We start from the raw sequence: 54,529 nt of genomic DNA, 5'->3' as shown, positions 1-54,529 counted from the left end.
GGATGCTGCAAATTCTCGTTACCGCTTCTCGGGAACGATCGATGGCGTGCTATATGAAAGTGAAGACAGCTACGCCCAAGCGCGCTTGCTTTACCTTCAGAACCGCCGGTTTCAGCTTGGACAAAATGCCGGCGAAGAGATCGAGTACACGGACCCTTACGATGACCCGTATGCAGAATAACATTACCCGTCGTTCCGCCCTTGCCGGGCTGGTTGCGGCCACTGGTGTGGCTGGCTTTGCTGCCCCCGCCTTTGCTCTGAACACCGCGCAGGCGGAAAGGCTGATCAACGGCATGATCACCGAGATCAACCGGATCATCAATTCCGGCCGGTCCGAACGTCAGATGATCGCACAGTTCGAAGCCGTGTTCACAAAGTATTCCGACGTACCGATCATCGCGCGATCGGCGCTTGGTGTAACGGCGCGTTCGGCCTCGTCGGCGCAGATGTCGGCCTTTACCGACGCGTTCAGCGGTTACTTGTCGCGCAAGTATGGCAAGCGTTTCCGCGAATTTGTCGGTGGTCGGCTGGAGGTCAAAAGCGCCCGTCCGGTGAAAACCTTCTTCGAGGTCAAAACGACCGCCTTCCTGCAAGGCGAGTCCCCCTTCGAGGTGATCTTTCTGGTGTCGGACAAATCGGGCCGCAACCTGTTTTTCAACATGTATATCGAAGGGGTAAACATGTTGGCCTCGGAACGGGCCGAGATTGGTGCGATGCTGGACAGGCGCGGCGGCAATTTGGATCGCCTGATCGCGGATCTGAAGAAAGCCGGTTAACGGTTCAAGCGCGCCTTATCGCCCGTCGCCAAGGATATTCTTGAGAACTTCCAGCAGGACACGCTCGGCCGTGTCCTGTTGCCGTTTCGGGGCCTCGCGTTGGGGCACGGGATCGGCGCGAACAGGTGCCGGCACTAACATTGGCAACGGGCTGGGGCTCAGCCCTTCATGCACCCGCACCATGGTCTCGTGCCAGATCTCGGCAGGCAGGCCCCCACCGGTTACCCCGGTCAGCGGGGTATTGTCGTCATACCCCATCCACACACCCGCCACGTAATCGGCCGTGAACCCGATGAACCACGCATCCCGCGCCGCCTGCGTGGTGCCGGTTTTGCCTGCCACCTGCCATCCCGGCAGTTTTGCCCGTCCACCGGTGCCACGTTCGACCACCTGGTTCATCATATAGGTCAGGCTTTCGGCGGCCTGATCTGTAATCACCCGTTCCTGAAACCCGCCGGTTTGCGTGATGAACGGGTCTTTGTCGCCCTGCAGCCGCAGGTCAATCAGCCCGTAAGGGATCACCGCGCGCCCCCCGTTCAGGATACCGGCATAGGCCCCTGTCATCTCGATCAGCGTCGATTCGGACGCCCCCAGCGCAATCGCCGGGCCCTGTGCCAGTTCGCTTTCGATGCCGAATTGCGACGCGATCGCCTGCACCGTCTCTCGACCCACCGATTCCGACACGCGCACCGCGGGCACGTTCAAGGACTTGGCCAGCGCATCCACCAGAGTGACGCGGCCCTGAAACTCCTTGGTATAGTTCTTGGGGCAATACTGACCCGATCCTGGCACGTTAATACACCAAGGCTCGTCCACCACGGTGGCGTTGGGGGTAAAGCCCAGGTCCATCGCGGCGGCGTATACAAACGGTTTGAACGCCGATCCGGTCTGCCGCAGGGCCATCGTCGCCCGGTTAAACGCGCCCGAAACCTTGGTCTGACGGCCGCCAACCATGGCGCGCACCGCACCATCGGCGGACATGACCACGATCGCGGCCTGCGCCTTGGAACCCTCGCGCACCTTGTTTTCAAACACATAGGCCAACGCCTCTTCGGCGGCCTTTTGCATGCGCTGATCAAGGGTGGAACGGATGATCACATCCTCGGTCGTGTCCGAGCCAAAGAAATCGGGTGTTTCCTCCAGAACCCAATCTGCGAAATAGCCCCCTGCGCGGGCGGCAGCAGCCGCGCTCAGCTGCGCGGGATTGGCGCGGGCGGCCTCGGCCTCGCGCGCGGAAAGATAGCCCTGATCCTGCATCAGCCCGACAATCAGGTTGGCGCGTTCCTGCGCGCGGGTCAGGCTGTTGGTCGGGGCATAGGTGGTCGGTGCTTTCAGCAATCCGGCCAGCATCGCGGCCTCGGACACCGAAACATCATTGGCACTTTTGCCGAAATAGCGCTGGGCGGCGGCCTCGAACCCACGGGCGCCTGCCCCCAGATAGGCGCGGTTCAGATAGATCGTCAGGATCTCGTCCTTGGAATACCGCGCCTCCATCGCCAGGGCGTATACCGCCTCTTTGGCTTTGCGCCACAGGGTGGTGCGGCGACAGTCGGCCTCGTACTTGGCCTCGGTCTCCCAGGTGTCGGGGTCATAGGCCACGCCAAGGCACAACAGCTTGGCCGTTTGTTGCGTGATCGTGGACCCGCCATTGCCCGACAGCGGCCCGCGCCCTTCGCGCAGGTTGATGCGGATGGCGCTGGCGATACCGCGCGGGTCAATGCCGGGGTGCCAATTGAACCGCTTGTCTTCCGTGGCAATCACTGCTTCGCGCAGTTGCGGGGCGGTGGTCGCGGCATCGATCATGCCGCCGAACTGGTCGCCGCGCCACGCAAAGACCTTGCCGTCCCGATCCAGCAGAGTAACCGAACCGCGCGTACGCGCATCCACCAGGGCGGTCACATCCGGCAAGGCGACATAGAAATAGGCCACCCACAGCGCAAGGATCAGCGCACAGACCATGGCAAAGCGGCTGGTGATTTTCCAGATCAGGCGCAGGAACCAACGCAGAAGCCGCCCAAAGAACCCGACCACGCCAGTGCGTGCGGGTTTCTTACGGCTCTTGCGTCTTTTCGCGGGTGCCGCCTTTGCGCGACGCTTTGGCGCCGCCAATGGCGGTTTTTTTCTGCCTGTCCCTGCCATGGGTTTGGGGTACTCGTGCTGCTCTTTTTTTAACAGTTTAGCTGTTGGGGAATCGAAAGTGGAGGCGAATATCCGCCGACGTCGAGATTCATTTTTTGCTTAAAAATTAACCGGTGCCTGCAAATTGTGCAAAAATTGTGCGTTTTGGGGGGTGACCCGTTACGGAACCGTTACCCAATTCCTTGAACGCCCCGTTTTTAGCCGCCCTTCTGACGCCACAAATCCTTGCAGGGAGACCTGCCAAACGGAAGGGCGAAGACGTGAAACTGATTATTGCTGCAATCAAGCCGTTCAAGCTGGAGGAGGTTCGGGAAGCCCTGACCGCCATCGGTGTACGCGGCATGATGGTAACCGAAATCAAGGGGTTTGGCTCGCAATCGGGGCATACCGAAATTTACCGTGGTGCTGAGTACGCAGTTAATTTCGTACCCAAGGTCAAGCTGGAGGTTGTCGTAAGCGCAGCCATGGCTGACCAGGTTGTCGAGACCATCACCACCACCGCAAAAACTGACAAGATCGGCGACGGCAAGATCTTTGTGCTGGACGTCGCACAAGCTGTTCGCGTGCGGACCGGCGAAACCAACGAAGACGCGCTGTAAGCGCAAACCAGACGAAAAAGGGACATTTTTTCCGATGAAACTGAATAAACTCCTCCTTGCTGCAGCGGCCACCGTTGCGCTGCCTTCGCTGGGCTTCGCCCAGGAGGCCGAGGTTCCCGCCGCTGTTCCGACGGATGTGGTGTGGATCCTGAACTCGCTGCTGTTCCTGATCGGTGGTTTCCTGGTGTTCTGGATGGCAGCCGGTTTTGCCATGCTGGAAGCCGGCCTGGTGCGCGGCAAAAACGTTGCCATGCAGCTGACCAAAAACATCGCGCTGTTCTCGCTGGCTGCAATCTTTTACTACCTGATCGGCTATAACCTGATGTACCCGCTGGGTGACTGGGCCATTGAAGGCGTGTTCTCGAACCTGTTCCCGGCTGTTGGCGTTCTGGAAGCTGTTGGCGTTGGCGCTGATGCGGTTGACGACTATTCGTATGCATCGACCGGCTCGGACTATTTCTTCCAGCTGATGTTCTGTGCGGCGACCGCTTCGATCGTTTCGGGTACTGTGGCCGAGCGCATCAAACTGTGGCCCTTCCTGATCTTCGTGGTCGTACTGACCGGTTTCATCTACCCGCTGACCGCATCGTGGACCTGGGGTGGTGGCTTTGTAGGCGAAGCTGGCTTCTCGGACTTTGCTGGTTCGACCATTGTACACTCGGTCGGTGGCTGGGCGGCTCTGACAGGTGCCATCATCCTTGGCCCGCGTCTGGGCAAGTACAAGGACGGCAAAACCGTTCCGATGCCGGGTTCGAACCTGGCCCTGGCAACACTGGGTACGTTCATCCTGTGGCTGGGTTGGTTCGGCTTCAATGGCGGCTCGCAGCTGGCCATGGGCTCGATCGGCGATATGGCTGACATCAGCCGCATCTTCTCGAACACCAACGCCGCTGCTGCTGGTGGTGCCGTTGCCGCGCTGATCCTGACACAGGTTCTGTACAAGAAGCCTGACCTGACCATGGTTCTGAACGGCGCACTGGCCGGTCTGGTGTCGATCACCGCCGAACCGCTGACCCCGTCGCTGGGTGCGGCCACCCTGATCGGTGCCGTGGGCGGTGTGATCGTGGTCTTCGCGGTTCCGATGCTGGACAAGCTGAAGATCGACGACGTTGTGGGCGCCATCCCGGTGCACCTGATTGCCGGTATCTGGGGCACCATCGCGGTTGTCTTCACCAATGGTGACGCGTCGCTGGGCGCGCAGCTGTACGGTATCGTCGTGATCGGTCTGGCGACCATCGTGATGTCGACCATCGTTTGGTTCATCCTGAAAGTGACCATGGGTATCCGCGTCAGCGAAGAGGACGAGATCACCGGTCTGGATATGGCTGAACTGGGTATGGAAGCTTACCCCGAATTCTCGAAGGGCTGACGTCCCTTCCTGTCAGTCCTACGACAAACTGCCCGGGCGTTCGCGCCCGGGTTTCTTTATTGCGATGTTGCAAAAAGGAAAGCGCGCCTTGCGGCGCGCTTGTTGCTGTCTCATCGACCCCCACCCTGTCCCTCCCCCCGTCCGGGGGAGGGGACCTGCGTTGAGGTGTCTCGATTCAGATGCCGGCCCTGGCGATGGCCGAGGCCAGCAGCGGCACGGTTTCGGCGTTCAGCCCCGCGATGTTCATGCGGCTGTCGCCGATGATATAGATTGCATGTGTGTCGCGCAGCGTTTCGATTTGTTCCGGTGTGGCGCCAAGGCGTGAGAACATGCCGCGATGCTGGGCAAGGAAGCCGAAGCGGTTGGAGCCGGTTTCGATCTGCAAAGCATCGGCCAGCTGCGTGCGCAGGGTCAGCATGCCGTTGCGGACCTCTTCCAGTTCGGCCTGCCAATCCGCGCGCAGGGTGGGGTCGGAAAGGATCAGACCCACCAGCCGCGCACCGTGATCGGGCGGGAAGGAATAGTTCAGCCGGTTCAGCGTTGCGAGGTTGTTTTGCGCTAGCGCGGCGTCGGCAGAGCTGGCGCAGATGGTCATCAGGATGCCGGCCCGGTCGCGATACACGCCGAAATTTTTCGAACAGCTTGCCGCGATCAGCATCTCGGGCAGTTTTCCGGCCAGCATCCGGGTCGGCGCCGCGTCCTCGTCCAGCCCGTCGCCAAAGCCCTGATAGGCGATGTCGATCAGCGGGATGGCGCCTTTGGACAGCAAAAGCCCGGCCAGTTCGGTCCATTCCGGCATTGTCAGGTTGGCACCCGTGGGGTTGTGGCAGCAGCCATGCAAAAGCACCACGTCACCCGCGGCCAGACCCTGCAGGTCGGTCATCATGGCGCCAAAATCCACCGCGCGGCTTTCGTTGTCGAAATAGCGGTACTCGGCCGCTTGCAGGCCAACATGGCGCAGGATCGCCGGGTGGTTGGGCCATGTGGGGTTTGACAGCCACACCCGTGCCGCAGGGTTCGCGGATTTGATCAGTTCCAGCGCCTGGTGGATCGCGCCGGTACCGCCCACGGTGGCCACGCTGGCCATCCGGTCCCTGGGTGCGGTGTCGGCAAGGATCAGGTCGCACATTCCGTCCAGAAACTGCGCATCACCGGCCAGCGACGTATAGGCCTTGGTGGTTTCGTCCTGCTGCCATTGGGCCCCGGCCGCGCGAATGGCGCGCATCACCGGCGTGACACCTTCGGCATTGCGGTAAACACCGACGCCAAGGTCGATCTTGCCGGGGCGCGGGTCTTCGCGGAATTGCTGCATCAGGGCAAGGATCTTGTCCTTGGGTTGCTGTGTCAGTTGGTCGAACATCAGACCTCTCCGGTTGCCACGTTCAGATCATCATACATGCCCCACTCGGTCCAGGAACCGTCATACAGGGCGTGATGCCGGTGGCCAATACGTTCCAGCGCCAGGTTGATAATGGCCGCAGTGACGCCCGACCCACAGCTGGTGATCACCGGTTTGGACAGATCAGTGCCCGCAGTTTCGATCACCGCGCGCAGGTCGTCCGGTGACTTCATCGTGCCGTCATCGTTCAGCAATGTGCCAAACGGAATATTGCGCGCGTTGGGGATATGCCCGGCACGCAGACCCGGGCGCGGTTCCGGGACGTCGCCGCGAAAGCGTTCGGCAGCACGCGCATCGAGGATCTCGTAATCGCCCAGCTTCGACGCCGCCGCGACTTGCGTGACATCCTTGATCAGGTTTGCCTGGCGCGACACGGTCATGTGGCGGTCGCGGATCACGGGTGGCAGGTCGTCCACCGGGTGGCCATCGGCCAGCCATTTCGGCAAACCACCATCCAGCACCGCGATGTCGGTTTTGCCCATCAGACGGAACAGCCACCAAACACGGGCGGCGGAAAACAGGCCGTGGCTGTCATAGACCACCACCTGGTGACCGTCACCCACACCAAGGGCGCGCATGCGGCTCATGAATTTCTCGACCGGCGGTACAGTGTGCGGCAGGGCCGAGCGGCTGTCCGAGATTTCGTCGATGTCAAAGAAACGTGCGCCGGGGATGTGGCGTTGTTCAAACTCGGCGGCCCCGTCGCGGCCAGATGCGGGCATATGCCACGAGGCGTCAAAGATCCGCAGATCCGGGTCCTTTAGGTGGGCCGCAAGCCAATCCGTGGATACAAGTGTTTTGGGATCGTCCTGATGCATTTGGGTCTCCGCGTCTGGTTCATTCCGTCTTAGAACGCGGCCCCAGAACTGACAAGGCCACGCGCACTGCGCGGCCTTGTCGCGGCGGGTTACTTCGCCAGGATTTTACGCAATGCGCTGACAATGGCCAGAACAACACCGCCGCCGACACCGCCCGAGGCAACCTGACCGATGATCCCCATCACGTCTGTGCCGCCACCGGCCAATGCACCGGCGCCGACCATGCTCAGCAACTGGCCACCGATGCCGCCGCCGACCACGCCGGCGATCGAGTTGATCAATGCCCCTTGGTCGATCGATTTTATGGCACGACCGGCCGCATTACCGCCGACCGCTCCGGCCAGCAAAGAGATAATAAGTTCCATACGCCTTCCCACTTTGTTGTTCTTAGTGGGCTGCTTAGAGCACAATACACTGTCGATTTCGGTGGGAATCGGGCCGGGTTATTCCCCGTGGCGCAACAGGCGTTGTTTCTGCCGGCTCCAATCGCGCTTGGCCTCGGTTGCGCGTTTGTCGACATTCTTCTTACCCTTGGCGATGCCGATCTTCAGCTTCACCTGACCCTTGTGGTTGAAATACATCACCAGTGGGACAAGGGTCATCCCCTTGCGCTGGGTATCGGCCCACAGATTGGCCAATTCCTTTTTGGAAACCAACAGCTTACGTTTGCGCCGTTCTTCGTGGCCAAAGGTTTTGGCCTGCTCGTAGGGCGCGATATAGCTGTTGATCAGCCACAGCTCGCCATCTTCGACATTGGCATAGCTTTCAGCGATGTTGGACTGGCCCACGCGAAGCGACTTCACCTCGGACCCAAGCAGAACCACGCCACATTCGAGGTCGTCCTCGATGGCGTAATCATATCGGGCGCGCCGGTTTTCAGCGATCACCTTATAGTTCGGGTCTGTCTTCGGTTTGGCCATGGTGGAGGCGATATAGGGGATCACGCCCCTGGGGGAAAGGTGTTGACTCGGTTTGTTATGTATATAACGTTCCTGTTATGGAATCACTTGGTTATGAAAATCCCCGGCTTGATGCGATCTTCGGGGCCCTGTCCGATCCGACCCGGCGCGCGATTTTGGCGCGACTGGCCAAGGGCAAGGCGTCTGTCAACGAAATCGCTGAACCCTTCCCGATCAGTCAGCCAGCAATTTCGCGACACCTGAAGGTGCTGGAAAACGCCGGGCTGATTGCGCGCGAGGTCGATGAACAACGCAGGTTGGCCACGATCAAAGGCGAGAACCTGAAGGCGGCCGCGGGGTGGATCGACCATTTCAGCCAGTTCTGGACAACCAGTTTCGACCAACTCGACGGCCTGCTGGCCGAATTGCAAAAGGACCGCGAAGATGAGTGAGACACCTGAATACATTCTGGACCGCACATTTGATGCCCCCCTTGCGCTGGTGTGGAAGGCGTGGACTACGCCCGACCTTCTGGCGCGCTGGTACGGGCCGGGGGTAGACACGATCATTCACCGGTTTGAATTGCAGCCCGGCGGCTTGTGGCTGAACGAGATGAAATGGGGCGAGACATCCGATCTGAGCCGGATGGAGTTCGTGGCGGTTGAGCCCGAGGCGCGACTGGAATGGCTGCACAGTTCGGCCGATGCCGACTGGAACGTTGCACCCAACATGATGATGCCGGACTGGCCCCGGACCTTGCGGGTGACCATAACATTCAGGGCCGCGGGCGATCAGACAAAACTGCGGCTCAGCAAAGTGCCCGTAGACGCAACCAAGGCCGAGGTGGCTTGTTTTACCCAGGCCATGTCGAACCTGAGCAAGGGCTGGGGTTCCGGCTTTGCCATTCTCGACCAGGTGCTGGCGGAAATGCAGGCTGATTGAGCGCCTTGCGGCGCAAGCCTATGTCTCGCTGTGCGCCCATCCGGGCTGCTCGCTCGGGTGGGCGTTTCGTGGTTCCGGTGCGGCACGGGGGTCCGGGGGGCGTCCCCCGGCCCTGGAAAAGCAATGCGCCGCAAGGCGCGCCTTTTGATTGAAGGCGCTTAGTTCAGCAGCCCGGCATGGTGCATTGCATCGTCGATCTGCGCTTCGACCTTGGCCGAAACCGGCAGGATTGGCAGGCGCATTTCGTTTTCGCATTTCCCCAGCTTCGACATGGCGTATTTGGCGCCGGCCAGGCCGGGTTCCGCGAAGATGGCCATGTGCAGTGGCATCAACCGGTCCAGCAATGTCAATGCGCGGCCATAATCCCCGTCCAGCGTTGCCGTCTGGAACTCTGCACACAGTTTGGGTGCGACATTGGCGGTGACCGAGATACAGCCTTGGCCCCCATGCGCGTTGAAGCCCAGTGCGGTGGCATCCTCGCCAGACAGCTGGACAAAATCGTCGCCGCAGGTGATGCGTTGTTGGGGCACCCGGCTCAGGTCACCGGTGGCATCCTTGACGCCGATGACCCGCGGCAGTTTGGCCAGTGCGCCCATGGTTTCCGGCAGCATATCCACGACCGAGCGACCGGGGATGTTGTAGATGATGATCGGCAGATTGCAGCTGTCATGCATCGCTTTGAAATGGGCGTACAGGCCGTCCTGGGTCGGTTTGTTGTAGTAGGGTGTTACAACAAGCGCCGCATCAGCCCCCACCCGTTCGGCATGTTGGATCAGGCGGATGCCTTCGGCCGTGTTGTTCGACCCGGCTCCGGCGATCACGGGCACGCGGCCGGCGGCGGTTTCCACCACCACCTCGATCACGCGCTCATGTTCCTCGTGGCTCAGGGTGGGGCTTTCGCCCGTGGTACCCACCGGCACCAGACCGTGGCTGCCTTCGGCGATTTGCCATTCGACCAGCTGTTTGAGCGTGTCGAAATCCACAGCGCCGTCTTTAAACGGCGTCACCAGGGCTGGAATGGACCCTTTGAACATGACACGCTCCTTTCAATTATGTTCGATAGCCAAGCGACCGAGTCGCGGTGGCAGGCGCGGCGAACCTAGCGGGGTGGGCCGGAATTGCCAAGTTCGTGATTTGCCGGATTTGGTCGAAGTGACAAGTATTGGGGCCTTGCACTGGCAGGCAAAGGGCGGCGGATGCGTTGGATTATACTCATATGGGTTTCGCTTTGGGCCCCGATCGCCGGGGCCCAGCAGACATCGATCGACCTGCGGCCCGTGATGGCCGCCGTTCGGGCCGACGAATGGGACATCGCCCGCGCCCTTGCCCGGCCGCAGGGCCAGGTGGTGCGCGATATCGTGGAATGGCGCGCTTTGCGGGCCGGAATCGGCGATTTTGGCACCTATCTGGACTTTCTGGACCGCAACGCCCAATGGCCCGGGCTGGACCGTGTGCGTGCCAATGCCGAGGCAACCCTGACCGCCGATATCGACGCACAGACGGTGATCCGCTTTTTCAGGGACGAACAGCCTGTCACCGGTATAGGGGGGCTGCGGCTGGCCCAGGCCTTCGCGGCGATGGGGCTGGAGGGGGATGCCGCGGCGCAGGCCGTCATCACGTGGCGCACCCGACCGTTGGATGACACGGCCCATGCCACGATGCTGCAACAGTTCGGCAGCCTGCTGGCCGACCATCATCAGGCGCGGATGGATTCGATGCTTTGGGCCGGTGCCGCCTCCTCGGCCCGGCGGATGATGCCTCTGGTCTCGGAAGATTGGCAGAAACTCGCCGAGGCGCGGCTGGCCCTGCGGGGCAACCAAAACGGCGTGGATGCCCGGATCGAAGCCGTGCCGGATGCCCTGCGCGCGGATCCGGGGCTGGCGTATGAACGTTTTGCCTGGCGCATGCGCAAAGGGCGGGTGGACGACGCCATTTCGCTGCTGGATGCGCAAAGCATTGCACCCGAAACCCTTGGTCAGCCTCAGGCGTGGGCCGCGCAGCGTCGCGTTCTGGCACGGCGGCTGATGCGGGACGGTCAGTTTGAACTTGCCTACCGTCTTGCCGCCGGAAACTTCCTGACCGAAGGGGCCGCCTATGCTGATCTGGAGTGGTTGGCCGGTTTCATCGCCCTGCGCCTGCTGGACGAACCAAAGGTCGCGCTGGCGCATTTCCTGCGCTTTGAAACGGCGGTTGGCACACCGATCAGCCTTGGACGGGCCGGTTACTGGCAAGGCCGCGCGTACGAGCGTTTGGGCGCGCCGGAACAGGCGCAGGCCGCTTATGCCAAGGGCGGCCAGTACCAGACCAGCTTTTACGGGCAATTGGCGGCCGAAAAGGCGGGCCTGGCCCCGGACCCGGCCTTGGTCGGCGGGCCGCTGCCCGACTGGAAATCGTCGCCCTTTACCGGGACTTCGGCACTGCAGGCCACGCAATTGTTCCTGAACGCCGGTGAACGCAACCTTGCCGAATGGTTCCTGACCCATCTGGCCGAAGACGCCACGCCCGGCCAACAGGCACAGATCGCGGCGCTGGCCTTTGACTTGGAAGAACCCCATATTGCCCTGCGTGTCGCCAAGGTGGCGGCCTCGGACAGGGTTGTCCTGCCCAAGGCGTATTTCCCCCTGACCGACCTGGCCGCAGCCAAACACCCGGTGCCGACCGAACTGGTGCTGGCTATTGCCCGCCGCGAGAGCGAGTTTGACCCCGGCGTCACCTCGGGGGCTGGTGCGCGGGGGTTGATGCAACTGATGCCCGGCACGGCCAAGCAGGTCTCTGGCAACCTGAACCTTGACTACCGGCCCGGTGCCTTGCTGACAGATCCGGAATACAACGCCGTGTTGGGGGGCGCGTATCTGGCGGAGCTGATCGAAGAGTTCGGCAATAACTATGTGCTGGTCTCGGCCGCCTACAACGCGGGGCCAAGCCGCCCCAAACGCTGGATTGAACGGTTTGGCGATCCACGCTCTGCCGGGGTGGATGTGATCGACTGGATCGAGTTCATTCCTTTCACCGAAACCCGGAACTACGTTATGCGGGTCACCGAGTCGCTGTTTGTCTACCGCGCCCGGCTTGACGGTCAGGTTGGGTCACTTGCCCTGTCACGGGAACTGAAGCAGCGTTAAGCGCTTTGTCGGCTGCGCCACAGGGTGAACAACCCGGCCGCGATTACGATGGCTGCACCGATGGCCACGTTGGCCTGCAGGCTTTCGCCAAACACAACCAGCCCGATGGTCGAGGCAAAAACCAGTTGCAGATAGGCAAAGGGCTGCACCGCGCTGGCCTCGGATACCTCGTAACAACGGATCAGGGTCCAGTGGCCCAACGCGCCCGAGATCATCAGCGCGATCATCCAACCCCAGTCGGGCCCCGCCATCGGTTCCCAAAACCAGATGCCAACCAGCGTGATCCCCACGAACCCGGACATGCCGGTCCAGAAAAAGCTGGTGGCGGCGTCGTCCTTGCGCGCGGCAAAACGGGTCAGCAGGCCATAAAGCGCGAACATGATGGCAGCGATCAGCGGGATGATGGCGGCGGGCTGAAACACGGTGCGCCCGGGTTGCAGGATGATCAGCACGCCCACGAACCCCACGCCGATGGCCGCCCACCGGCGCCAGCCCACGCGCTCGCCCAGAATGGGGCCGGACAATGCCGCAATGATCAGCGGATAGGCCGCAAAGATCGCATGGCTTTCCACCAGTCCCAGCGCCACGAACCCCGCCACCATCACGCAGATCTCGGCCACCAGCAGCAAACCGCGAAAGGCCTGCAAAACCGGTTGCTTCGTGGCCGCCGCGGCGCGCAATCCGCCCGCCTGCCGCGCGCCCATCGCCGCCACGAACCCGGCAAAGAACCAATAACGCAGCATGATCACCATCATGACGTTGTATTCCCCGGCCAAATGCCGCGAGAACCCGTCCTGGATGGCGAAAACCAGCGTGGTGCACACCATCAACGTGATGCCCAGACGGGTGTTTTGCTCTTTCACCGATGTACTCCTACACTCATATGCCGTTTGCGGCCGTAGCCCGGTACGCGATCCACGGCGAACCCGGCCGCCTCCAGCGCACGGCGGATATGCCCGGCGGCCGAATAGGTGGCGAATGTACCACCCGGGCGGGTGTGCGCACCCACCTCGGCCATCAGCGCGTCGCCCCACAATTCCGGGTTTTTGGCCGGGGCGAACCCGTCCAGAAACCACGCATCCGCCAGCCCGCGCCATTGCGGTAGCGCCGCGCGCGCATCGCCCACGATCACCTCGGCCAACAGACCCGGCGCCCGCAGCCAGCGCCGCCCGGAACGCCAGTTCGCCAACAGCGGCGCGGCCAGATCGGCGATCTGGGGGAAATTCTCCAGCACCCGCGCCATGTCGTCCGCGGCCATCGGAAACGCCTCGAAACTGGTAAACCGCAGCGTGCCGGGTCTGCCCGCCTGCTGCCATGCCTGCCACGCTGCCAACAGGTTCAGACCGCTGCCAAATCCCAGCTCGGCAATGTGGAAATCCGCCGTGAACCGCCCCGGCAACCCGTTGCCCGCAAGGAACACATGCCGTGTTTCATCCAGCCCGTTTTCCAGCGAAAAATAGGGGTCATCAAACTGCCGCGAAACCGGAACGCCGTTGTCGTTCCACGCGATATCTGCGAAGGGGTCGGAATGCATCAGGGCCTCGAAAAGCTGAGGCCGACAATGGGGAAGAGTGAGGCCAATGGCAATGGCTGACATCACGGTGATGGGCGCAGGGGCGATCGGGTTGTCGGTGGCCTGGGCCTGCTTGCGGCGCGGGGCGCGGGTGCGGGTGATCGATCCGCGCGGTCCCGGTGGTGGGGCGTCGGGCGGCATCGTCGGCGCGCTGGCCCCGCATGTGCCCGAGAACTGGAACCCCAAAAAGGCCTATCAACTGGCCAGCCTGCTGCGCGCCGAAACCTTTTGGGCCGAGGTGGCCGCGGCGGGCGGCAAAGACCCCGGCTATGGCCGGTTGGGCCGGTTACAGCCCTTGGCCGATGACCGCGCGATCGACATGGCACAGGCCCGCGCCGGGGGCGCGCGCGACCTGTGGCAGGGGCGGGCTGAATGGACTGTGCGCGCAGCCGGTGAATTCGGCGACTGGGCCCCGCCCAGCCCCACCGGCATGGTCATCCACGACACGCTGAGCGCGCGGCTCTACCCCGCGATGGCCTGCGCCGCGCTGGCCGCTGCGATCACCGCCAAGGGCGGTGAGATTTCGACCGATGGCACGCCCCAGGGGCCCGTGGTCTGGGCCACGGGGTATGAAGGGTTGTTGTCGCTTTCCGCGCATTTCCAGCAACCGGTTGGCAATGGCGTGAAAGGCCAGGCAGCGCTGTTGCAGGTTGACCGCCGCGATGCGCCGCAACTTTTTGCCGATGGCGTGCATTTTGTACCGCACGTGGATGGCACGCTGGCCATTGGCTCGACCTCGGAACGGGAATTCGACAACCCGCGCAGCACCGATGCCGGGCTGGACGATCTGCTGACCCGCGCCCGCGCGCTGGTGCCTGCCATCGCAGATGCGCCGGTGCTGAAACGCTGGGCCGGGGTGCGGCCGCGTGCGCGCAGCCGCGCGCCGATGCTGGGCGCATGGCCGGCGCGCGCGGGGCATTTCATCGCCAATGGCGGGTTCAAAATCGGGTTTGGCATGGCGCCGAAAATGGCCGAGGATATGGCCGACCTGATCCTGACCGGGCATGCCGATATCCCGCCCGATTTCCTGCCACAGGCGAACCTGAAAGGCCCCGCATGACCCCGACATTACGCGCCCTCGATCATCTGGTTCTGACCGTCGCCGACATCGACGAAACCATCGCCTTCTATCGCGACGTGCTGGGCATGCAGGCGATTGCCTTCACCGTGGCCGACGGCTCCACCCGCTGGGCGCTGAGCTTTGGCGCACAGAAGATCAACCTGCACCCGCAGGGCGGCGAGTTCGACCCCAAGGCCGCGAACCCGGCGCCGGGCACGGCGGATCTGTGTTTCCTGTCGGACGTGCCGCTGGCCGATTGGCAGACCCACTTGCGGGCAACCGGCACCAAAATCGAGGAAGGCCCCGTGCCGCGCACCGGTGCGACCGGGCCGATCACCTCGATCTATCTGCGCGACCCCGATGGCAACCTGATCGAGGTTTCGAACCCCGCCTAGGCCGGGATGGCCGCGCGCAGGTTTTCCATCAACGCGGTCAGGTTTTTTTCGTAACGCTCGTTCGTCAGCCGCCCGTTCTCGTCGAACTGGCTGCTGGCCGATCCCACCAGAACTTCGGGTCCGTTGATCAGGCGCGGGCGGAAGGGCATGATCGACAGGTGCATGATCCACTGCACCCGCTCGCCGCCCGACCGGCCCGCCGTTGCGGTCATCAGGGCCACCGGCTTGTCGCGCCAGGGGCTGCCCTTGGTGCGACTGACCCAGTCCAGCGCGTTCTTCAACACGCCCGAGATCGACTTGTTGTATTCCGGACTGGCCACAATCACCGCATCTGCGGCGGCGATTTGATCCGACAGCAATTGCACCGCGTCAGGGATGCCGTCCGTGTCTTCGACGTCACCGTCATAAAGCGGCAGCCGCAGATTCGCTTCGACGAACTCATCGGGGTCAAACAACCGCGCGGCCTCGCGGATCAGCAATCGGTTCACCGAATTCTCGCGAAGCGCCCCGGAAATCCCCAGCAACTTGGTCATTGTGTCTCCTGTTATCGCATTACCGGCAAATTAACGGCACATTTTTGGGGTGCAATGAGGTTTCAGTAACACCCTTTCTTCAGACTGAAGTTTAAACTTCGGGGGAAACGTAATGCGTAAACTTGTAATACTAGGTGTAACTTTGGCTGTGACAGCATGCGCCAGTCCGCAGCTGCAGGGATCGGTCAGCCGGAATGTCGATGTCGAGAACTCCAGCTTTCGCGTGTTCTTCAATCGCCACAAGGCCGAGGCGACCCGCACCAATCTCGAATTCGGTCCAAATTCCAACGGGATCATGCAGCGCGGCTACCGGGCGATCCAGTTGGCAACAGGGTGCGAGATCGTGCCCGGAACCTTTGACGGCGATCCTGCTTTGATGCGGGCAGAGCTGTTCTGCCCCCTCTGAACCCGCAATATCTTGGGGATAACTCGTCGAAATCGGCTATATCAGGTGTGCGGCGCTTGACTCGGCGCGCAACTGGCCAAAGGATTTAAGGTCAGTTGGAATCACACCGGGACCCCCTCTTTGCGCTTTTCCCGCCTCAGGCTCAATGGCTTCAAAAGCTTCGTCGACCCCACCGACCTTGTCATCGCTGACGGGCTGACCGGGGTTGTAGGGCCAAATGGCTGCGGCAAGTCCAACCTGCTGGAGGCGCTGCGCTGGGTCATGGGCGAAAACCGCCCCACCGCGATGCGCGGCGGCGGGATGGAGGACGTGATCTTTGCCGGCGCCGCCACGCGCCCGGCGCGCAATTTTGCCGAGGTCAGCCTGCAGGTCGATAACTCGGAACGCCTTGCGCCTGCTGGATTTAATGACGCTGACATGTTGGAGATCGTGCGCAGGATCACCCGCGATGCGGGCTCGGCCTATAAGGCAAATACCAAGGATGTGCGGGCGCGCGACGTGCAGATGCTGTTCGCCGATGCCTCGACCGGGGCGCATTCGCCCGCGCTGGTCCGGCAGGGGCAGATATCGGAGCTGATCAACGCCAAACCCAAGAATCGCCGCCGCATTCTGGAAGAAGCTGCAGGTATTTCAGGGCTTTACCAGCGCCGACACGAGGCCGAGCTGAAGCTGAACGGGGCCGAGACGAATTTGACCCGTGTCGATGACGTGATCGACCAACTGGCGCAACAGCTGTCGCAACTGGCTAGACAGGCCAGGCAGGCGGCGCGGTATCGTGAGATCGGCGAAAACCTGCGACGGTCGGAGGGTATGTTGCTGTATCGGCGCTGGAAAGAGGCCGACGAAGCACGCGCGCAGGCAGCGGACGAACTGCGTGAGCGCACCACCGCTGCGGCGCAAGGCGAGGGGCTGGCTCGTCGGGCCACCAAAGACCGGGAAGCCGCCGAAGAAGCGCTGCCGCCTCTGCGCGAGGAAGACACGATCGCTGCCGCCGTGGTGCAGCGGTTGCTGGTGGAACAGACGGCGCTGAGCGATCAGGAAGCCCGCGCGGTTGAGGCCATCGAAACCCTGTCCGCGCGCATCGAACAGCTGTCCAAGGACATTGAGCGCGAAACCGGCCTGACCCGCGATGCGGGGGAAACGATGAAGCGGTTGGAATGGGAGCAAGCCCAGATTGCCAAGGCTAATGAGGGGCATGACGACGCACTTGCCGCCGTCAGCGCCGAGGCACAGGAAGCCGCCGAGACCCTGCAGAACCGCGAGGCAACGCTGACCGAGCTGGGCGAGGATGTGGCGCGTCTGGCGGCCCGGCACCAATCAGCGCATCGTCTGTTGGAGGACACGCAAAAGACCGTTGATCGCAGCGAAGGCGAGGCCGGGAAGGCAACTGAGGCGGTTGAAGCGGCCGAAGCCGCCCGCGTTTCCGCGCAAACTACGCTCGAAGGTGCAAAGGCCAGCCATGTGAACGCTCAGACGACCGCAGAAAATGCCGAGAAAACCCTTGCCGAAGCCGATGACGCCCGCGCCGAAGCGCAGGGCCGCGAGGCCGAAGCCCGCGCCGAGCATTCCGCCGCCGAGGGGGAGGCCAAGGCGCTGCGCGCCGAGGTGGCGGCGCTGGCCCGTCTGGTAGACCGCGACACGGCCGAGGGTGGCCAGATCATGGACCGGCTGGAGGTTCAGCCGGGTTACGAACAGGCGCTGGGCGCGGCGCTGGGCGACGATCTGCGCGCGCCGGAACGGGCCGATGGGCGGCGCACCGGCTGGGCTGAACTGCCCGGCTATGCCGACGGGCAGGTGCTGCCCGATGGGGTTGCGGCGTTGACGAATTACGTCTCTGCCCCAACGGTTCTGGCCCGGCGCATGGCGCAGATCGGGCTGGTCGATGCCGCCGATGGGCCGGGCCTGCAATCAGCGCTGAAACCCGGGCAGCGGCTGGTCAGTATCGAGGGTGATCTGTGGCGCTGGGACGGGTATTGCGCCGGGGCCGAAGACGTGCCGTCCGCCGCTGCGCTGCGCCTGCAACAGCTGAACCGGCTGGTGGAGCTGAAGCGCGACCTCGAAGAGGCCAATGCGCGCGCCATAGGGGCCGAACAGGCGCATAAGGTGCTGACGGAACGCCTGGCGCAATTGACCGAGGCTGACCGGCTGGCCCGGCAGGCCCGGCGCGACGCCGACCGGTCGGTAGCCGAAGCGGGACGCGCCCTGTCGCGGGCCGAAAGCGACCTGGCCATTGCCCAGACCAAGAAGGAAAGCGCGGAATTGGCGGTGCGGCGGCACGAGGATGAAGCCGCGGGGGCGCGGGGACGATTGGCCGAGGCGCAGGCCAGCGTCGACAAGCTGCCGGATCTGGACGAGGCGCGCGGCAAGGTCGAAGATGTGCGCATGACGGTTGAGGCGGCGCGTCTGACGATGCTGACCAAACGTTCAGCCCATGACGAGCTGCGCCGTGAAGGCGAAGCGCGCACCAGGCGTCGGCAAGAGGTCACAAAAGAGCTCAGCGGTTGGCGGCACCGGCTGGACACGGCCGAGACGCGGATTGCAGAGCTGAACGATCGCAAAGAGTCCTCGGAACAAGAGCTGGACGCCGCCCAGGCTGCCCCGGGCAAGCTGGCCGGCGAGCGGGAGACGTTGCAAGCCCGGCTGAAAACCGCCGAGGCGCGCAAGGCGCAATCGGCGGATACACTGTCGAAAGGGGAAGGCGCGCTGCGCGCTGCCGTGGAGGCCGAGCGCAATGCCGAACGCAATGCCTCGCAACTGCGCGAAGACCGGGCCGGGGCCGAGGCCCGGGTTGAGGCCGCGAAAACGGCTGTTGAGGCCACCGAGGAACGGATCGCCGAGGTTCTGGAAACTCAGCCGCAAAAGCTGTTGGAGCAGCTTGATGTCGATCCCGCCACCATGCCGCGGGCCGAGGCGATCGAGGCCGATGTGGCGCGGCTGCGCCGGCAGCGCGACGCGCTGGGTGCGGTGAACCTGCGGGCCGAGGAAGACGCGCGCGAGGTGCAGACCGAGCATGACACGCTGCTGAACGAGAAACAGGACCTCGAGGAAGCCATCCGAGCGCTGCGCAACGGGATTGCCGGGCTGAACCGCGAGGGGCGCGAGCGGTTGCTGACCGCGTTTGAGCAGGTGAACAGCAACTTCTCGGTGCTGTTCAAGCACCTCTTTGGCGGCGGCGAGGCGGATCTGGTTCTGGTGGAAAGCGACGACCCGCTGGAGGCGGGGTTGGAGATCATGTGCCAGCCGCCGGGCAAGAAGCTGAGCACGCTGAGCCTGCTGTCGGGGGGGGAACAGACGCTGACGGCGCTGGCGCTGATTTTTGCAGTGTTTTTGGCCAACCCGGCGCCGATCTGTGTGCTGGACGAGGTGGACGCGCCGTTGGACGATGCCAATGTGACGCGGTTCTGCGATCTGCTGGACGAGATGACGCGGCGGGCGGATACGCGGTTTCTGATCATCACCCACCACGCGGTGACGATGAGCCGGATGGATCGGCTGTTTGGGGTGACCATGGCCGAGCAGGGGGTGAGCCAGCTGGTGTCGGTGGATCTGAAGAAGGCCGAGGCGTTGGTGGCGTGAGGGACGGGGGCGGCGCTCCTGCGCGTGGCCGCGCAGATCGCCCCGCCCGCCGTCCCGTGATTTAGAGCGCGTTCAGCAGGCCGGTGGTGGGCCAGGCATCGGCGGGCAGGCCGAGGCGCGCCTGTTCGGCCTGCACCGCGGCGCGGGTTTTGGCGCCCAGGATGCCGTCGATACCGCCCACGTCGTGGCCGCGATTGGTCAGCTTCTGTTGCAGCTGTTTCATCTGCGCGCCGCTGAGGCCGGGTGTCGCGTTGCCGGCGTCATAGACCTGTGCCCCTTCCAGCCTTGTGGCGAAATAGGCCGCGGTGGTCACGTAGACGAAGCTTTTGTTCCATTCGAAATAGATCGAGAAATTCGGGTAGGCGAGGAAGGCCGGGCCGTTCCGACCCATGGGCAGCAGGACCGAGGCCTGCAGGTTGCCTTTGCCCAGCTTGCCGCTGCGCGGTTTGATGCCCAGCTTGGCCCAGTCAGAGACTTTGCGCGTGTGGTTCAGGCCCGTTTTGGACCAGTCGAGGGTGCCGGGCACCACAATTTCCTGCAGCCAGGGTTCGTTGGCGCGCCAGCCCAGATCCTGCAGCATCGCGGCGCCCGAATTCAGCGCGTCGGGGGGCGAGGTTTTCAGGCTGACCTTTCCGTCGCCATCGCCATCCACGCCGTTTTCCAGGATGTCGCCGGGCAGCATCTGCACCATGCCGATCTCGCCCGCCCAGGCGCCGGTTGTGCGGGCGGGGTCGAACTCGCCGCGTTCATAAAGCTCAAGCGCCGCAAAGACCTGGGGGCGGAAGAGGTCGGGCCGGCGGCAATCATGCGACAGGGTGACCAGCGAGTTGAGCGTGTTGAAATCACCCTGCACCGCGCCGTAATCGGTTTCCAGCGCCCAGAAGGCCAGCAGCACACCCCGCGACACGCCGTAATCTCGTTCGATCCGGTCGAAAACCGCGGCCCATTTCTGAGCATTGCGGCGGCCATTGTCGATGCGGTTCTGGCTGATGATGCGGCGCGAGAAGGTGACGAAATCGAGCTGAAACACGCCCTGGGCGCGGTCGGCCTTGATGGTACGCGGGTCCTGGCGCACGCCGTTGAAAAAGGCGTTCACGGTTTTCTTGGCGTGACCTTTGGCGATGGCCTCGGACTTGAGCCCGTTGACGAAGCTGGAAAACGTGCCGCCGCATTGGGCCAATGCGGGCAGCGGGGCCAGGGCGAGCCCGGCGATAAAGGGTAAAACGAAACGCATTGGTTCCTCCGAAAAAATATCGGGGGAACCTTATCAGGTGGCCGGTTTCAGGCAACCGGTCAGGCGGCCATCATCCGTTCACGACCATGCGGTTCGGCCCAGTTGATCTCAGGGTTAATCGGGACGATCCGGTGCGGGTTGATGCTTTCATGGCTGTAGTGGTAGTGGCGCACGATGTGATCGAAGTTCACCGTCTGTGCGATGCCGGGCATCTGGTAGAGCTCGCGGGTATAGGCCCAAAGGTTTGGGAAATCGACCAGCCGGTTGCGGTTGCATTTGAAATGCAGGTGATAGACCGGGTCGAACCGTACAAGCGTGGGGAACAGGCGCCAGTCCGCCTCGGTCAGGCGGTCGCCCATCAGATAGCGGCGGTGCGACAGGCGGTCTTCGAGCCAGTCCATCGTGTCAAAAAGGGCCGTGACGGCTTCGTCATACGCCGATTGCGAGGTGGCAAACCCGCTTTTGTACACACCGTTGTTGAACGTGTCGTAGATGCGGGCGTTCACCTCTTCGATCTCGTCGCGCAGGATTTCGGGCCAGAAATCCAACGTGTTCCCGGTCAGCCCGTCAAAGGCAGAATTGAACATGCGGATGATCTCGGACGATTCGTTCGAGACGATGGTTTTGCGGGCCTTGTCCCAGAGGACCGGGACGGTGACGCGGGTAGTGACGTCGTGTTGGGCTTTGACATAAATGTCACTAAGTAGCGGCTTTTTATAGAGACGATCCCCGGTGGCGCCGGGGTAATCGGGGTTCAGCTCCCAACCTTTGTCGAGCATGTCGGGATGCACAACTGACACATCGATATGGTTTGTCAGGCCCTTCAATGCGCGGAAGATCAGCGTGCGGTGCGCCCAGGGGCAGGCATAGCTGACATAGAGATGATAGCGGTCACTTTCGGCAGGAAACTCGGTGCCGTCCGGGGTGATCCAATTGCGAAACTGCGCCTCGGTACGTTTGAAGTGCCCGCCGGTCGACTTGGTGTCGTACCAGCGATCTTGCCATTTTCCGTCGATCAGCAGACCCATTTTGTCCTCTTTCAAAAGCCTGACGCAGAGGTAAGAGATTCTCAAAAATGCACATAGTGGTGAATATCGCGCATGTATTGTTCATTTTTGCTGTTTCAAAAAAATGCGTGTTCATATGGAGTTAACCTTGACCCGTGCAACATCGTTCATACCCTTGAGGCAGAAGGAGAGCCGCGATGTCGGAGTTTTTGCCAAAAGAAGTGCGTGAGGGGCTGGAGAAGGCCCGGAAGGAAGCGATGCTGAAGAAGAACCGCCTGCGCGTACAGGTGGGTGAGCACAGCTATCGGATTTTGCGCCTTTGGCATGACGGGTTCGCGCTGGATTCCGATGATACGCCGATGTTTCGCGGTTTGGTCGATATCTATGACGGTGGTCGGCATATTTACCAGGCGCTAATTGTGGCATCTGCCGAAGAGAACGGCGAACGGGTGTTCGAGTTCAAGCGGAACACCGCTGCGCTGGACAAGGCTCCGCTGGATTTTGAACGGGACGAGAACGCCCCGATCGCGCTTTTGCCGCACTGATCACTTGTGTTGATGGCCGCCCCTGACCGGGCGCGCCCACCCGCCCACCCCGCACCCGGTCAGGGGCGGGCTTGCGAGCTATTGCAAGTCGCTGAAAGCTGACTGCAGGCGGGTAAGGGCCTCGTCAATCCGCGCACGCGGTGTGCCGAGGTTGAAGCGCAGGAAAGTTTCACCACCCGATCCCAGTGAGTGGCCCGGCGTTGTGCCGATGCGCGCGGTATCGGCGACGCGCGAAGCAAACTCGGCCCGTTCCATCCCGGTTCCGGCGAAATCGACCCAGGCGAGATAGGTGGACTGCATCGGCATGGCCTTGAGGCCCGGAATGGCGTCGATGCGGTTGATGAAATGCGAGGCGTTTTCTTCAAGGTATTGGTTCAGCGCGTCGACCCATTCGGCGCCTTCGGTGCTGTAGGCCGCTTGCGACAGCCGCACACCATGCAGGTTGGGGCTCATGTCCAGGGCCGTGTACAGTGCGCCGTACTTGGCGCGCAGCGATGGGTTGGGGATGGCGACCAGCCCGGTGCGGGCCCCGGCGATGTTGAATGTCTTTGAGGCCGAGGTCATCATGATCAGCCGATCTTCCAGCTGAGGGGCGGCGACATGAAGGGGAAGGTGCTTTTGACCGGGAAAAGTCAGGTCGTGATGGATCTCGTCCGAGACCACCAGCAAGTCATGTTTCACCACGAAATCGGCGAAGGCGTCAATCTCGGCCTGAGTCCAGACCCGGCCCGCAGGGTTATGCGGCGAGCAGAACAACACCATCTTTTCGCGGCCTGACATCAGCGTGTCGTAGTGATCAAAATCCATCCGGTAGAGACCGTTTTCGTCGGTTTGCAACGGCAATTCGCGGACCACGCGACCGCCTTTGGTGATCCTGCGGGCAAACTCGTGATAGACTGGCGTAAAGGTCACGATCTCGTCGCCGGGCTCGGTCAGGGATTGCAGCGCCAGCCCGATGCCGTTGCCCAGCCCGAAGGTAACGAACAGCCAGGATGGATCCATCGCCCAGCCGTGGCGGGTTTGCATCCACCACGCGGCGGCGTCGAAATAGGCATCGACCCCGGTGAAATAGCCGTAATTGGCCTGATCCAGCAGTTGTTGCGTGGCGGCCTGCAGGAAATCGGGCGCGCGGAAATCCATGTCGGCCACCCACATGGCAATGCCATCCTCGGCCGAGACGCCGATGGATTTCTCCATACCGTCCCATTTGCTGGAATTTGTGCCGCGGCGGTCGATGATCTCGTCGAAATTCATTGGTAGCCCTGTTGGTTTTTCTTTTCCCAGAAGAGGTATGAGATGATCAGGTTGGGTTCAATGCCCCCGTTGCGCCTTGGGCGAGCTTGGACTACATCCAAGCCATGACGATACGTCCGATTTTGATACATCCCGACCCGCGCCTGAAGAAACCGGCAGACCCGATTGCGACATTTGACGATGCGCTGCGGGTGCTGGCCGATGACATGCTGGAAACCATGTATGACGCGCCGGGTATCGGGCTGGCAGCGCCGCAGATCGGCGTGATGCAGCGCATTCTGGTGATGGATTGCGTGAAAGAGGAAGGTGAAGAGCCGCAGCCGATGGTTCTGATCAACCCGCGGGTCACATGGGAGTCCGAGGCGCGGAACGTGTATGAAGAGGGCTGTTTGTCGATCCCCGATCAATATGCCGAGGTGGAGCGTCCTTCAGAGGTTAAAGTCAGTTGGCAGGACCTGTCCGGCGCGACGCAGGAACAAGCGTTTGACGGGCTGTGGGCGACCTGCGTGCAGCACGAGATCGACCATCTGGATGGCAAACTGTTCATCGACTACTTGAAACCGCTCAAGCGCCAGATGATCACCCGCAAGATGCAGAAACTGAAACGCGAGCGGGCGCGGGCGTGACGGTCAGGCCCTTTGTTCCGTGGCCGGACAAGCGGTTGCGCACCGCCGCCGCGCCGGTCGAGGCCGTGACGGATGAACACCGTGCCATTTGGGACGACATGATCGAGACGATGGATGCGATGCCCGGCTATGGGCTGGGCGCGCCGCAGATCGGGGTGATGGAACGGTTGGCGGTTGTGGATTGTTCCGATAATCGGGGGCAGGCGGTGTGCCTGGCCAATCCGGAAATCCTTCACGCCTCGGTCAAGTTCCGGATGCATGAAGAGGCCTCGCCCAACCTGCCCGGCGTTTCGGCCGCGATTGAGCGCCCGCGTGCGGTCACGGTCCGGTTCCTGAACCGCGACGGCGCGGTGGAAGAGCGTGATTTCGTCGACCTGTGGGCGACATCCGTGCAGCATCAGATCGACCACCTGAATGGCAAGATGTATTTCGACCACCTGTCGCGGTTGAAACGCGACCGCCTGCTGAAGCGGGCCGAGAAATTGCGGAGGGGCTGATGCGCGTTGTCTTCATGGGAACCCCCGATTTCTCGGTGCCGGTGCTGGAGGCGCTGGTGGAGGCCGGGCACGAGGTCTGTGCCGTCTATTGCCAGCCGCCCCGCCCGGCGGGCCGCGGCAAGAAGGACCGGCCCAGCCCGGTGCAGGCGCAGGCCGAGGCGCTGGGCCTGGCGGTGCGCCACCCGGTGTCGTTGAAATCACCGCAGGCGCAGGCGGAGTTTGCGGCGCTGGGGGCCGATATCGCCGTGGTGGTCGCCTATGGTCTGATCCTGCCGCAGGCGGTTCTGGACGCGCCGCGCCATGGCTGCCTGAACATCCACGCCTCGCTTTTGCCGCGCTGGCGCGGGGCGGCGCCGATCCACCGGGCGATCATGGCGGGCGATGCCGAGACCGGCATTTGCATCATGCAGATGGAGGCGGGTCTGGATACCGGCCCCGTGCTGCTGCGCGAGGCGACGCGGATTGGCGCCGAGGAAACCACCGGCCAGCTGCACAACCGTCTGTCCGCGATGGGCGCGGCGCTGATCGTGCAGGCGCTTGCCAAGCTGCCGACGCTGACGCCCGAGGTCCAGCCCGAGGATGGCGTGACCTATGCCACCAAGATCGACAAGGGCGAGGCGCGCGTCGACTGGACCCGCCCCGCGGTTGAGGTGGATCGTCTGATCCGCGGCTTGTCGCCCTTTCCCGGCGCCTGGGTGGACCATGCGGGCGGGCGGCTGAAACTGTTGGCCGCGCGTTTGGCCGACGCTTCCGGCGTGCCGGGGCAGGTTTTGTCAAACGATCCGCTGACAATTGCGTGCGGCACCGGCGCGGTGGAGCTGATCCGACTGCAAAAAGCTGGCAAGGGCGCGCAGGATGCGGCTACATTCCTGCGGGGCACGGCCCTGCCCATTGGCACTCAGCTCTAGGATTCGCCCGATGTTTTTCATGTTCAGCCTGATCGGCACATTCTTTATCGCGGGGCTGGTGGGCTATATCTCGGAACATACCGGATGGACGCATAACGGCTATCTGCCCTCGATGATCATCTGCATCGGCGGGGCGTTTGTGTTCTTTTTCGTCGGCGCGATGTTCGGGGTCAGCTTCGGCTCGCCGGGTGTGAATGCGATCTTGTCGTCGATCGGGGCGCTGGTGATTGTGCCCACGCATTGGCGCAAGTGATCAGCCGCGCGGCCCGTCCCTGGGCGGGCGCGATTTATAGGCCGGCAAAGACCAGCCAAACAGCATGCTGCCCGACCGCAGCAGAAACGTGACCCCCGCGCAGATCAGCAACGCCAACGGCCCCGACTGCCCCAGATAAAGCGCCAGCGCAGCCGCGATCCCGCCGGCAAAGGCGGCGGTCACGTAAAGCTCGCCCTTGCGCAGGACCAGAGGCACCTCGTTGCAGACCACGTCGCGCATCAGCCCGCCGAAACAGCCCGTCACGATCCCCATCATCACCACCACTGCCGGCCCGTGGTTCAGCGTTATCGCCACGTTCACGCCCGCCGGTACCGCCACGGCCAAAGCCGCCGCGTCCAGCCACAGGATGGCGCGATAACGGCTTTCCAACAGATGCGCGGTGACAAAGACCAACAAAGCGCCGACGGCGATCACGCCGATATAGATGGGATCAACCACCCAAAAGACGGGCACCCGGCCAAGGAACAAATCGCGCAGCGTGCCACCGCCCACAGCCGTCAGCGCGGCGATGAAAATGAAGCCGACAATGTCCAGCTGCGCCCGGCTGGCTGTCAGCGCCCCGGTCAACGCAAAGACAAACACCGCCGCCAGGTCCAGCGCGACGGTCAGCGTCACGAGGCCGCCTTGGCCGGCTTAAACGGCGCCATACCTTCGCGCGCCAGCTCATCGGCGCGTTCGTTTTCCGGGTGGCCGGCATGGCCCTTGACCCATTCCCAGGTGACCGTGTGGCGGGCTTGCGCGTCATCCAGACGCTGCCACAGCTCGACATTTTTCACCGGTTTCTTGGATGCGGTTTTCCAGCCGTTGCGCTTCCAGCCATGGATCCAGCCGGTCACGCCGTTTTTGACATAAGCACTGTCGGTCACAACGGTGATGGCGCTGGGCCGGGTCAGGCTTTCCAGCGCGGATATCGCCGCCATCAGCTCCATCCGGTTATTGGTGGTCGCGGCCTCACCGCCGTTCAGCGTGCGCTCCTTAACCACCGCGTCGCCATCCTTGGCCAGCAGCAAAACGCCCCAGCCGCCCGGCCCCGGATTTCCCGAACACGCCCCATCGGTATAGGCGTAAAGGTCCGCCATCACGCGCGCTCCAACGCCAAACGGCCGGCAAGCAGGGCAAAGACCGCCGCAAAGCCCCGGCTGAGCCAGCGCATCGCAGTTTGCGAGGCCAATAGGCGCGTGCGGGCCGTGGCGGCGAACAGGCCGTAAAGAACAAAAATCCCAAAGGTCAGCGCCATAAACACCCCGCCCAACAGCGCCATTTCCGAGGTCGCCCGCGCCGCGTCACCGCTGAGGAACGGCGGCAGCAGGGCCAGGAAAAACACCGACAATTTCGGGTTCAGAATGTTGATCAGCGCGGCACGCCGAGCAATGCGCCAGCCCCCCTCGGCCTGCGGACGGTCGTCGATCCGCAACACTCCACCCTCGCGCAGGGCCTGCCATGCGAGGTACAGCAGATAGGCCACCCCGGCGAATTTGACGATCTGGAACAACAGCGCGCTGGCATGCAGCACGGCGGCCAGCCCAAGGGCGGCGGCCAGCAGATGCGGCACAATCCCGAAGGTGCAGCCCAACGCGGCCCAGATCGCGGCGCGCCGTCCCTGGCCCAGGGCCACGGCCAGCGTATAAACCACGCCGGTGCCGGGGATCAGCACAACGACCAAAGCGGTCAGCAGGAATTGGGTCGAGATCATGCGGGGGCCTCGTCGATGTTGGAATGCGCCGTCAGCAGGATAAAGTCGGACACCTCGCCCGACAATCCCGCCTCGCTGCCGGTGCGGGCGTGGATCGGGGTAAACCCGGCGTGGGTCAGCAAACCGGACAGCTCGTCCTGACCGTAATAGGTGTAAAACCGGCCCAGCCTGTCGCGACCCTCGCCCGTGCCCAGTTTCAGGCCCAGCAGGATATAGCCCCCCGGTTTTACCGCCCGTTTGATCCGGGCCAGATGGCTGGGAAACTCGGCGCGGGTGGCGTGCAGCAGGCTGAAATGCGCCCAGATACCGTCATAGAGCGCCTCGGCATTCAGCGCCTCGAAGGGTTCCACGCGCACGTCGATGCCGAATTTTTCCATGGCCGTCGCCGCCATCTGGGGCGAGGCATCGGTGGCGTCGACATTCAGCCCCGCATCGCGAAACGCGGCCGCCCAATGGCCCGGCCCGCAGCCATAGTCCAACACCCGGCCACCGGGGGGCATGAAACCAACGAACCGGTCAAACTCGGCATTGCGGCGCGCGCCGTCGGCGGCGAATTTGTTGGCATAGGTTCCGGCGGCCGAGGCGTAGACCGCGAGGGTCTCGTCATCGCTCATGCCGGTTCGCGCAGCACGCGCGGCACTTTGAATTCAACGTTTTCCTGCGCGGTTTCCACCATTTCCAGCGTCACGTCGAAACGCGCGCGGAAGGCGTCGATCACCTCGTTCACCAACACCTCGGGCGCCGAGGCCCCGGCGGTGATGCCGACCGAGGTGATGCCGTCCAGCGCGCGCCAGTCGATGTTGTCAGCCCGCTGCACCAGTTGCGCATAGTTGCAGCCGGCCGCCGCGCCAACCTCGACCAGGCGTTTGGAGTTCGACGAGTTCGGCGCGCCGATCACAAGCAAGGCGTCGGCCTTGGGCGCGATGGCCTTGACGGCGGCTTGGCGGTTGGTGGTGGCGTAGCAGATATCTTCCTTATGCGGGCCAACGATGGCCGGGAACCGCGCCTGCAGGGCGGTCACGATATCGGCGGTGTCATCCACCGACAGGGTGGTCTGCGTAATAAAGGCCAGCTTGGCGGGGTCGCGCACCTTCAGGCCAGCGACATCGGCGACGGTTTCAACCAACAGCACCTCGCCATCAGGCAACTGCCCCATGGTGCCGATGGTCTCTGGGTGGCCCGCATGGCCGATCATCACCATTTGCAAACCGTTTGCGGCGTGACGCTCGGCCTCGATATGCACTTTGCTGACCAGGGGGCAGGTGGCGTCAACAAACACCATCTGGCGGCGCGCCGCCTCGGCCGGTACCGCCTTGGGCACGCCGTGGGCGGAAAAGATCACCGGGCGGTCATCGGGGCAATCTTCAAGCTCTTCAACAAAGACCGCGCCCTTGTCGCGCAGCCCGTCGACGACAAACTTGTTGTGGACAATCTCGTGGCGCACATAGACTGGCGCCCCCCATTTTTGCAGGGCCATCTCGACGATCTTGATGGCGCGGTCAACGCCGGCGCAGAACCCGCGCGGGGCGGCAAGGTAAAGGGTGAGGGCAGGCTTGGTCATGAGGACACAGGTAGTTCCATGTGCCCCGCAGGTCCAGCCCCCTCAAGCTGCGGCAAAACAGTTTCACCACCCGCGTTCAGGCGGGTGATGCGGTCAGCTGTCTTCGCGCACCAGTTCTTGGCCATTGTCGCGCGGTTCGCGCGGAGGGCGGCCAACAACGTCGCGCAGCTCGTCCAGTTCGATGAAATTGTCGGCCTGGCGGCGCAGTTCGTCGGCAATCATCGGCGGCTGGCTGCGGATGGTTGATACAACAGATACGCGCACGCCCTGACGCTGCAGGCTTTCGACCAGCGGGCGGAAATCGCCATCGCCTGAGAACAACACGATATGGTCAACATGCGGCGCAAGCTCTAATGCATTGACCGTCAGTTCAATATCCATATTGCCTTTGACCTTACGGCGGCCCTGGCTGTCGGTGTATTCCTTGGCGGGCTTTGTCACCATGGTGAAGCCGTTGTAATGCAGCCAGTCGACCAGCGGACGGATCGGCGAATACTCGTCATTCTCCAGCAACGCAGTGTAATAGAACGCGCGCAGAAGTTTGCCACGGTGCATAAATTCCTGCCGCAGCAACTTATAGTCGATATCAAACCCCAGCGCCTTGGCGGCGGCGTACAGATTGGAGCCGTCGATGAACAGCGCGAGCCGTTCGTCTCGATAGAACATCAAATTTCCTTTCGACAATACGGTCTGCAAGTGTGAGTGGTGGACAAAAGCGCCTATTGGCGTGCAGAACGTCGCATGGAGGTAAGTTATACACAGTCATGTCGCAAGCCCAAGCACCCGATTCCAGCTTCATAAAAGCGTCATTTAGCGATAAAGCGGCCATTGCTATGGGTGCTAACGTAGCGTCACTTTATGGAACTCCCCAGCAGACGATGCGCGCCGCTCTGACCCATTTGGCGAATGATTCGGTAAAGATTTCGTCCGTAAGCGGATTTTACGCGACGCCGTGCTTTCCACCCGGGGCAGGACCCGACTATGTGAACGCCGCAGTGATGGTTGAAACAAAATATTCAGCGACAGAATTGTTGAACCACGTTCACCACGTCGAAGCTTATTTTGGCCGTGAACGGGTGCAACGTTGGGCGTCACGGACGCTGGATATGGACCTGCTGTTTCTGGGCAGTCAAGTCGCGCCGGATTTGGCGGGGTTTCAAGAATGGCACGATCTTGATCCCGGGTTGCAGGCGACACGTGCTCCCGACAAGCTGATTCTTCCCCATCCCCGCATCCAGGATCGCGCGTTTGTCCTTGTTCCATTGGCCGAGATAGCACCGGATTGGTCCCATCCGGTGTCCGGATTGACGGTTTCGCAGATGCTGGAGGCGCTTTCTGAAAAAGATCGCGCCGAAATCTCGCTTTTGCCGGGCTAAATCGGAACCGGGGCTTGTCAACCCTAGGCGAAGGAAATAAGTAGTCCTTTCTAGTTTTCCTGTTGGATTGGAGATCTCAATGGCCCGCGTGACGGTTGAAGATTGCGTTGACAAGGTTCCGAACCGGTTCGAGCTGGTGATGCTTGCCGCCCACCGTGCGCGCGAGATCTCGGCAGGTTCGCCCCTGACGGTGGATCGCGACAACGACAAAAACCCGGTCGTTTCGCTGCGCGAGATCGCAGAAGAGACCCAGCAGGCCGACGATCTGCGTGAGCGTCTGATTGAAAGCAACCAGACCCAGATCGAGGTGGACGAGCCGGAAGAAGATTCCATGGCTTTGCTGATGGGCAGCGAGGCCGACAAGCCGGCACAGGACGACATGTCCGAAGAGAAACTGCTGCGCGCCCTGATGGAAGCCCAGGGCCAGCGCTAAGCCACAACCGAAACGGACCAGGAGCGTATGCAGAGGATCACCGTCGACGACCTGATTTCTCTGGTTCGCACCTATAATCCGAAAACCAACGAAGAACTGATCCGGCAGGCGTTCGACTATGGCGAGCGCATGCACGAGGGTCAGTTTCGCCACTCTGGCGACCCGTATTTCACGCATCCCGTCGCGGTCGCCGCGATCCTGACCGAGATGCGGTTGGACGACGCCACCATCATCACCGCGCTGCTGCACGACACGATAGAAGACACCAAATCGACCTACGGCGAGATTGCCAATCGGTTCGGTGACGAGGTTGCGCAGCTAGTCGATGGTGTGACCAAGCTGACCAATCTGCAGCTCAGTTCGACCGAGACCAAGCAGGCCGAAAACTTCCGCAAGCTGTTCATGGCGATGTCCAAAGACTTGCGCGTGATCCTGGTCAAGCTGGCTGACCGCCTGCACAACATGCGCACCATCCGGTCGATGCGTCCCGAAAAGCAGGCCCAGAAGGCCCGCGAAACGATGGATATCTTCGCGCCGCTGGCCGGTCGTATGGGCATGCAGTGGATGCGTGAAGAGCTGGAAGACCTGGCCTTTCGCGTGCTGAACCCCGAAGGGCGCAGCTCGATCATCCGGCGGTTTATCACGCTGCAGCGCGAAACCGGCGACGTGGTGCACCAGATCACACAGGACATCCGCACCGAGCTGGACCGTGAAGGCATCGACGCCGACGTATTCGGCCGCGCCAAGAAACCTTATTCGATCTGGCGCAAGATGCAGGAGAAGAACCAGGGTTTCTCGCGCCTGTCCGATATCTATGGGTTCCGCGTGATCACCCAGTCTGATGCCGATTGCTATCGCGTGCTGGGCGCGATCCACCGGCGGTGGCGGGCTGTGCCCGGGCGGTTCAAGGATTACATCAGTCAGCCGAAATCGAACGGCTATCGCTCGATCCACGCGACGGTGTCGGGCCGCGATGGCAAGCGGGTCGAGGTGCAGATCCGCACCCGCCAGATGCACGAGGTGGCCGAGGCCGGTGTGGCGGCGCATTGGTCCTATCGCGACGGTGTGCGGGCCGAGAACCCCTTTGCCGTGGACCCGGCAAAATGGCTGGCCAGCCTCAACGAACGTTTCAGCGGCGCCGACGATCACGACGAATTCCTCGAAAACGTCAAGCTCGAGATGTATTCGGATCAGGTGTTCTGCTTCACGCCCAAGGGTGACGTGGTCAAGCTGCCCAAGGGTGCGACGCCGCTGGACTATGCCTATTCGATCCACACCCGCATCGGCGACAGCTGCGTGGGCGCCAAGGTTGACAATATCCGCGTGCCGCTTTGGACGCGGCTGAAAAACGGTCAGTCGGTCGAGATCATCACCGCCGAAGGCCAGACCCCGCAGGCCACCTGGGTGGATATCGTTGTCACGGGGCGCGCCAAGGCCGCGATCCGCAAGTCGCTGCGCGAGGAAGACCGCGAACGGTTCATCCGGCTGGGGCGCGAACTGGCCCGCGTGGCGTTTGAACATGTGGGTAAGAAATCCACCGACAAGGCGCTTAAAACTGCTGCTGACAAACTGGCGCTGGAAGGTGCCGACGAAGTGCTTGCCCGGCTGGGCAGTGCCGAGCTCAGGGCGCAGGACGTTTTGGACGTTCTGTATCCCAATCTGGCCGAGAAGTCTGGCGAGGCAATCGATGCTGAACGAGCTGTCGTTGGCCTGTCGTCCGACCAGAATTTCAGCCGCGCGCAGTGCTGTCAGCCGGTGCCCGGAGAGCGGATCGTTGGCATCACCTATCGCGGGCGCGGCGTGGTGGTGCACGCCATCGACTGCCCCGCGTTGGCCGAACTGGAAAGCACACCAGAGCGTTGGATCGATTTGGCCTGGCACACGGGGCGCCACAAGGCAGCCTATGCAGTGACGCTCAGCATCACGATTTCCAACGACGCAGGTGTACTGGGACGAATCTGCACATTGATCGGCGAGCAAAAGGCGAATATTGCAGACATGCATTTCACCGACAAAAAGCATGATTTCTTCAAGTTGCTGGTCGATATCGAACTGCGGGATGTCGAACATCTGCACGCGGTCATGACCGCTCTCGAGGCGGACAGCAACGTCGCTGATCTGTTCCGCTACAACGACATAGGGCGCAAACCCTAAGTTACCAAAGGACCAGGGGCTTGGTTTTCAAACGGCGTGAAAAACGCAGTGCATGGCAGATCGCCGCAGATTTTCTGTGGCCGCGGGGCGGCTGGGGCCGCGCCTTTCAGTATCTGCGTCACCGCGTCCGACGGTTGCCGGACAGCCCCGAACGCATTGCGCGCGGTGTCTTTGCGGGCGTTTTTACGACCTTCACACCGTTTTATGGCCTGCATTTTGTCATTGCTGCGCTGATTGCGCGCCTGATGAACGGCAACATCCTGGCTGCGCTGGCGTCGACGTTTTTTGGTAACCCGCTGACCTATATCCCCATTGGTGTCATTTCGTTGAAAGTGGGTCACTTCCTGCGTGGCACCGAAGCGCGGCAAGAGGTTGACGGCACGTTGGTCGAAACCTTTTTTGGTGCCGCGGCCGATCTCTGGCGCAACCTGATTGCGCTGTTCACCGATCGCGAGGCGCATTGGGATAACCTGGCCGTGTTCTATGACGAGGTGTTTCTGCCCTACCTTGTCGGTGGGATCGCGCCGGGGATCGTGGCGGCCCTTGTCGCCTATTACCTGTCGTTGCCAGTTGTCACCGCCTATCAAAAACATCGCACGGCGCGCATACAGAAAAAGCTTGAACTTGAGCGTCAGGCAAAGCTTGCTGAACAGCAGGACGACGCCGGGTAATTCATCGACAGGAGATTAAGATGCTGGCCACCAAACCTCATGTGCGGCTGGGTGTGAACATTGATCATGTGGCCACCGTGCGCAACGCCCGCGGCAGTGCCTATCCCGACCCGATCCGGGCCGCGATCATGGCCGAAGAGGCGGGTGCGGATGGCATTACGGCGCATCTGCGCGAGGACCGCCGCCATATCTCGGACGCCGATATCGAGGGGTTGATGGAGGCGCTGAAAGGCCCGCTGAACTTTGAAATGGCAGCAACGGCCGAGATGCAGGAAATTGCCTTGCGCCACAAACCGCATGCCGTTTGCATCGTGCCCGAAAAGCGCGAGGAACGCACGACCGAGGGCGGTCTGGATGTGGCGCAGGACGAAAACCGGCTGGCACATTTCATCGCGCCGCTGCGCGAAGCGGGTTGCCGGGTGTCGATCTTTATTGCCGCCGACGCGCGCCAGATCGAGGCCGCCAATCGCATCGGTGCACAAGTTGTTGAACTGCATACCGGTGGGTATTGTGACGCGCAGGCCGAAGGTCGTGACGCGGACATGCAGACTGAACTGACCGCGCTGCGCGAGATGGCAAGCTTTGCCCATTCGCTGGGGCTGGAAGTGCATGCGGGCCACGGGCTGACCTATGACAATGTTGGCCCCGTGGCGGCCTTTCCCGAGCTGGTGGAACTGAATATCGGCCATTTCCTGATCGGCGAGGCCATCTTTCGCGGCCTCACCCCCGCCATCGCCGAAATGCGCCGTTTGATTGACGAGGCCCGAACATGAACGATCTTCCCCTGAAATCCGGCCGGTTCCTGTTGGTCTTCATCGGCTCCACCATTGCGGTTGCAGTGGCTTTGATGGCGATCGAGGCGGCGACCGGCACCAACATCCGCAACGCCGGCATGTCGTTGATCCCGTACTTTGTCGCCGCCTCGGTCGAGGGGCAGCGGCACGCACGCAAATCCGATGTTCAACCCGAAAACGGTACGATCTGGCGCGGGTCGGTTGTCATGGGGCTACTTGGTATCGCGGGCAGTTTCATCCTTGCTTTGCCCTTCATTGCCAACCCGCTGGGACGCAGCCTTCTGGCCAACACCAACCCTTTGCTGTTGCTGGCGCTGGTGCTGGGCTTTGCCGGATTGGGTGTTTTGATGAGCCGCCTGTTCTGGGGCATTGGCTATAAATCGGAACGTCGAAACCAGGCGAAGAAGGCGAAACGCTGATGCCGGGGGTCGAGCTGGTTCTGGTCTGGATCGGCTGGGTTGTGGCCGGTGGGTCACCCGGCCCGGCGACCTTGGGCATTGCAGGCACGTCCATGCAGGGCGGGCGGCGCAACGGGGTGTATTTTGCGCTGGGCATTCTTGCCGGCAGCGCCAGCTGGGGCATAGCCGCGGCCCTGGGGATGAGCACGCTGATGCTGGCCCATGCCTGGCTTTTCGCTGCAGTGAAATACGCAGGCGCCGCGTATCTTTTGTTCCTGGCAGTGAAATCCCTGCGCTCGGCCATGACCACGAAACCGATGTTCGAAGGTCGCGCCCAAACCGGCACGCCCGTGGCGATCTTCACCAAGGGCGCGCTGATCCACCTGACCAACCCCAAGGCGATCCTCAGCTGGGGAGCGATCTATGCGCTGGTCTTACCGCCCGATGCCGGCATGGCGCAGGTCTTTGGCCTGTTTGCCTATCTCTTTGCCGGGTCGATCCTGGTGTTCATCGGCTATGCCTTCCTGTTTTCCACCGGCGGGGTTGTGCGCCTTTACGCCGCCGCGCGCCGGTGGTTCGAGGGTGCCTTTGCCCTGCTCTTTGGGGCGGCCAGCCTGAAGATTTTGACGGTGCGCGCCGAATGATCCTGGGCATTGGCACGGACCTTGCGAATATCGAACGCATCCAGGGCACGCTGGACCGGTTTGGTGACCGGTTCCGTAACCGCGTTTTTACCGAGCGTGAACAGCGCAAGGCCGAACACCGCGCCGACACTGCGGGCACCTATGCCAAGCGCTGGGCCGCGAAAGAGGCATGCTCCAAAGCGCTGGGTACCGGCCTGCGCATGGGGATCTCGTGGAAAGATATGGCCGTTAGCAACCTGGAAACCGGACAGCCGATAATGCATGTCACCGGCTGGGCTGCGGAACGGCTGGCTGAGATGACGCCCCCCGGGCACACAGCCATCATCCACGTCACCCTGACCGATGACCATCCATGGGCGCAGGCCTTCGTGGTGATCGAGGCCCGACCGGTGGGTTGACTTGGCCCCAAAGGCCGCTCATGTAGCTTTGGAACAAATTCAGGCAGGAAGTCATTTCATGGCGAGTACGGACAAGGCCGAGGGCGGCATTGTAGATACGATCAAACAAGTCTTCTATGCACTTTTGATCGCAGGAATATTCCGCGCGTTTTTCTTTCAGCCTTTTTGGATTCCGTCGGGATCCATGAAAGACACACTGCTGATCGGTGATTTTCTGTTCGTGAACAAGATGGCCTATGGTTATTCGCAATATTCCTGCGAAATCCCTCTGGTCAATGTCAGCTTCTGCCCCTTCGTCAAAGGACGTGTCCTGTCCAGCGAACCCGAGGTGGGTGACGTTGTGGTGTTTAAACACCCGACTTCGAAGGTTGACTACATTAAGCGCCTGATCGGCAAACCCGGCGACAAAATCCAAATGATCGACGGGGTGCTGCATATCAATGGTACAGCGCTTAAGACCGAGCCAGATGGCTTTTTCGAGGAGATCTCGAGGGCACAGGGACCGCAGCGTTCCCCGGTTCGCTGTTTCGACAACATTCCTGTTGGCGACGGCGCGATTTGTCAAAAAGAGAAGTTCATCGAGACCCTGCCCAACGGGGTCGAACACTCAATTCTGAACATCGTGAACCAGCCGTCAGACAATACGCAGGTATTCACCGTTCCGGCCCAGCATTACTTTTTCATGGGGGACAATCGCGACAATTCCACCGACAGCCGGTTCTCGCAACTGGGCGGTGGCGTCGGCTACGCGCACGAAGATCTGCTGATAGGCCGTGCCGATCGCGTCATGTTCTCGTCTGCCGGCAAGTCGCTGTTCTATTTCTGGACGTGGCGCGGTGACCGGTTCTTCAAAAAGATCGAGTGACAAAAGCCAGGGCAGGTTTCGGTGACGAATAGCCACAAAAAGAGCCGCTGGATCTGGCCGGTTGCAACCGCAGGTATGCTGTTTCTGGTGTCCGTCCTTTCCCTGCGCGCTTTCTATGAACCGTTCTGGATTCCTTCGGCTTCCATGGTCCCAAGTCTGCGCGTCGGGGATTACTTGATCGTATCGCGTCACAACAAAGGTCCGCTGGAACGCGGTGAAATTGTTGTTTTTCAGCATCCGACCCGGGGCGGCGAGTGGATCAAACGGATCATCGCGTTGGAAGGTGACAGCGTCCAAATTGTGGATGGGGCGGTGATCCTAAATGGCGCACCACTTGCTTATGAACCCAAGGATGACTTTGTCAGGGCCTTCCGGCGGCACGATTTGTCGGGCGGGATGCCTATGTGCGGGCAGGTTAACGGTCAAAACTGCATTACTCCGGCAAGCATAGAAATTCTGCCAAGCGGTAAATCCCATCTGATCCTGGATGCGCGTGACAGTTCGCTGGACAACACGGCGGTTTACAAGGTTCCGTCGGGCCACATGTTTCTGCTGGGTGATCATCGCGACAACAGCCTCGACAGCCGGGTGGCTGTTGGCGCGGGTGGTTTGGGCTTCGTGCCGACTGCAAACGTGACCGGGCGTAAGCCGTTTCTAATCTTTTCCTCGTCGGGTATGGTGTTGTTCAATCCATTTTCCTGGCGCCGCGATCGGTATCTCCAAGCGATTCAATGAAGTTGTCAAACGAACTCAAAGCCTTCGAAGAACGGTTGGGACACCGGTTCAAACGGCCTGATTTACTGGTGCGCGCGGTGACGCACAGCTCGATCTCGTCGGCCACGCGCCCCGATAACCAACGGCTGGAATTTCTGGGCGACCGTGTGCTGGGGCTGGTGATGTCCGAGGCGCTGCTGGCCGCCGACACCGACGCGGCCGAGGGGCAGCTGGCGCCGCGGTTCAACGCGCTGGTTCGCAAGGAAACCTGCGCCGATGTGGCCCGGCAGATCGACCTTGGTGCGGTGCTGAAACTGGGCCGGTCCGAGATGATGTCGGGTGGGCGCCGCAAAGAGGCGTTGTTGGGCGACGCGATGGAGGCGGTGATTGCCGCCGTTTACAAAGACGCCGGGTTCGGTGTGGCGCAAAAGCTGGTTCTGCGGCTGTGGGGCGACCGGATCGCAACAGTTAAGGCCGACGCGCGCGACGCCAAGACCTCGTTGCAGGAATGGGCGCAGGCCCGTGGCCAGAAGCCGCCCAAATACGTGCAGATCAGCCGCTCGGGCCCTGACCATGCCCCGGTGTTCACCATCGAGGTTCAGCTGGAAAGCGGCGAGATGGCGCAGGCAACCGCCGGATCGAAACGACAGGCAGAACAGACCGCCGCGCAATCCCTGCTGCAGACCCTTGGCGCATAGCGCTGGCCACAGCGCGCGCGATCCGTTAAAGGGGGCGGATCATTCAATCAGGGTATATCCATAGATGACAACTCGGGCCGGTTTCGTCGCTTTGATCGGCGAGCCCAATGCGGGCAAATCCACGCTTTTGAACCGGATGGTCGGGGCAAAGGTTTCGATCGTGACGCACAAGGTTCAGACGACACGCGCGCGTATTCGCGGCGTGGCGATGCAAGGGGATGCGCAGATCGTGTTTGTCGACACGCCGGGCCTTTTCCGCCCACGCCGGCGGCTGGACCGTGCGATGGTCGCGGCGGCCTGGGGCGGGGCGGCGGATGCCGATATCGTGGTGCTGATGATCGAGGCGCATCGCGGCCTGACCGACGGTGTGCGCGCCATTTTGGATTCGATGAACGAACGCACGGCAGCCGGGCAAAAGGTGGCGCTGGCCATTAACAAAATCGACCGGGTCAAGGCCGAGGTGCTGCTGGCACTGTCGGCCGAACTGAACGAAGCGCATGAGTTTGCCGAGACCTTCATGATCTCGGCCGAGCGCGGGCACGGGGTGGAAGATCTGAAAGCCTGGCTGGCTGGTGAATTGCCGGAAGGGCCGTACCTGTACCCCGAGGATCAGATCGCCGATCTGCCGATGCGCATGATCGCCGCCGAGATGACGCGCGAGAAACTGACCCTGCGCCTGCATCAGGAACTGCCCTATCAGCTGACGGTGGAAACCGAAAGTTGGGAGGAGCGCAAGGATGGCAGCGCGCGGATCGATCAGGTGATCTATGTGGCGCGCGACGGGCATAAGGGCATCGTTCTGGGCCATAAGGGCGAGACAATCAAAGCGGTCAGCACCGCCGCGCGGGCTGAGTTGGAAGAGTTCCTGGGCCGTCGTGTGCACCTGTTCCTGCAGGTCAAGGTGCGGCCCGGCTGGCTGGAAGAGGCTGAGCGCTATTCAGAGATCGGGTTGGATTTCAAAGATGGCGCCTGAGGCGCGTCTGACCACCGAGTTCTGGGTGCAGGCCTATCTGACCCGGCTGCGGCTGTCGGATATTCCGGCCTTTGTCACGGCCAAGGGTGACCTGTCTGCCGGCGCGGTTCTGGTGAAACTGAACCGGCTGGATGGCAGCGCGCAGGCGATGCAGCGGTCGTTTGATCTGATGTCAGGCGAACGCGCCTGGGTGACGCTGGCCGATGGCCCCGAGGCAGAGGTGGACGCGGCCCTGGCCCGCCAGCGCGATTTTGACCCCGACCTGTGGGTGATCGAGGTGGAAGACCGCGCCGGGCGGCATTTGCTGGACGAACCCGGCTTGTCCTAGGCATTTGGGTGCTTGAGAAGCCCGGCCACCGCGCAGATAGTGGAATTCATGGAGTGGCGCGATGAAGGGTCGGTACTAGCAGTCCGCCCGCATGGAGAACATGCGGCGATTGTCGAACTGTTTACCGCCGAACATGGCCGCCACGTGGGCGTGGTGCGTGGTGGGGCCAGCCGCAAGATGGCCCCGATCCTGCAACCCGGTGCGCAGGTTCAGGCGACGTGGAAGGCGCGCCTTGAAGACCATATGGGAGCATTCACCATCGAGCCGCTGCGCAGCCGTGCGGGCGACGTGTTGGGCGATCGTCTTGCGCTGTCGGGGCTGAACGCGATTTGCGCGCTGCTGAGCTTTTCGTTGCCCGAGCGTGAGGCGCACCCGGCGCTATATCAACGCACGCAGGTTCTGTTGGATCTGTTGCCCCATCCCGACGCCTGGCCGTTGGCCTATTTGCGCTGGGAGGTGGCCTTGCTGGACGAGCTCGGCTTTGGGCTGGACCTGACCCGCTGCGCTGTAACGGGCAGCCTGGATGATCTGGCCTATGTCTCGCCGAAAACCGGCCGTGCGGTCAGTGCCGAAGGAGCCGGGAAGTGGGCGGATCGCCTGCTGCCACTGCCGTACTGTCTGTTGGGGCAAGGGCCTGTGGAAGCCTCGCAAATTGTTGAGGGCCTGACCACGACGGGGCATTTCCTGCGTGTCTGGCTGGCGCCGTCATTGGGGAACCGGCCCCTGCCTGAGGCGCGGGCACGGCTTTTTGACCAGCTGCAGCGTTATTCCTGAGCGGTGAAAACCATCTGGCGGCCCGCGTCGTTGGAAAGGATCAGCAGATCACCGCTCCATTCCGACAGGGTCATTTCGGAGAGAGTGGCAAAAAAATCCTGTTCCTCACGCAAACCGTCACAAGCTCGGCGGGTAGCGGCGATCCGGCCGGTGGCAAACCATGGATAAGGTACAGTGATGTTACCGGAGAAGCTGTTGCAGGGTGCACGCCCGTTGAACGTGCCGCCGGGTTCAAGAGTGATTGTCGTTAGAGCATTGAAAGGGGCGTCGTCGATTTCGGAAAGGGAAAACGTGACGCCTGTCGGCGCGTAAGCCGTCAGCGTTTCGTCACCCGCGCAAGCGGCCACGGGCAATAGCAGGGCAAAGATCCATTTCATGCGGATAGTGTTTCACCGCAAGCCGTGCCGCTCAACCCTGCTGTTGCAAAGCGGCGCGCCTTGCGGCGCATTTTATTTGTCTCGCCTTGCGCTTGCGCGCGCGGCTCGGGTGGGGATCAGTCGAGAAGGCGGCGCGCAATCACCTGGGCCTGGATCTCGGCGGCGCCTTCGAAGATGTTCAGGATGCGGGCGTCGCACAGGATGCGGCTGATCTGGTATTCGGTGGCAAAGCCGTTGCCGCCGTGGATTTGCAGCGCGTTGTCGGCCGCGGCCCAGGCCACGCGGGCGCCCAGCAGCTTGGCCATGCCGGCCTCGAGATCGCAGCGCTTGTCGCTGTCTTTCTGGCGGGCAGAATGATAGGTGAGCTGCCGCGTCACCATGATCTCGACCGCCATCATCGCCAGTTTGCCGGCCACGCGCGGGAAGGCGATCAGGCTGTCGCCGAATTGTTTGCGGTCGATGGCGTATTGCATACCAACCTCAAGCGCCGATTGCGCCACGCCGATGGCACGTGCGGCGGTCTGGATGCGGGCGCTTTCGAAGGTTTGCATCAGCTGCTTGAAGCCCTGGCCTTCAACACCGCCCAGAAGGTTTTCCGCCTTGACCTTGAACCCGTCAAAGCCCAGCTCGTATTCCTTCATGCCGCGATAGCCCAGCACCTCAATCTCGCCGCCGGTCATGCCGGGGGTGGGGAAGGGATCGTCGTCGGTGCCTGGCGTCTTTTCGGCCAGGAACATGCTGAGGCCTTTGTAATTCGTGGTGTCGGGATCGGTGCGCGCCAGCAGGGTCATGACATGGGTGCGGGCGGCGTGGGTGATCCAGGTTTTGTTGCCGTTGACCGTATAAGTGTCGCCATCGCGCGCAGCGCGGGTGCGCAAAGACCCGAGGTCAGAGCCGGTATTGGGTTCGGTGAAGACGGCCGTGGGCAGGATCTCGGCGCTGGCGATGCGGGGCAGCCAGCTTTGTTTCTGTGCGTCGGTGCCGCCGCACAGGATCAGCTCGGCCGCGATCTCGGACCGGGTGCCCAGTGAGCCAACGCCGATATAGCCGCGGCTGAGTTCTTCGGAGACCACCACCATCGAGGCCTTGGACAGGCCGAACCCGCCGAATTCCTCGGGAATGGTCAGACCGAAGACACCCATTTCGGCCAGTTCCTCGATGATCTCCATCGGGATCAGCTCGTCGTTCAGGTGCCAGTCATGGGCGTTGGGGGTGACGCGGTCGTCGGCATAGCGGCGGAACTGCTCGCGGATCATTTCCAGCTCGTCATCCAGACCGGTGGTGCCAAAGGTGGCGTGGCCGGCATTGTCCTGCATCAGCTCCACCAGACGCGCGCGGGCGGCCTGGGAATTGCCGTGCTGGGTCAGGGTCATGACGGCGGGATGCATCAGGGCGCGCTGGTCGTCCTGGGACAGGCCGATATCCTGCAGGCGGGCAACCTCACCCTGGCTCATCGGGATGCCGCCATAGATCTGCCACAGGTATTCGCCGAAGGCGATCTGGTGGATCAGGGCCTCCATCTCGCCGAACTTGCCCTCGGCCTGCAGCGTCTCGGCCCAGCCTTGCATTTGTTGCAGCGATTCAGAATAGGTGGCCAGCCACGACAATGCATGCGCAGCGAACTGATGCTGCTCCAGCAAAGAGCCGGACACGCGACCGTTTGCGGTGACCTTGGCGCGCAACATCTCGGTGGCGCGGGCGGTGGTTTCCTCAATCGGCGCAAGCGCCGCTTTCGTCAACGACAGAAGGTCGGGCAGCAACACAGGGTTTGTCTCGGTTTTGGGCATGTCCTGTCCATCATGGGGCATGGGAATCCTCCTGTCATCTCTGTTCAGGCGGTATAGCTATTTCGCAGTTGCAGCGCAACTATAATTCATTTTCCTGCCACATTTTGTTTTAATGTAACTTTGTGGAGTTTTTTCCCATTGCCCGATATAGCTGTTTCAAACCGTGCGAGGGCCCATGATCGACACAGTATTCACATTGCCGCTGCCGGTATTTCTTTTGGCGGCGGGGATTACGCTGGTGGCGGGGCTGGTCAAGGGCATGGTGGGGTTCGCCATGCCGATGCTGATCATCTCGGGCCTCAGTTCGTTTTTGTCGGCCGAGATGGCGCTGGGCATGCTGATTGTGCCGACATTGGTGTCAAACGGGGTGCAGGCGTTGCGGCAAGGAGGGGCGGCGGCCTGGGCCTCGATCCGGAAGTTCCGGCTGTTCTTGATGGTCGGGCTGGTCTGTCTGCTGCTGAGCGCGCAATCCTACGCGTTCCTGTCGCCACGCTTTTTGTTTCTGTTGATCGGGCTGCCTATCTTTGTGTTTGCGGCGCTGCAGCTGGCGGGTTGGGTTCTGGTGATCGCGCCGCAGCATCGGCGGCGGGCCGAGTGGATCATCGGCGGCTTTGCCGGCTTTGTGGGCGGGGTGTCGGGCGTCTGGGGGCCGCCCACCGTCAGTTTCCTGACCGCGCTTAACACCGAGAAGAGCGAGCAGATGCGGGTTCAGGGCGTGATCTACGGGTTGGGGGCCGTGGCGTTGTTGCTGGCGCATGTGCAATCGGGCGTGGTGAATGCGGTGACGCTGCCGTTGTCGGTGTTGATGGTGGTCCCCGCGATGGTGGGTATGATGATCGGGCTGCGGTTCCAGGGGCGCATGGACGCGGCGCGATTCCGCCGGGTGACGTTGATCGTGCTGGTCGTGGTGTCGGCAAACCTGATCCGCCGGGCCTTTGTGGGCTGAGGCCATTTGTATTATCCATTTCGGTGGATAAAACCCCGTCGAGGGCCGCCCTAAATCCAGCTGGAACCTAAATCCAGACAAGGAACCCCTTTATGCCTTCTCTTTTTGACGCCACGCTGCTGGCTGACCTGCCCCTGGGCAATCGCGTGGTCATGGCACCGATGACCCGCGCCCGGACCACGCAGCCGGGCAATATCCCCAACGCGCTGATGGCCACCTATTACGCGCAACGCGCCAGCGCCGGCCTGATCATTTCCGAGGCCACGCAGATCATCCCGCAGGGCCAGGGGTATTCCTTCACCCCCGGCATCCACTCGGACGAACAGATCGAGGGCTGGAAGCTGGTGACCGATGCGGTCCACCGGGCCGGCGGCAAGATCTTCCTGCAGCTGTGGCATGTGGGCCGGATGAGCCATGAAAGCTTTCACGCCGATGGTCAGCCGGTCGCGCCCTCGGCGCTGAACGCCGACAACATGGTGTGGGTGGCCGACGACACCGGCGCCGGTGACATGGTGCCCACCTCGACACCGCGCGCGCTGAGCCTGGCCGAGATTTCCGAGATCGTCGACGACTACCGTCAAGCCGCCGCCAACGCCATCACCGCCGGGTTCGACGGGGTCGAACTGCACGGTGCCAATGGCTATCTGATCGACCAGTTCCTGCGGGCCACGTCGAACCAGCGCGACGACCAGTATGGCGGCTCGGCCGAGAACCGCATTCGCTTTGTGACCGAGGTGGCCGAGGCCGTGGCTGCCGAGATCGGCGCCGACAAGGTGGGCCTGCGCATCTCGCCCTTCGTGATGCAGCGCAACATGGATGACCCGACCGTGCCCGACACCGCGCTGTTGGCCGTGCGCGAGATGCATCGCATCGGGCTGGCCTATATCCACCTGGGCGAGGCTGATCTGACCGATGCGCCGGAAACGCCCGATCAGTGGCGCCACGACCTGCGCGCGGCCTTCCCCGGCACCATCATCGTGGCGGGCAAATACACGCGCGACCGGGCGCAGAAGATCCTGGATGACGGTCTGGCCGATCTGGTGGCCTTTGGCCGGCCCTTCGTGGCCAATCCGGACCTGCCTTACCGCATGCAAAACGGCGTGGCGCTGGCAGAGCTTGACCCGGCGAAACTGTTCGGCGGGGACGCCGACGGTTACTCGACCTATCCGGCGGTGCCGATCGCGGCCGAATAACCCTTGGACATGGCGCGCAGCAGGTGTACCTCTGCGCGCCATGAGCCGCGTGATCCTCTTCAACAAACCTTACGGCGTGCTGTCGCAGTTTACCGACAAGGGAAATGCCGACGGCCCCCGGGCCACCCTGTCCGACCATATCGATGTGCCGGGGGTCTACCCCGCAGGGCGGCTGGACCGCGACAGTGAGGGGTTGATGGTGCTGACCGATGACGGCGCGCTTCAGGCCCGGATTTCCAGCCCGAAATTCAAGGCGCCCAAGACCTATTGGGTGCAGGTCGAAGGCGCGCCCGACAACGCCGCGCTGCAACCCCTGCGGCAGGGGATTACCCTGAAGGATGGCCCGACGCGCCCCGCCAAGGCCAAGGTTATGGCCGAACCTGCGGGGCTGTGGCGGCGCGACCCGCCTGTGCGGGTGCGCAAGTCCATCCCCGACACCTGGATCGAGATTGCCATAACCGAGGGCCGCAACCGCCAGGTGCGGCGGATGACAGCGGCCATCGGTTTTCCGACGCTGCGCCTGATCCGGGCGCAGGTCGGGCTGTGGAAGCTGGGCGCGCTGAAGCCCGGCGAGTGGGCGGATGCTTCCTCGCCTGAAACGCAAACGCCCCGGCAAAAACCGGGGCGCGCGAAACGGGGGTAAGCCAGCGGGCGATCAGCTGATCGCGGCGGCCTTCACGTCTTCGTCGATGAAGGGCAGGTACTGGCCGAAATTGTCGGCAAACATCTGTACCAGCTTTTCGGCCTGTTCGTCATAGGCCGCTTTGTCGTCCCATGTCCGGCGCGGGTCCAGCAGAACCTCGGGCACACCCTGGGCGGTCACCGGCACCTGGAAGCCGAAATTGGGGTCCTTGCGGAACTCTACATCGTTCAGCGACCCGTCCAGCGCCGCGGTCAGCAGGGCGCGCGTGGCCTTGATCGGCATGCGCGAGCCGGTGCCATAGGCGCCGCCGGTCCAGCCGGTGTTCACCAGCCAGCAGGTGGCGCCGTGCTTGGCGATCTTTTCGCGCAGCAGGTTGCCGTAAACCTCAGGGCGGCGCGGCATGAACGGCGCACCGAAACAGGTGCTGAAGGTGGGTTCCGGCTCGGTCACGCCTTTTTCGGTACCCGCCACTTTCGAGGTGAAGCCCGACAGGAAGTGATACATCGCCTGCGCCGGGGTTAGCCGCGCGATGGGGGGCAGCACGCCAAACGCATCGCAGGTCAGCATGATGATGTTCTTGGGGTGCCCGCCCAGCGAACTGGCCGACGCGTTCGAGATGTATTCCAGCGGGTACGCGCAACGCATGTTGGCGGTCAGGCTGTCATCTTCGAAGTCCAGCTCTTTGGTGTCGGGGTCGAACACCATGTTCTCGATCACGGTGCCGAATTTCGACGTGGTTGCGTAAATCTCGGGCTCGGCCTCGGGGTTCAGGCTTATGGTCTTGGCATAACAACCGCCTTCGAAGTTGAAGGTGCCGCGATCCGACCAGCCATGCTCGTCATCGCCGATCAGCACGCGCGAGGGGTCGGCCGACAGGGTGGTCTTGCCAGTGCCCGACAGGCCAAAGAACACCGCCGTGTCGACCGGGTTGCCGATGGCATGGTTGGCCGAGCAATGCATCGCCATGATGTCCTTGCCGGGCAGGATGTAGTTCAGCAGCGTGAACACCGATTTCTTGTTCTCGCCCGCATATTCGGTGCCGCCGATCAGGATCAGCTTCTTCTCGAAGTTTAGCGCGATCACCGTTTCCGACCGGCAACCATGTTTGGCCGGGTCGGCCTTGAAGCTGGGGCAGTTGATGATGGTGAACTCGGGCACAAAGTCATCCAGATCCTCACGATCCGGGCGGCGCAGCAGATGGCGGATGAACAGCGAATGCCAGGCCAGTTCCGTCACAACGCGCACGTCCAGCCGATTGCGCGGGTCAGCGCCGCCAAACAGGTCCTGCACGAAGTAGTCGCGGCCCTTCATATGTTCCAGCATGTCTGCATGCAGCACGTCGAAGCTGGCCGGCTCCATCGCCTTGTTATTCTCCCACCAGATCGTGTCTTCGACCTGCGGGGTGCGAACAACGAACTTGTCCTTGGGTGACCGGCCGGTGTGTTCACCCGTGGTCACAAGGAAGGCGCCGCCATTGCCCAGCGTGCCCTCGTCGCGTTTCAGGGCATATTCGACAAGCGCGGGCTCCATCATGTTGTAATAGACCTGGCCCAGCCCCTTGATCCCTTGATCCTGAAGGCGATGCGCCGGGTTTACCCGTCCAATGGTCATTGTCTCAGCTCCTGAAGTCGGCCGCACCTGCGGCAAGAAAGACTGGGGTTTATGTCAGCTTACCGGACCGAATTTTCGCCGGTGACCGGAAATGCTCACATCCCATAACATGCAGATTTACAACGGCAACAGGGGGGCAACAGGGGTTTAGCGCAAACGTTTTCGAGGTTAGCGCAACCGGCTCTGCAATGTGATGCATATTAGCAATCTGTCATCATTTTTGATGCCACGATTGGCGGTGCTGAGAGGTGATTCGCAGATAGCAGTTGATTCTGCAGGGCAAAAAACGGAAAATGAGCAAAAATAAGAATTAATTACGAGCAGAGGTAACGCAACATGTCACGCATTGCGCTTGTTGACGATGACAGGAATATCCTGACATCGGTGTCGATGACGCTCGAAGCCGAGGGGTTCGAGGTCGAAACCTATAACGATGGCCAGTCCGCATTGGACGCCTTCAACAAACGGCTGCCCGATATGGGCGTTTTTGATATCAAGATGCCCCGCATGGATGGGATGGATCTGCTGCAGCGCGTGCGGCAGAAAACCAACATGCCGGTGATCTTCCTGACCTCCAAGGACGATGAAATCGACGAGGTTCTGGGGCTTCGCATGGGGGCCGACGATTACGTCAAAAAGCCGTTTTCGCAGCGGCTGCTTGTAGAACGCATTCGCGCCCTTTTGCGCCGGCAGGAAGCGATTGCTGGCGACGAAACGGGGACAACCGAAGAGACCAAGGTGTTGAGCCGCGGCGATCTGGTTATGGACCCTTTGCGTCATTCCGTCAGTTGGAAGGGCAAGGATGTGTCGTTGACCGTGACTGAATTCCTGTTGCTTCAGGCCCTTGCGCAGCGTCCGGGCTTTGTCAAAAGCCGGGATCAGCTGATGGATGTCGCCTATGACGATCAGGTTTATGTCGACGACCGCACCATCGACAGCCACATCAAACGCCTGCGCAAAAAAATGCGCCAGAGCGATCCAGAGTTTTCAGCCATCGAGACGCTCTACGGTATTGGCTACCGCTACAACGAAGAATAAGGGGCAGGCGGCCCCGCATGGAGGAGCGATTGCGCGATTCCGAAGCTCCAAACGATAGTGTTGTCCTGATCGGTGAGGATTGGGTTGGCGGAGCTGCGCCCGACACTGAGATGCGCGCGCAACGGCGCAAGCGAAACTTCATTTCGCTGAACCGGTCGCCACTGGCGCGTAAGATTGTCACCTTCAATATTCTGGGTTTGCTGGTTCTGGTCGGCGGTGTGTTGACGACCAACTCGGGCCGCGACAGTCTTGTGCAACTGCGCGAGGCCGCCTTCGTGTCGCAGGCAGAGTTGATCGCCGATGTGTTCGAGGCCCAAATCCCCGCAGTCGGACCGGTAAACTTCACCACCGGTGACGGGATTGATGCAACGGCCACAATGGCCGGTCTTGACCTGACGGCGGGCGTGGATGTGTACCTGTTTGACCGGTTCGAGGCGCTGGTCGCCACCAGCGATGGGCTGGACCGCCGGGTGGTGGTGAACACCGATGCCGTTGGCGGCTCGCGATTGATTACCGACTTCCTGAACCGGGTCTGGGAATTGATGTCGAGCGTCACGAATTCTGCACAGCTGTCACAAGAAAAGATCAACGGTGTTGATCAGGCTCGCGCGCTTGTTTCCCGCACGCTGGACGGTGACACCGTTGTGCGGTCGGGACGGGACGTCGACGGCAATATGATCTTTACCGTGGCAACGCCGATCATGCGCGACGGCAGGGTTCTGGGTGTCGTCGGGGTGAACTCGGCGGCGGGCGAAATCGACCTGCTGGTTCGCAGCGGGCGCGAGCAGGTATTGCAGATGTTTGTCGTTGCAATCCTTGTATCCATCGGCCTGTCGCTGTTGCTGGCCTCGACCATTGCAAACCCGCTCAGCGATCTGGCGGCTGCAGCAGAGATCGGGCGGGAAAAGAACGCCCGCAAGCTCAGCCCGAACCGGGTACGAATCCCGGACCTGTCGGCGCGCCCGGATGAAATCGGCCGCTTGTCTGCCGCCATACGGGGCATGGTCACGGCGCTGTATGACCGGATCGATGCCAATGAACAATTCGCCGCCGATGTCAGTCACGAGATCAAGAATCCGCTTGCCTCGCTGCGCTCGGCGGTGGGGACACTGCGCGTAGCCAAGCGACCAGATCAGCGCAATAAACTGTTGGATGTGATCGAACATGACGTGCGCCGACTGGATCGGCTGGTCAGCGACATTTCGAACGCGTCACGACTGGACAGCGAACTGGTGAAGGAAGAGGAAGAGGCGTTTGACCTTTGCAACCTTCTCACCAATCTGTCCGAGCATCTGGGCACCGAGGCCAAGGTCAAGGGCGTCGACTTTATCTCGGACCTGCCGCAAGGCCCGGTCATGGTGCAGGGTCTCGAGGCGCGATTGGCGCAGGTCTTCGTCAACCTGATCACCAATGCGATCTCGTTCTGCGACGAAGGGGATGCGGTTCGCGTTTGGGCGCGCCAACGCGACAATCGTGTTCTGATCGTGGTCGAGGATACCGGCCCCGGCATCCCCGAGCAGGCCTTGACCAAAGTGTTCAACCGCTTCTATTCCGAAAGACCCGTGGGTCAGTTTGGCGACCATTCGGGCCTTGGACTTGCGATTTCCAAGCAGATCGTCGAAGCGCATAGCGGCGTGATCTGGGCCGAAAACATCCGCCCAACCCATGCTGACATCACGTCGGATCCGCTGGGTGCGCGGTTCGTCGTTGGTCTGCCGGTCTGAGGTGGCCGAGGCGGATCACCCTGACATCCTGCATGCAAGCTGCGTTCACGTGGACGGTGCCGGTGTACTGATCACGGGGCCGTCTGGCGCCGGCAAGTCCGCGCTCGCGCTTGGGTTAATGGCACTTGGCGCGCGCCTTGTGGCCGATGATCGTACAATTTTGACTGTCCATGACGGCCAGTTGATTGCCGATTGCCCACCACCTTTGCGCGGCCTGATCGAGGCGCGCGGGGTAGGTATTCTGAACGCGCCCGCAAGCGAACCGGTTCCCGTGCGTCTGGTGGTTGATCTGGCGCAGACAGAAACCGAACGTCTGCCCCCCAATCGCGACACATCGATCCTGGGGTGCAATCTCAACTTGCTTCACGGTTCTGCGCATGCCCATTTCCCCGCAGCGATTCTGCAATATCTCAAGGGCGGGAGATACGCATGAGCCAAGAGATCAGCCAACGCCGCGACAGTCCCCTGGTTCTGGTGACCGGGCCGTCAGGTGCCGGACGCAGCACGGCGATGAAAACGCTGGAAGACCTGCGTTATGAAACCATCGACAACCTTCCCTTGTCGCTGGTGCCATCCTTGATCAGACAAACCGATGTGACCGGGCCCTTGGCGCTTGGCCTCGATGTGCGCAACCGTGATTTCAGTGTTGGCGCTGTGTTAGACCTTGCCAAGCAACTGTCGCAGGACCGGATTGGTGGTCAGCTTTTGTATCTGGGCTGCGCCGAGGATGTTCTGGTTCGCAGGTTCTCGGAAACGCGCCGGCGGCATCCTTTGGCCCCGGCCGAAAGCGCGGCACAAGGCGTTCGCCGCGAGCTGGACCTGCTGGGCCCGGTTCAAGCGGCAGCCGATGTTCTGATCGACACGTCTGCGATGACCCCGCACGACCTGCGGGACGAGATCATTCGCCTCTTTGGTGCGGATAGCGGTCCGGGTTTGTCGGTGACGCTGACATCTTTTTCGTACAAGCGCGGCATACCCTTGGGGGCGGATCTGGCCCTGGACTGCCGGTTCTTGCGAAACCCCTATTGGCAGCCCGAACTGCGCGGGCTGAACGGTTGCGATACGCCCGTGGCGACCTACGTAGAGGGTGACGACCGATTCTCTGAGTTTCTGACCCGTGTGAGCGAATTGCTAACGTTTCTCCTCCCACAGTATAAGGGCGAGGGCAAGGCTCATCTTTCGGTTGCGCTTGGTTGCACCGGTGGGCAACACAGATCGGTCGCGATGGTGGAAAAGCTTGCAACGGTCCTTGCAGATGCCGGGTGGCGCGTGTCTAAGAGGCATCGGGAACTTGAACGCAACGCTTTCAGTGGAGGCGTAGGAAAGCGTTGAAAGGCGACGGAGACGGTCGGTTGATCGGTATCGTGATTGTGGCACATGGTGGATTGGCCCGCGAGTATCTCGCGGCGGTCGAGCATGTGGTTGGCAAACAGCCCGGCATCATGGCAATTTCCATAGAGGCAGAGCATGACCGCGCCTTCAAACAGGCCGAGATCATGGCCGCCGTGCGGGCGGTGGATCAGGGCCAGGGCGTTGTATTGGTGACGGATATGTTTGGCGGCTCTCCTTCGAACCTTTCGATCAAGGCATGCGAACAGACACAGCGCAAAGTGATCTACGGCGCGAACCTTCCCCTTCTGATCAAATTGGCCAAATCGCGCCACATGAAGGTGGATGACGCCGTGAACTACGCTCTTGACGCCGGGCGCAAATACATCAATTGCTTCGAAGTCGAAGCAAACTAAGACTGATATGACCGCACAGATCCTGGCAATCACCAATGAAAAGGGCCTTCATGCCCGCGCCTCGGCCAAGTTTGTCGAAACGGTTGAGCGGTTTAATGCCGACGCGACCGTCTCAAAGGACGGTATCTCGACGTCAGGAGACTCGATCATGGGCCTTTTGATGTTGGCAGCCTCTAAAGGAACCTCTATTGAGGTCGAAACCAGCGGACCCGAGGCTGACGGCCTTGCATCCGCACTGGCTGCGCTTGTCGCTGACCGGTTTGGCGAAAGCATGTAAGCTGCTCGGGGTGGCTTTTCTGGGGGTAGTGCGCGTTGACGGACATGACGACGCAAAATAGCCGGTCGAAAGGCCGGAGGGCCGAGCGCGACGTTCCCGTCGTGTATGATCGCGCGTCCCTGACATACTCCAACACGTTCGAAAGCGCGATTGTTCGCACATTCATCCGGGCGATGGAATGGATGACGGGCAAGATCACCATCGTGCGCCGGATCCGCGAGTTTGAACGCCGTGGTGCGCCCGAAGGGCAGGCCTTCTGGGGTGCAACGATGGACGTCATGGGCATCGACTTGCAAACCCCTCAGGAACAATTGGACCGCATCCCGGCTGAAGGGCCGGTGGTTTTGGTGGCCAACCACCCGCACGGGCTGGTGGACGGCATGATCCTTGCCGACCTGGTGGGTCGCCGCCGCGACGATTACCGCATCCTGACGCGTGCGCTGTTGACCGGTATCGACGAAAGTGCCGCCAGCTACATGATCCCGGTGCCCTTCCCGCATCAGGCCGATGCGCAGCGCGAGATGATCCGCATGCGCGCCGCCGCGATGGAGCATTTGGGCACGAATGGTCTGATTGCGTTATTCCCGTCGGGTGTGGTGGCCACGTCGGAAACCGCATTTGGGCCCGTGGTCGAGGCCGAGTGGAACGTCTTTACCGCCAAGATGATCCGCAAATCGGGCGCCACCATTGTGCCGCTCTATTTTCAGGGGTCGAACTCGCGCTGGTATCAGGTGGCGAACAAGATCTCGGCTGTACTGCGTCAGGGGCTATTGATCCACGAAGTTGTGCACAGCTTTGACAAGCCGCAGGCGCCAATCATTGGCCACCCGATCACGCCCGAAGAATGGGCCGAGCCCATCCAGAACCCGCGCCAGTTCATGGCTTGGCTGCGTGAGCGTACCCTTGCGTTGAAGGATAACCCGGACCAACGCTGATCAGCGCGTTGGAACCGGCGCCTCGCCCCGATAATCGTAGAAACCACGCTTGGTCTTGCGGCCCAGCCACCCTGCCTCGACATATTTCGTTAACAGAGGGCAGGGGCGGTACTTGGTATCAGCCAACCCCTCGTGCAGCACGTTCATGATCGCCAGACAGGTGTCCAGCCCAATGAAGTCTGCCAGTTCCAGCGGCCCCATCGGGTGGTTCGTTCCCAGTTTCATCGCGCTGTCGATGGACGATACTGACCCCACACCTTCATAAAGGGTATAAACCGCCTCGTTGATCATCGGCATCAGGATGCGGTTCACGATGAACGCGGGGAAATCCTCGGCGCTTGCGGCTGTTTTGCCCAGCCGCTCCACCACGGCCAGACAGGCCTGATAGGTCGGCTCGTCCGTGGCAATACCCCGGATCAGCTCAACCAGTTGCATGACCGGAACCGGGTTCATGAAGTGGAACCCCATGAACTTTTCAGGTCGGTCGGTGCGGCTGGCAAGGCGCGTGATTGAGATGGACGAGGTGTTCGACGTCAGGATCGTATGCGGCTGCAGATGCGGCACAAGGTCTTCGAAAATCGCAATCTTGACAGTTTCACGCTCGGTTGCGGCCTCGATCACCAGATCGGTCTGCCCCAGTTCCGTCAGGTCCGAGGTGCCACGAATGCGGCCAAGGGCCGTGGCTTTTTCATCGGCACCGATCTTTCCGCGTTGAACCTGACGTTCCAGATTCTTGTCGATCAGGGCAATCGCAGCACGCAAGGCGTCGTCGGAAATGTCATTCAAAAGAACATCATACCCGGCCAGCGCGCAGACATGGGCGATGCCATTGCCCATCTGGCCCGCGCCAACGATTCCAACCTTTGCGATGTCCATGCCTGCCCTCACGTCACTTTTCCCGGCGACAATAGGCGCGGCCACCCAACCAGTGCAAGCCGCAACTGGCCGTTTACGGCGCGTCAAATTTTACGTTTAGCGCTTTGGTAAGGCGTGAGGCGCAATTTGGAGGCGGGTGAGTCGAAATGAAGATGAATGGGGTGGATGTATGTATGAACATCTTGGGACCGGGGCGCTCGATTACGCGCCCTGCCGGTACGGGACGTCGAAACTGCTGTTCCGTGGGCCGAAACAGCCGACAAATGGCAAATACTGTACCGTGTTGGGCGGCGTCGAGGTTTACGGGCGGTTCATAGAAGTGCCGTTTACCGAGGTGCTGCAACGCCGGCTGAACATGCCTGTGTTGAACCTTGGCTGCGTGAATGCCGGGCTGGACGCGTTTTTGAAGGACGAGGCGGTGTTAGACCTTGCCAGGAACAGTGTTCTTCCCGTCATTCAGACCCTCGGCGCACAAAACATGAGCAACATGTATTACACCGTGCATCCGCGCCGCAACGACCGGTTCGTCCGCGCAAATGATGCGCTTAAGGTGTTGTTGCCACGCGTGGATTTCACCGAGTTCAACTTTACGCGCCATATGCTGCGCGGCATCCGAAAAGCCTCACGCGAGGCATTTGACGTTGTGGTGGCGCAGGTGCGGCGTGATTGGGTGGCCGGAATGCGGGATCTGGGCGAACGGTTGGACGGGCGTGCGTTGCTTTTGCATGTTGGCGTGGACAAGAAACTTCGGTCCACATACGGCCCCATGGGCCCCGATCCATTGTTCGTAACGGGCGAGATGCTGGCCAGCGTACGCGATTGTTTTGCGGACCTTCTGGTGGTCAAGCTGGACGCCGAGGCTGTGCGCCCATCGCGCCGCGGCAAGGTTTACAGCCGGTTGGAAGAACATGTCGCGATGCAGTTTCCGGGGCCACGGGTTCACGAGGTTATC

General features: G+C 61.8%; 63 protein-coding genes (1 of these 63 cut by a window edge). 41 read left to right on the top strand and 22 right to left on the bottom strand.

The genetic code is table 11. From position 1 onward, the window contains the following. Both ACMU_RS00315 and ACMU_RS00310 read left to right on the top strand, forming a co-directional pair. Positions 1-181, top strand: partial view of an MlaA family lipoprotein gene (locus ACMU_RS00315; RefSeq protein ID WP_051587720.1) — the final stretch only. Its footprint begins 584 nt before the window's first position; 181 of the gene's 765 nt are visible here — the last part of the coding sequence; its start codon lies off the left edge, out of view; the stop codon is at positions 179-181. Further along, positions 162-776, top strand: coding sequence for an MlaC/ttg2D family ABC transporter substrate-binding protein (locus tag ACMU_RS00310; protein WP_407636974.1), 615 nt, complete (start codon positions 162-164; stop codon positions 774-776). The genes ACMU_RS00315 and ACMU_RS00310 overlap by 20 nt, the downstream gene beginning before the upstream one ends. Positions 777-791: 15 nt before the next feature. Here the strand turns inward: ACMU_RS00310 and ACMU_RS00305 are convergent, their stop codons facing one another. Beyond that, positions 792-2,915 carry a transglycosylase domain-containing protein gene (locus tag ACMU_RS00305; protein WP_051587719.1) on the bottom strand — a complete coding sequence of 708 codons (2,124 nt, stop codon included), beginning with the start codon at positions 2,913-2,915 and terminating at the stop codon, positions 792-794. A gap of 260 nt (positions 2,916-3,175) precedes the next feature. Between ACMU_RS00305 and ACMU_RS00300 the strand changes: the two genes are divergently transcribed. Together ACMU_RS00300 and ACMU_RS00295 are read left to right on the top strand one after the other, a co-directional pair. Beyond that, the gene (locus ACMU_RS00300; protein WP_035255107.1) at positions 3,176-3,514 is read left to right on the top strand and encodes a P-II family nitrogen regulator; all 339 of its coding nucleotides are present in this window, start codon (positions 3,176-3,178) and stop codon (positions 3,512-3,514) included. Between the two features lie 34 nt (positions 3,515-3,548). Continuing rightward, positions 3,549-4,883, top strand: a complete 1,335-nt coding sequence (locus ACMU_RS00295; RefSeq protein ID WP_035255105.1) for an ammonium transporter — start codon at positions 3,549-3,551, stop codon at positions 4,881-4,883. Between the two features lie 175 nt (positions 4,884-5,058). Here the strand turns inward: ACMU_RS00295 and ACMU_RS00290 are convergent, their stop codons facing one another. The 4 genes from ACMU_RS00290 to smpB all read right to left on the bottom strand — a co-directional run bounded on the left by ACMU_RS00290 (position 5,059) and on the right by smpB (position 8,020). Continuing rightward, entirely contained in the window at positions 5,059-6,243 is a 1,185-nt protein-coding gene (locus ACMU_RS00290; RefSeq protein ID WP_035255102.1) for an amino acid aminotransferase, read from the bottom strand. Then, positions 6,243-7,100, bottom strand: a complete 858-nt coding sequence (gene sseA, locus ACMU_RS00285; RefSeq protein WP_035255100.1) for a 3-mercaptopyruvate sulfurtransferase — start codon at positions 7,098-7,100, stop codon at positions 6,243-6,245. The genes ACMU_RS00290 and sseA overlap by 1 nt, the downstream gene beginning before the upstream one ends. An 89-nt stretch (positions 7,101-7,189) precedes the next feature. After that, positions 7,190-7,465 carry a hypothetical protein gene (locus ACMU_RS00280; protein WP_035255097.1) on the bottom strand — a complete coding sequence of 92 codons (276 nt, stop codon included), beginning with the start codon at positions 7,463-7,465 and terminating at the stop codon, positions 7,190-7,192. A 78-nt stretch (positions 7,466-7,543) separates the two neighbouring features. Continuing rightward, positions 7,544-8,020, bottom strand: coding sequence for an SsrA-binding protein SmpB (smpB, locus tag ACMU_RS00275; protein ID WP_035255956.1), 477 nt, complete (start codon positions 8,018-8,020; stop codon positions 7,544-7,546). Positions 8,021-8,097: 77 nt separating this feature from the next. Here smpB and ACMU_RS00270 point away from each other — a divergent pair, with 77 nt between their 5' ends. Both ACMU_RS00270 and ACMU_RS00265 read left to right on the top strand, forming a co-directional pair. Then, positions 8,098-8,451 (top strand): ArsR/SmtB family transcription factor, encoded by a 354-nt coding sequence (locus ACMU_RS00270; protein ID WP_035255094.1) that lies wholly within the window; start codon positions 8,098-8,100, stop codon positions 8,449-8,451. Continuing rightward, positions 8,444-8,941, top strand: coding sequence for an SRPBCC family protein (locus ACMU_RS00265; protein WP_035255092.1), 498 nt, complete (start codon positions 8,444-8,446; stop codon positions 8,939-8,941). Before ACMU_RS00270 ends, ACMU_RS00265 begins: the two co-directional genes overlap by 8 nt. A gap of 158 nt (positions 8,942-9,099) precedes the next feature. On the opposite strand, the gene dapA is transcribed toward ACMU_RS00265, so the two are convergent. Continuing rightward, positions 9,100-9,975 carry a 4-hydroxy-tetrahydrodipicolinate synthase gene (gene dapA, locus ACMU_RS00260; RefSeq protein ID WP_035255089.1) on the bottom strand — a complete coding sequence of 292 codons (876 nt, stop codon included), beginning with the start codon at positions 9,973-9,975 and terminating at the stop codon, positions 9,100-9,102. A gap of 162 nt (positions 9,976-10,137) precedes the next feature. Here dapA and ACMU_RS00255 point away from each other — a divergent pair, with 162 nt between their 5' ends. After that, a complete protein-coding gene (locus ACMU_RS00255; protein WP_236626154.1) occupies positions 10,138-12,063 on the top strand; it encodes a lytic transglycosylase domain-containing protein in 1,926 nt (641 codons plus the stop codon). Here the strand turns inward: ACMU_RS00255 and ACMU_RS00250 are convergent. Both ACMU_RS00250 and mnmD read right to left on the bottom strand, forming a co-directional pair. After that, positions 12,060-12,926, bottom strand: coding sequence for a DMT family transporter (locus tag ACMU_RS00250; protein ID WP_035255087.1), 867 nt, complete (start codon positions 12,924-12,926; stop codon positions 12,060-12,062). The genes ACMU_RS00255 and ACMU_RS00250 overlap by 4 nt on opposite strands. After that, positions 12,923-13,597, bottom strand: coding sequence for a tRNA (5-methylaminomethyl-2-thiouridine)(34)-methyltransferase MnmD (gene mnmD, locus ACMU_RS00245; protein ID WP_035255084.1), 675 nt, complete (start codon positions 13,595-13,597; stop codon positions 12,923-12,925). Before mnmD ends, ACMU_RS00250 begins: the two co-directional genes overlap by 4 nt. 46 nt (positions 13,598-13,643) lie before the next feature. On the opposite strand from mnmD, the gene ACMU_RS00240 reads away from it, so the two are divergent. Both ACMU_RS00240 and ACMU_RS00235 read left to right on the top strand, forming a co-directional pair. Continuing rightward, entirely contained in the window at positions 13,644-14,696 is a 1,053-nt protein-coding gene (locus tag ACMU_RS00240; RefSeq protein WP_081805330.1) for an NAD(P)/FAD-dependent oxidoreductase, read from the top strand. Next, positions 14,693-15,091, top strand: coding sequence for a VOC family protein (locus tag ACMU_RS00235; RefSeq protein WP_035255081.1), 399 nt, complete (start codon positions 14,693-14,695; stop codon positions 15,089-15,091). Before ACMU_RS00240 ends, ACMU_RS00235 begins: the two co-directional genes overlap by 4 nt. On the opposite strand, the gene ACMU_RS00230 is transcribed toward ACMU_RS00235, so the two are convergent. Next, positions 15,088-15,624, bottom strand: a complete 537-nt coding sequence (locus ACMU_RS00230; protein WP_035255079.1) for an NADPH-dependent FMN reductase — start codon at positions 15,622-15,624, stop codon at positions 15,088-15,090. The two genes, ACMU_RS00235 and ACMU_RS00230, sit on opposite strands and share 4 nt — an antisense overlap. A gap of 112 nt (positions 15,625-15,736) precedes the next feature. Between ACMU_RS00230 and ACMU_RS00225 the strand changes: the two genes are divergently transcribed. Further along, on the top strand, positions 15,737-16,030 hold the full coding sequence (locus ACMU_RS00225) for a hypothetical protein (protein WP_035255076.1): 294 nt from the start codon (positions 15,737-15,739) through the stop codon (positions 16,028-16,030). Between the two features lie 120 nt (positions 16,031-16,150). Beyond that, complete coding sequence (locus tag ACMU_RS00220) at positions 16,151-19,606, top strand: chromosome segregation SMC family protein (RefSeq protein ID WP_035255073.1); 3,456 nt, start codon at positions 16,151-16,153, stop codon at positions 19,604-19,606. A gap of 61 nt (positions 19,607-19,667) precedes the next feature. Here ACMU_RS00220 and ACMU_RS00215 read toward each other — a convergent pair whose 3' ends face one another. Then, complete coding sequence (locus ACMU_RS00215; protein ID WP_035255071.1) at positions 19,668-20,840, bottom strand: lytic murein transglycosylase; 1,173 nt, start codon at positions 20,838-20,840, stop codon at positions 19,668-19,670. Between the two features lie 59 nt (positions 20,841-20,899). After that, on the bottom strand, positions 20,900-21,868 hold the full coding sequence (locus ACMU_RS00210; protein WP_035255952.1) for a glutathione S-transferase family protein: 969 nt from the start codon (positions 21,866-21,868) through the stop codon (positions 20,900-20,902). Between the two features lie 176 nt (positions 21,869-22,044). Between ACMU_RS00210 and ACMU_RS00205 the strand changes: the two genes are divergently transcribed. Beyond that, a complete protein-coding gene (locus ACMU_RS00205) occupies positions 22,045-22,392 on the top strand; it encodes a hypothetical protein (RefSeq protein WP_035255068.1) in 348 nt (115 codons plus the stop codon). Positions 22,393-22,470: 78 nt separating this feature from the next. Here ACMU_RS00205 and ACMU_RS00200 read toward each other — a convergent pair whose 3' ends face one another. Continuing rightward, positions 22,471-23,646: a MalY/PatB family protein gene (locus tag ACMU_RS00200; RefSeq protein ID WP_035255065.1), complete on the bottom strand. Its 1,176-nt coding sequence runs from the start codon at positions 23,644-23,646 to the stop codon at positions 22,471-22,473. A 104-nt stretch (positions 23,647-23,750) separates the two neighbouring features. Between ACMU_RS00200 and def (ACMU_RS00195) the strand changes: the two genes are divergently transcribed. The 4 genes from def (ACMU_RS00195) to ACMU_RS00180 are packed head-to-tail and all read left to right on the top strand — an operon-like array spanning position 23,751 to position 25,930. Beyond that, a complete protein-coding gene (gene def / locus ACMU_RS00195; RefSeq protein WP_035255062.1) occupies positions 23,751-24,272 on the top strand; it encodes a peptide deformylase in 522 nt (173 codons plus the stop codon). Further along, positions 24,269-24,769 (top strand): peptide deformylase, encoded by a 501-nt coding sequence (gene def, locus ACMU_RS00190; RefSeq protein WP_035255058.1) that lies wholly within the window; start codon positions 24,269-24,271, stop codon positions 24,767-24,769. Before def (ACMU_RS00195) ends, def (ACMU_RS00190) begins: the two co-directional genes overlap by 4 nt. Next, the gene (fmt, locus tag ACMU_RS00185) at positions 24,769-25,677 is read left to right on the top strand and encodes a methionyl-tRNA formyltransferase (protein ID WP_035255056.1); all 909 of its coding nucleotides are present in this window, start codon (positions 24,769-24,771) and stop codon (positions 25,675-25,677) included. Before def (ACMU_RS00190) ends, fmt begins: the two co-directional genes overlap by 1 nt. 19 nt (positions 25,678-25,696) lie before the next feature. Next, complete coding sequence (locus ACMU_RS00180; protein ID WP_081805366.1) at positions 25,697-25,930, top strand: hypothetical protein; 234 nt, start codon at positions 25,697-25,699, stop codon at positions 25,928-25,930. Here the strand turns inward: ACMU_RS00180 and ACMU_RS00175 are convergent, their stop codons facing one another. From ACMU_RS00175 to ACMU_RS00150, 6 genes are all read right to left on the bottom strand, one after another. Beyond that, complete coding sequence (locus tag ACMU_RS00175; RefSeq protein WP_035255051.1) at positions 25,931-26,566, bottom strand: trimeric intracellular cation channel family protein; 636 nt, start codon at positions 26,564-26,566, stop codon at positions 25,931-25,933. Then, positions 26,563-27,030 carry a ribonuclease HI gene (gene rnhA / locus ACMU_RS00170; protein WP_035255049.1) on the bottom strand — a complete coding sequence of 156 codons (468 nt, stop codon included), beginning with the start codon at positions 27,028-27,030 and terminating at the stop codon, positions 26,563-26,565. Before rnhA ends, ACMU_RS00175 begins: the two co-directional genes overlap by 4 nt. Next, positions 27,030-27,644 (bottom strand): LysE family translocator, encoded by a 615-nt coding sequence (locus ACMU_RS00165; RefSeq protein WP_035255047.1) that lies wholly within the window; start codon positions 27,642-27,644, stop codon positions 27,030-27,032. Before ACMU_RS00165 ends, rnhA begins: the two co-directional genes overlap by 1 nt. Beyond that, a complete protein-coding gene (locus ACMU_RS00160; protein WP_035255045.1) occupies positions 27,641-28,258 on the bottom strand; it encodes a class I SAM-dependent methyltransferase in 618 nt (205 codons plus the stop codon). The genes ACMU_RS00165 and ACMU_RS00160 overlap by 4 nt, the downstream gene beginning before the upstream one ends. Continuing rightward, the gene (ispH, locus tag ACMU_RS00155; protein ID WP_035255043.1) at positions 28,255-29,205 is read right to left on the bottom strand and encodes a 4-hydroxy-3-methylbut-2-enyl diphosphate reductase; all 951 of its coding nucleotides are present in this window, start codon (positions 29,203-29,205) and stop codon (positions 28,255-28,257) included. The genes ACMU_RS00160 and ispH overlap by 4 nt, the downstream gene beginning before the upstream one ends. Before the next feature lie 93 nt (positions 29,206-29,298). Continuing rightward, a complete protein-coding gene (locus ACMU_RS00150; protein WP_035255041.1) occupies positions 29,299-29,871 on the bottom strand; it encodes a LabA-like NYN domain-containing protein in 573 nt (190 codons plus the stop codon). 98 nt (positions 29,872-29,969) lie between these two features. Here ACMU_RS00150 and folK point away from each other — a divergent pair, with 98 nt between their 5' ends. The 14 genes from folK (at position 29,970) to recO (ending at position 40,425) form a co-directional block, all read left to right on the top strand. Further along, a complete protein-coding gene (folK, locus tag ACMU_RS00145) occupies positions 29,970-30,581 on the top strand; it encodes a 2-amino-4-hydroxy-6-hydroxymethyldihydropteridine diphosphokinase (protein WP_081805329.1) in 612 nt (203 codons plus the stop codon). Positions 30,582-30,660: 79 nt separating this feature from the next. After that, positions 30,661-31,014, top strand: coding sequence for a DNA-directed RNA polymerase subunit omega (rpoZ, locus tag ACMU_RS00140; RefSeq protein ID WP_035255037.1), 354 nt, complete (start codon positions 30,661-30,663; stop codon positions 31,012-31,014). 27 nt (positions 31,015-31,041) lie between these two features. Next, positions 31,042-33,168 carry a RelA/SpoT family protein gene (locus ACMU_RS00135; RefSeq protein WP_035255035.1) on the top strand — a complete coding sequence of 709 codons (2,127 nt, stop codon included), beginning with the start codon at positions 31,042-31,044 and terminating at the stop codon, positions 33,166-33,168. A gap of 20 nt (positions 33,169-33,188) precedes the next feature. Beyond that, positions 33,189-33,839: a DUF2062 domain-containing protein gene (locus tag ACMU_RS00130; RefSeq protein WP_035255034.1), complete on the top strand. Its 651-nt coding sequence runs from the start codon at positions 33,189-33,191 to the stop codon at positions 33,837-33,839. 20 nt (positions 33,840-33,859) lie between these two features. Then, a complete protein-coding gene (locus tag ACMU_RS00125; protein ID WP_035255032.1) occupies positions 33,860-34,612 on the top strand; it encodes a pyridoxine 5'-phosphate synthase in 753 nt (250 codons plus the stop codon). After that, positions 34,609-35,052 carry an ABZJ_00895 family protein gene (locus ACMU_RS00120; protein WP_035255031.1) on the top strand — a complete coding sequence of 148 codons (444 nt, stop codon included), beginning with the start codon at positions 34,609-34,611 and terminating at the stop codon, positions 35,050-35,052. Before ACMU_RS00125 ends, ACMU_RS00120 begins: the two co-directional genes overlap by 4 nt. Further along, positions 35,052-35,675, top strand: coding sequence for a LysE family translocator (locus tag ACMU_RS00115; protein ID WP_035255029.1), 624 nt, complete (start codon positions 35,052-35,054; stop codon positions 35,673-35,675). The genes ACMU_RS00120 and ACMU_RS00115 overlap by 1 nt, the downstream gene beginning before the upstream one ends. Next, entirely contained in the window at positions 35,672-36,073 is a 402-nt protein-coding gene (gene acpS / locus ACMU_RS00110) for a holo-ACP synthase (protein WP_035255027.1), read from the top strand. Before ACMU_RS00115 ends, acpS begins: the two co-directional genes overlap by 4 nt. 58 nt (positions 36,074-36,131) lie before the next feature. After that, entirely contained in the window at positions 36,132-36,938 is an 807-nt protein-coding gene (gene lepB / locus ACMU_RS00105) for a signal peptidase I (protein WP_035255025.1), read from the top strand. A 21-nt stretch (positions 36,939-36,959) separates the two neighbouring features. Continuing rightward, positions 36,960-37,673, top strand: coding sequence for a signal peptidase I (gene lepB / locus ACMU_RS00100; protein WP_161635599.1), 714 nt, complete (start codon positions 36,960-36,962; stop codon positions 37,671-37,673). Then, positions 37,670-38,350 (top strand): ribonuclease III, encoded by a 681-nt coding sequence (gene rnc, locus ACMU_RS00095; RefSeq protein ID WP_035255023.1) that lies wholly within the window; start codon positions 37,670-37,672, stop codon positions 38,348-38,350. The genes lepB (ACMU_RS00100) and rnc overlap by 4 nt, the downstream gene beginning before the upstream one ends. A 64-nt stretch (positions 38,351-38,414) precedes the next feature. Beyond that, complete coding sequence (gene era / locus ACMU_RS00090; RefSeq protein WP_035255020.1) at positions 38,415-39,323, top strand: GTPase Era; 909 nt, start codon at positions 38,415-38,417, stop codon at positions 39,321-39,323. Beyond that, positions 39,313-39,651, top strand: coding sequence for a DUF1491 family protein (locus ACMU_RS00085; RefSeq protein WP_035255017.1), 339 nt, complete (start codon positions 39,313-39,315; stop codon positions 39,649-39,651). The genes era and ACMU_RS00085 overlap by 11 nt, the downstream gene beginning before the upstream one ends. Before the next feature lie 48 nt (positions 39,652-39,699). Beyond that, entirely contained in the window at positions 39,700-40,425 is a 726-nt protein-coding gene (gene recO, locus ACMU_RS00080; protein ID WP_035255950.1) for a DNA repair protein RecO, read from the top strand. Here the strand turns inward: recO and ACMU_RS00075 are convergent. Together ACMU_RS00075 and ACMU_RS00070 are read right to left on the bottom strand one after the other, a co-directional pair. Continuing rightward, on the bottom strand, positions 40,416-40,802 hold the full coding sequence (locus tag ACMU_RS00075) for an META domain-containing protein (protein WP_035255014.1): 387 nt from the start codon (positions 40,800-40,802) through the stop codon (positions 40,416-40,418). The two genes, recO and ACMU_RS00075, sit on opposite strands and share 10 nt — an antisense overlap. Before the next feature lie 116 nt (positions 40,803-40,918). Next, positions 40,919-42,610, bottom strand: a complete 1,692-nt coding sequence (locus ACMU_RS00070) for an acyl-CoA dehydrogenase family protein (RefSeq protein ID WP_035255012.1) — start codon at positions 42,608-42,610, stop codon at positions 40,919-40,921. Positions 42,611-42,764: 154 nt separating this feature from the next. Here ACMU_RS00070 and ACMU_RS00065 point away from each other — a divergent pair, with 154 nt between their 5' ends. The 3 genes from ACMU_RS00065 to ACMU_RS00055 all read left to right on the top strand — a co-directional run bounded on the left by ACMU_RS00065 (position 42,765) and on the right by ACMU_RS00055 (position 45,371). Beyond that, positions 42,765-43,535 carry a sulfite exporter TauE/SafE family protein gene (locus ACMU_RS00065; RefSeq protein WP_035255009.1) on the top strand — a complete coding sequence of 257 codons (771 nt, stop codon included), beginning with the start codon at positions 42,765-42,767 and terminating at the stop codon, positions 43,533-43,535. A 92-nt stretch (positions 43,536-43,627) separates the two neighbouring features. Then, positions 43,628-44,728 (top strand): alkene reductase, encoded by a 1,101-nt coding sequence (locus ACMU_RS00060; RefSeq protein WP_035255007.1) that lies wholly within the window; start codon positions 43,628-43,630, stop codon positions 44,726-44,728. Positions 44,729-44,768: 40 nt separating this feature from the next. Beyond that, the gene (locus ACMU_RS00055; RefSeq protein WP_051587713.1) at positions 44,769-45,371 is read left to right on the top strand and encodes a pseudouridine synthase; all 603 of its coding nucleotides are present in this window, start codon (positions 44,769-44,771) and stop codon (positions 45,369-45,371) included. Positions 45,372-45,383: 12 nt separating this feature from the next. Here the strand turns inward: ACMU_RS00055 and ACMU_RS00050 are convergent, their stop codons facing one another. Then, a complete protein-coding gene (locus tag ACMU_RS00050) occupies positions 45,384-46,982 on the bottom strand; it encodes a phosphoenolpyruvate carboxykinase (protein ID WP_035255005.1) in 1,599 nt (532 codons plus the stop codon). Positions 46,983-47,318: 336 nt separating this feature from the next. Between ACMU_RS00050 and ACMU_RS00045 the strand changes: the two genes are divergently transcribed. The 7 genes from ACMU_RS00045 to ACMU_RS00015 are packed head-to-tail and all read left to right on the top strand — an operon-like array spanning position 47,319 to position 52,701. Continuing rightward, a complete protein-coding gene (locus ACMU_RS00045) occupies positions 47,319-48,020 on the top strand; it encodes a response regulator transcription factor (RefSeq protein WP_035255003.1) in 702 nt (233 codons plus the stop codon). Between the two features lie 17 nt (positions 48,021-48,037). Continuing rightward, a complete protein-coding gene (locus tag ACMU_RS00040; RefSeq protein ID WP_051587710.1) occupies positions 48,038-49,744 on the top strand; it encodes a sensor histidine kinase in 1,707 nt (568 codons plus the stop codon). Continuing rightward, complete coding sequence (locus tag ACMU_RS00035; RefSeq protein WP_081805328.1) at positions 49,686-50,177, top strand: HPr kinase/phosphorylase; 492 nt, start codon at positions 49,686-49,688, stop codon at positions 50,175-50,177. The genes ACMU_RS00040 and ACMU_RS00035 overlap by 59 nt, the downstream gene beginning before the upstream one ends. After that, entirely contained in the window at positions 50,174-51,076 is a 903-nt protein-coding gene (rapZ, locus tag ACMU_RS00030) for an RNase adapter RapZ (protein WP_035254995.1), read from the top strand. The genes ACMU_RS00035 and rapZ overlap by 4 nt, the downstream gene beginning before the upstream one ends. A gap of 20 nt (positions 51,077-51,096) precedes the next feature. Further along, complete coding sequence (locus ACMU_RS00025) at positions 51,097-51,489, top strand: PTS sugar transporter subunit IIA (protein ID WP_035255946.1); 393 nt, start codon at positions 51,097-51,099, stop codon at positions 51,487-51,489. A gap of 7 nt (positions 51,490-51,496) precedes the next feature. Further along, positions 51,497-51,766, top strand: coding sequence for an HPr family phosphocarrier protein (locus ACMU_RS00020; protein ID WP_035254993.1), 270 nt, complete (start codon positions 51,497-51,499; stop codon positions 51,764-51,766). Positions 51,767-51,810: 44 nt separating this feature from the next. Beyond that, positions 51,811-52,701 carry a lysophospholipid acyltransferase family protein gene (locus tag ACMU_RS00015; RefSeq protein WP_035254991.1) on the top strand — a complete coding sequence of 297 codons (891 nt, stop codon included), beginning with the start codon at positions 51,811-51,813 and terminating at the stop codon, positions 52,699-52,701. Here the strand turns inward: ACMU_RS00015 and ACMU_RS00010 are convergent, their stop codons facing one another. Beyond that, positions 52,702-53,577 carry a 3-hydroxybutyryl-CoA dehydrogenase gene (locus tag ACMU_RS00010; RefSeq protein ID WP_035254989.1) on the bottom strand — a complete coding sequence of 292 codons (876 nt, stop codon included), beginning with the start codon at positions 53,575-53,577 and terminating at the stop codon, positions 52,702-52,704. A 169-nt stretch (positions 53,578-53,746) separates the two neighbouring features. Between ACMU_RS00010 and ACMU_RS00005 the strand changes: the two genes are divergently transcribed. After that, a partial coding sequence (locus tag ACMU_RS00005) for a DUF6473 family protein (RefSeq protein ID WP_035255944.1) occupies positions 53,747-54,529 on the top strand: 783 nt, incomplete at its 3' end.

The organism is Actibacterium mucosum KCTC 23349, from assembly GCF_000647975.1.
Lineage (GTDB): Bacteria > Pseudomonadota > Alphaproteobacteria > Rhodobacterales > Rhodobacteraceae > Actibacterium > Actibacterium mucosum.
The sequence above is the reverse complement of the archived record's forward strand: the minus strand, read 5'-3'. Positions and strand labels throughout refer to the sequence as shown.

Bases quoted from the DNA above. Each gene is read 5' to 3' on its own strand.
- ACMU_RS00310 (WP_407636974.1), top strand. From the start codon at position 162: ATGACCCGTATGCAGAATAACATTACCCGTCGTTCCGCCCTTGCCGGG.
- ACMU_RS00305 (WP_051587719.1), bottom strand. From the start codon at position 2,915: ATGGCAGGGACAGGCAGAAAAAAACCGCCATTGGCGGCGCCAAAGCGT.
- ACMU_RS00295 (WP_035255105.1), top strand. From the start codon at position 3,549: ATGAAACTGAATAAACTCCTCCTTGCTGCAGCGGCCACCGTTGCGCTG.
- ACMU_RS00290 (WP_035255102.1), bottom strand. From the start codon at position 6,243: ATGTTCGACCAACTGACACAGCAACCCAAGGACAAGATCCTTGCCCTG.
- sseA (WP_035255100.1), bottom strand. From the start codon at position 7,100: ATGCATCAGGACGATCCCAAAACACTTGTATCCACGGATTGGCTTGCG.
- ACMU_RS00280 (WP_035255097.1), bottom strand. From the start codon at position 7,465: ATGGAACTTATTATCTCTTTGCTGGCCGGAGCGGTCGGCGGTAATGCG.
- smpB (WP_035255956.1), bottom strand. From the start codon at position 8,020: ATGGCCAAACCGAAGACAGACCCGAACTATAAGGTGATCGCTGAAAAC.
- ACMU_RS00270 (WP_035255094.1), top strand. From the start codon at position 8,098: ATGGAATCACTTGGTTATGAAAATCCCCGGCTTGATGCGATCTTCGGG.
- ACMU_RS00265 (WP_035255092.1), top strand. From the start codon at position 8,444: ATGAGTGAGACACCTGAATACATTCTGGACCGCACATTTGATGCCCCC.
- dapA (WP_035255089.1), bottom strand. From the start codon at position 9,975: ATGTTCAAAGGGTCCATTCCAGCCCTGGTGACGCCGTTTAAAGACGGC.
- ACMU_RS00255 (WP_236626154.1), top strand. From the start codon at position 10,138: ATGCGTTGGATTATACTCATATGGGTTTCGCTTTGGGCCCCGATCGCC.
- mnmD (WP_035255084.1), bottom strand. From the start codon at position 13,597: ATGCATTCCGACCCCTTCGCAGATATCGCGTGGAACGACAACGGCGTT.
- ACMU_RS00240 (WP_081805330.1), top strand. From the start codon at position 13,644: ATGGCAATGGCTGACATCACGGTGATGGGCGCAGGGGCGATCGGGTTG.
- ACMU_RS00235 (WP_035255081.1), top strand. From the start codon at position 14,693: ATGACCCCGACATTACGCGCCCTCGATCATCTGGTTCTGACCGTCGCC.
- ACMU_RS00230 (WP_035255079.1), bottom strand. From the start codon at position 15,624: ATGACCAAGTTGCTGGGGATTTCCGGGGCGCTTCGCGAGAATTCGGTG.
- ACMU_RS00225 (WP_035255076.1), top strand. From the start codon at position 15,737: ATGCGTAAACTTGTAATACTAGGTGTAACTTTGGCTGTGACAGCATGC.
- ACMU_RS00215 (WP_035255071.1), bottom strand. From the start codon at position 20,840: ATGCGTTTCGTTTTACCCTTTATCGCCGGGCTCGCCCTGGCCCCGCTG.
- ACMU_RS00210 (WP_035255952.1), bottom strand. From the start codon at position 21,868: ATGGGTCTGCTGATCGACGGAAAATGGCAAGATCGCTGGTACGACACC.
- ACMU_RS00205 (WP_035255068.1), top strand. From the start codon at position 22,045: ATGTCGGAGTTTTTGCCAAAAGAAGTGCGTGAGGGGCTGGAGAAGGCC.
- ACMU_RS00200 (WP_035255065.1), bottom strand. From the start codon at position 23,646: ATGAATTTCGACGAGATCATCGACCGCCGCGGCACAAATTCCAGCAAA.
- def (WP_035255062.1), top strand. From the start codon at position 23,751: ATGACGATACGTCCGATTTTGATACATCCCGACCCGCGCCTGAAGAAA.
- fmt (WP_035255056.1), top strand. From the start codon at position 24,769: ATGCGCGTTGTCTTCATGGGAACCCCCGATTTCTCGGTGCCGGTGCTG.
- ACMU_RS00180 (WP_081805366.1), top strand. From the start codon at position 25,697: ATGTTCAGCCTGATCGGCACATTCTTTATCGCGGGGCTGGTGGGCTAT.
- rnhA (WP_035255049.1), bottom strand. From the start codon at position 27,030: ATGGCGGACCTTTACGCCTATACCGATGGGGCGTGTTCGGGAAATCCG.
- ACMU_RS00165 (WP_035255047.1), bottom strand. From the start codon at position 27,644: ATGATCTCGACCCAATTCCTGCTGACCGCTTTGGTCGTTGTGCTGATC.
- ACMU_RS00160 (WP_035255045.1), bottom strand. From the start codon at position 28,258: ATGAGCGATGACGAGACCCTCGCGGTCTACGCCTCGGCCGCCGGAACC.
- ispH (WP_035255043.1), bottom strand. From the start codon at position 29,205: ATGACCAAGCCTGCCCTCACCCTTTACCTTGCCGCCCCGCGCGGGTTC.
- ACMU_RS00150 (WP_035255041.1), bottom strand. From the start codon at position 29,871: ATGTTCTATCGAGACGAACGGCTCGCGCTGTTCATCGACGGCTCCAAT.
- folK (WP_081805329.1), top strand. From the start codon at position 29,970: ATGTCGCAAGCCCAAGCACCCGATTCCAGCTTCATAAAAGCGTCATTT.
- rpoZ (WP_035255037.1), top strand. From the start codon at position 30,661: ATGGCCCGCGTGACGGTTGAAGATTGCGTTGACAAGGTTCCGAACCGG.
- ACMU_RS00135 (WP_035255035.1), top strand. From the start codon at position 31,042: ATGCAGAGGATCACCGTCGACGACCTGATTTCTCTGGTTCGCACCTAT.
- ACMU_RS00125 (WP_035255032.1), top strand. From the start codon at position 33,860: ATGCTGGCCACCAAACCTCATGTGCGGCTGGGTGTGAACATTGATCAT.
- ACMU_RS00120 (WP_035255031.1), top strand. From the start codon at position 34,609: ATGAACGATCTTCCCCTGAAATCCGGCCGGTTCCTGTTGGTCTTCATC.
- ACMU_RS00115 (WP_035255029.1), top strand. From the start codon at position 35,052: ATGCCGGGGGTCGAGCTGGTTCTGGTCTGGATCGGCTGGGTTGTGGCC.
- acpS (WP_035255027.1), top strand. From the start codon at position 35,672: ATGATCCTGGGCATTGGCACGGACCTTGCGAATATCGAACGCATCCAG.
- lepB (WP_035255025.1), top strand. From the start codon at position 36,132: ATGGCGAGTACGGACAAGGCCGAGGGCGGCATTGTAGATACGATCAAA.
- rnc (WP_035255023.1), top strand. From the start codon at position 37,670: ATGAAGTTGTCAAACGAACTCAAAGCCTTCGAAGAACGGTTGGGACAC.
- era (WP_035255020.1), top strand. From the start codon at position 38,415: ATGACAACTCGGGCCGGTTTCGTCGCTTTGATCGGCGAGCCCAATGCG.
- ACMU_RS00085 (WP_035255017.1), top strand. From the start codon at position 39,313: ATGGCGCCTGAGGCGCGTCTGACCACCGAGTTCTGGGTGCAGGCCTAT.
- recO (WP_035255950.1), top strand. From the start codon at position 39,700: ATGGAGTGGCGCGATGAAGGGTCGGTACTAGCAGTCCGCCCGCATGGA.
- ACMU_RS00075 (WP_035255014.1), bottom strand. From the start codon at position 40,802: ATGAAATGGATCTTTGCCCTGCTATTGCCCGTGGCCGCTTGCGCGGGT.
- ACMU_RS00070 (WP_035255012.1), bottom strand. From the start codon at position 42,610: ATGCCCCATGATGGACAGGACATGCCCAAAACCGAGACAAACCCTGTG.
- ACMU_RS00065 (WP_035255009.1), top strand. From the start codon at position 42,765: ATGATCGACACAGTATTCACATTGCCGCTGCCGGTATTTCTTTTGGCG.
- ACMU_RS00060 (WP_035255007.1), top strand. From the start codon at position 43,628: ATGCCTTCTCTTTTTGACGCCACGCTGCTGGCTGACCTGCCCCTGGGC.
- ACMU_RS00055 (WP_051587713.1), top strand. From the start codon at position 44,769: ATGAGCCGCGTGATCCTCTTCAACAAACCTTACGGCGTGCTGTCGCAG.
- ACMU_RS00050 (WP_035255005.1), bottom strand. From the start codon at position 46,982: ATGACCATTGGACGGGTAAACCCGGCGCATCGCCTTCAGGATCAAGGG.
- ACMU_RS00045 (WP_035255003.1), top strand. From the start codon at position 47,319: ATGTCACGCATTGCGCTTGTTGACGATGACAGGAATATCCTGACATCG.
- ACMU_RS00040 (WP_051587710.1), top strand. From the start codon at position 48,038: ATGGAGGAGCGATTGCGCGATTCCGAAGCTCCAAACGATAGTGTTGTC.
- ACMU_RS00035 (WP_081805328.1), top strand. From the start codon at position 49,686: ATGCTGACATCACGTCGGATCCGCTGGGTGCGCGGTTCGTCGTTGGTC.
- rapZ (WP_035254995.1), top strand. From the start codon at position 50,174: ATGAGCCAAGAGATCAGCCAACGCCGCGACAGTCCCCTGGTTCTGGTG.
- ACMU_RS00020 (WP_035254993.1), top strand. From the start codon at position 51,497: ATGACCGCACAGATCCTGGCAATCACCAATGAAAAGGGCCTTCATGCC.
- ACMU_RS00015 (WP_035254991.1), top strand. From the start codon at position 51,811: ATGACGACGCAAAATAGCCGGTCGAAAGGCCGGAGGGCCGAGCGCGAC.
- ACMU_RS00010 (WP_035254989.1), bottom strand. From the start codon at position 53,577: ATGGACATCGCAAAGGTTGGAATCGTTGGCGCGGGCCAGATGGGCAAT.